We start from the raw sequence: 57,671 nt of genomic DNA, 5'->3' as shown, positions 1-57,671 counted from the left end.
GGATTGGTTCTACAGAAGAAGGGACATTCAGAAAATAGCCTGGATAGCGATTGGCAAGCCGACTGCTGAAGAGGTGATGAAAATTAAGCCCCCTTCTGAAAGGCTGGCATCCAATACACTTTTTCTCTCCTTTGATCTGCAGGGTTCTGAGTCTCCTTATACCATTTCCAAGTATTTGTTCCAGTTTTACAGGGAAAGCAAGAGCAAGGGGATCAGCCCGGTGCTCCCGGTGGTCAAAGTGAAAAACGGCCTCCTTGAAATCAACCAGGCTGATATATTTATGAATCATAAACGTGTACTAAGGCTTTCAAAGAACGAGACAAAAACTTTTAATGCCCTCAAGCACGAATTTGAAAAACAGCAGATTACTGTTAAAGAGAAGGATAAATTTTTCGTGGTTTCCATCGACAATTATAAATCTGATATAAAGATTGCTGAATCTGGAAATGAAGCTGCCGTGGAAGTAGGCATTTCAGTTAAAGGTACGATCGAAGAGTCAAGAAGCGATCTATCGGAGAAGGAGCTTGAGGTTTATAATCAGCTTCTTGAGAAGGAGATTGAACGGATAGTGAAAGACTTGCTGAAAAAGTTTCAGGAGAAGTCTCTAGATCCTATGGGGTTTGGGCTTGCTTACAGAGCCAGCCATGTTGAGAAGGATGAGTGGGAAAGATGGAATGAAATTTATCCTGATATCGACATTAAAGTAAAAGCAGATTCGAAAATCATGGGTACGGGGATCATTGAATAGTTTGGCATGTTCGGGCGCAAGTAAAGGGGCTATGGCAGGAGTCTTTTCTTAAAAATTTGGTAAATTTTATAAGGCGAGGATAAGAAATGGTTAAGAGAGGTAAAAAACCTGCAAATCCTATTTTCTTTCTTTTTTAATTTTGTAAGATAAGCTTGTAACCGGTTCATTAAAAAAGAGGAGGAATAAAAGATGAAAAAATGGTTTTTGATGCTGTTTGCTGCTCTAACACTATCAATGGCAGTTACAGGATGCAGCGGTACAGAAGATGAAGATACTGAAACAGACACAGAGCAGAATGAAGATGCAGATACAGAAACCGAAGAAGGCACTGAGGAAGAATCTGAATAAGGCAAACAGGCTGCCCCGCGGAGGCAGCTTTTATTTTTTGAAGGTGAATCCCATGAAAGACTTTTGGAGACGATATTCTATTATGCAGGCAATATAAAAGGAGTGGTCTCATGGGAAACAAGCCGGCAATCTCATCTTCTGAATTAGGTACTTTATGGATGACATATCAGCAAAAGTCAATGATAATTCATATGCTGCCGTATTTTATTAAAAATGCCGGGGATCCGGAAGGAAAGGAACTGCTGCAGTCTTTATTGGTTCAGGTAACCCCTTATAAAGAAAGGATTGAGCGTATTTTTGAAGAAGATGGTGCAGTCGTCCCTAAAGGTTTTACCTCTCAGGATGTCAATCCCGATGCCCCGGTTCTGTATCAGCCTTATTTTGATATTCATTTTTTGAGGCTGATGAAGGAAATCAGCATGGGGCTGCATACGCTCCATCTCAGCATGGCGTACAGAGAGGATATCATCACCTTATACAGAAATCTTTCACAGATTACACAGGAATTTTATCAGCACTTTACGCAGTTCCTGCTCAAGAAGGGTCTGCTGCCGCGTCCGCCTTCCGTTACTATGCCCAAGGATGTCGAAATGGCCGAGGGAACTGGGTATATGAAGGGAAACGACCTTTTTGGCAACAAAAGATCCCTGAACACAGTTGAAGTCGCGCATCTATATCATGCCATTGAGAGCAATGTGACAGGGATGCAAATGATCACTGGATTTGCACAGACTGCAAAGAAGCAGGAAGTGAGGGATTACTTCAATAAAGGAAAAGACCTCTCCCAGAAAATCATTGTTGAATTTGGGCAGAAGCTGACAGATAGCGATATACAGGTCCCATCCACTTCGGCAGGGTATCCGACCTCTTCGACTGAAGGCCCTTTCACTGATAAGCTCATGCTGTATTGCACCAGCCTTTTGTGCAGCTTTGGACTTGGAAGCAATGCGATAGGAACTGCCTTTAGTCTCCGAAATGACCTGCCTTTGAAAATGGCAGCCCTGGCCAAGGATATCTATACATATGGACATGATGGAGGAAGAATCATGGCCAAGAATGGATGGATGGAAGAGCCGCCGCAGATGGAAGACCGCAATACATTGATCTGAATGAAAATGGCCCCTGCAAAGGGCTGTTTTTTTATTTTGTAAAATTTTAATGGATGCGGTTTCATATAGGTTCGTACAGGGGTATAGAAGCTTGGGATTTAATGAAAAAACTGGAAGGGTGAGGTTCAGGCAGGGATCAAAGAAGGGTCTTAAAAATCATTATCACTTCAAAAACATGACGGGAAAAGGTGAAAGAATGCAGACTGGGGATTTATTGATCATTGGAGGCAACGAAGAGAAGTGCAATGAAGTTGAGATTCTGAAGAAATTTGTGGAGATTTCGGCTGCAAGGACAGGCCCGATCGGGGTCCTGCCTACTGCATCCCGGATCCCTGATGAAGTGAGCCGTGAATATATAGAGGTTCTGAACAGGCTTGGAGCGGGTGAAGTGATCTGCCTTGACATCTCTTCGCGGGCTGACGCGGAATCGGAGGAAATTGCCCGGAGGATAGAGAGCCTTGCAGCTGTTTTTATCACTGGCGGCGACCAGGGCAGGCTGGCAGAACTGATTCTTGGTTCAAAGGTATACGAAGCATTACATAACAGCTGGAAAAAGGGGATGCCCATCGCCGGGACGAGTGCAGGCGCCTCCATTATGGGGAAAGTTATGATCGTGTCGTCCCAGACAAAAGCGGCAGATGATGTCCTGCAGGTAGAATTGGGAGAAGGCTTCGGTTTTCTCCAAAACCTGGTCATCGATCAGCACTTCTCCCAAAGGGCCCGGTTTGGCAGGCTTTTGGGAGCCATTGCGGAAAACACAGATTTGATGGGGATAGGCATTGATGAAAATACGGCCATCCTCGTCAGAAATGGACAGTTTGAAGTCTTCGGCGAGCATCAGGTGTTCGTCTTTGATGGAAAGGAAGGGGAGTTCGTCAATTCCGCTGTTTCAAGCAACGGAAGCGAGGAACTGACGCTGTCTGATTTTAAGCTGCACACTTTGACCGGCGGATACAGATTTGATTTGGGCAATAGAAAATTACTTCTTAATGGGGAAGAGGGACAAAGATGAACGTAAAGCGCATACGATATTTGCAGGGTCCTAATTATTTCAGCTATAAACCGATGATGTGGGTGGAAATCGATCTCGAAGAGCTGGAGTTCCAGCCCACCAATAAGCTTCCCTTTTTCGCTGACATTCTGCTGGAGGCCATTCCGTCACTCGGGGAGCATACCTGCTCAAGGGGATACAAAGGCGCTTTTGCAGAGCGCCTCCGCGAGGGGACATGGATGGGCCATGTACTGGAGCATATAGCCCTTGAGCTTCAGTCCCTGGCAGGCATCGAAGTGAAGTATGGAAAAACAATCACAAGCGGGAAAAAGGGCATCTATTTTATTGCCTTTGAATACAAAGAGCCGGAATCAGGTTTGTACGCCTTTCAGTCAGCAAAAGAGATTGCTGAAAAAATCCTCAGGGGCGAGGAAGGCTTTTCGGTAAAACACTATGTTGAGAAGATCGCCGACTTATTTTACAAGAATAAGCTTGGCCCGAGCACAGAGTCGATTTATCTGGCCGCTGCAGCACGTAAAATTCCTGTTGAACGTGTGGGGAAAAACAGCTTCCTAAGGCTTGGGACAGGCTCTAAACAAAAATATGTACAGGCAACCATTACGAGCCAGACCTCTTATTTGGCTGTCGAGGCCTCCTGTGATAAGGAAATGACCAAGGAAATGCTTCGTGGAACCGGCATTCCTGTACCAGAAGGGGAAGTGGCCGAAACATTGGAAGGGATAACTGAAGCTGCAGTGAGGGTCGGCTTCCCGCTTGTAATCAAGCCCCTTCATGGAAGGCAGGGGCAGGGTGTGGCAACAGGCATCAGCAGCTGGGATGAGCTGAATGCTGTGCAGAAATGCCTCAATGAGGAAGACAAGCCGTATATTGTTGAAAGGCATTATGAAGGAAGCGACTACCGCCTCTTTGTAGTTGACAACCAATTGCGGGCTGCAAGTTTAAGAGTGCCTCCTTTTATCATCGGAAACGGCAAAGATACGATTCAGCAGCTGATCGATAAAGAGAATGAAAATCCGCTGAGAGGAAACGGCCATGAAAAGCCTATGACCAAAATTCCAATGGCTGAGGCGCTGGACTGCTTCCTTGAAAAAATGGATTTGAATAAGAGCTATGTACTTGAAAAAGGAAGGGTTCTGCCGGTAGCAGGAAATGCAAACCTTTCCACCGGAGGACAGGCGATCGATGTTACCGATGAAGTACATCCATCCGTCAGGAAAATGGCTGAAGCGGCTGCAGCTTCGATTGGCCTTGATGTCGCCGGAGTCGATATCATTTCACAGGATATCGCAAAGCCATTGGATCCGCGTGATACCTGTGTACTGGAGGTCAATGCTGCCCCTGGGATCCGGATGCATCTTTACCCTGGAAAAGGAAAGAGCAGAAACGCCGGTGCTGACATTGTTGACTATTTGTTTTCCAGCAGGGAAGAAGCAGCGATCCCGGTAATCGCTGTAACAGGAACGAACGGGAAAACCACAACCTCAAGGCTCGTCAAGCATTTCATCGAAAAGGAAGGTACGACTGTCGGCCTTACCAGCTCAGATGGCGTCTATGTCGGTGAACAGTGCATCGATACAGGGGACTGCTCAGGGCCGATTTCGGCAAGGAAGATATTAAGCCATCCTAAAGTCGATATAGCGGTGCTTGAGTCTGCCAGGGGAGGAATCCTTAGAGAAGGGCTTGCCTTCCGCCATTGTGATATAGGCATTGTCACCAATGTTTCTGAAGATCACCTCGGACTTGATGGGATTGAGGATTTCGCCCAGCTGGTAAAATTAAAGAGGCTTATACCGGAAGTAGTCATTGAAGGGGGCTATTGCATCTTGAATGCCGATGATCCGGAGACTTTAAAAATGGCGTCTTACACGAAAGGGAAAGTCATTTATACATCACTGAATGAAGAGAGCGAGGGTTCCCAAAGGGCTCTGGAGAAGGGCGAGCCTCTTTGGTATCTGGACAGCATGGGACAGATTGTATACGCGGAAGCAGGCATCAAAGCGGAATTCCTGCCTGCTGCTGATGTACCTGTTACAATCAATGGCAGGGCGAAGCACAATATAGCCAATCTGCTTCAGGCACTGGCTGCGGCGGCTGCGCAAGGAGTAAGTCTTGAAACACTCAAGGAAAAGGCTTTATCGTTTACACCTGACTCCAGGAATTCCCGTGGAAGGTTCAATGCTTTCCTTGTTCAAGGGCGGGAAATCATCATTGATTATGCCCATAATGCTGCAGGGCTGTCTGCTGTTTTTGGTACGGCCGCAGATACAAAAAACAAAAGGCTGATTACCATCCTTTCAGCCCCGGGAGACCGGTCGGATTCCGATATTGCCAGGATGGCAGAAATTTCAGCGGGATATTCAGATTTAATCATCATAAAGGAAGATAAAGACCTGAGAGGAAGACTGCCCCTTGAAACTGCCTCTCTTTTGAAAGCAGCTGCTTCCACGGTTATTGACAGCCAGTCAGTGTTCGTACACCCTGATGAACTGGAAGCTTACCAGAAAGCCTGGTCATTGTCCCAGGAGGGAGATACACTCCTGTTTTTATATGAAGACTTTGAGGTGGCGTCCTCTTTTATTGAAGATCTTAAGAAACATGAACAAGCCCTGCAGGGGGATTGACAGGACAGAGTGGCCTGCCATCTTAAAGATGGCAGGCTTTTCTGCGGAAAGAGGCCAAAACTCAGGGCATTTTAAAGAGCACTCTGCCATAAGGTATAGGGAAGCCGTACTTGGAAAGGAGTTTTCTATGATACAGCTGCCCGTATTTCCAGGCCTGTCCGCCGATATGCTGCCAGAAACCCAAAGGGCTATATGGCAAGCTTTAGATAGAAGCCCGGAGACATTTTATTATTCAAATGCCGGTGAGCTATTGTTTGAGCTGGAAACGAGGGAAAAGATCCTGTACTACTCGAGGAAGCTGAGTGAAAGCGGCGCTGTATTTGCCGCCTTTCAAGACTCATTCTTCAATCCGGCATATTGGATAAAAACAAGGGCGGGATATGCCTTAAGGCCGGACGTCCGCCCTTCTGAAGCGGTCAACGATGTTTTTTCCAATGGCAGCAAATATGCTTTTGAATGTTCAACGGCCATCGTGCTTATCTTATACAAGGCAGTGCTTGAGTCTATTTCTGTCCGCTACTTCAATCAGCTGTTCCAAAATCTGCTCGTATGGGATTGGAATTATGACAGAGATCTGGGCATTGTTACAAAAATAGGATCAAACTTTATTCCAGGCGACATTGTCTATTTTTATAATCCCGATTTCCGGCATCCGGTCTGGACGGGGGAGAATGCGGTCTATCTGGGCAATGATGCTTATTTTGGGCATGGAATTGGCATCAAGTCAGAGCAGGAAATGGTTGCTGCCCTCAATACACTCAGGAAACCAAATGCCACCAGATCAGCATTCCTTATCTCCCAGCATAGCAGGATCAATTTCCGTTATTTATTTCAATTTGCTAAAAGGATCCAGGGGTTTTAGGCAGGGAGTTTGCCTTAAAATCAGGCATCGAGTGCACTTCAGTCAATCAAGGAGCTCGATAAAATCTGTTACGATGCCGTCAGCAGGAAGCTTCAATGCTTTTCCTGCTTCTTTTTCTGTTCTGATGGTCCAGATAATGGCCTTCATCCCTTTTTGATGTATCCGGTCCAGAAGCTGTCTGCTTGCGATAGTATGCTTTGGATTTATATAGCAGGCATACTTTGCAATCTGTTCAAGCTCCCTTGCGGTCATCCTTTTCGTTTTGTAATTCAGGAGAATCCCGACCGGGATGGAAGGGAGCAGGCTACGAATCTTTTTCATTGAGCTCCTGTCAAAAGATTGGATGATAATGCGGGATCCAGGGCCCTTGTCCAGCTCCCGGCTCTTTAGCTCTTCTGCAATCTGTTCTTCTATACCCGGGTAAAGGGCCGGCTTCTTCAGTTCAATCAGGAGCCCGGCTTTACCGGCATATTTGTCCAGCATTTCAGTGAATGACGGGATGATTTCCCCCGCATATTCCGTTGAATGCCAGCTGCCCGCATCCAGGCTTCTCAGCTCTTTCCATGTCAGGGAAGAAACTTTTCCCTTGCCGTCTGTTGTCCGGTCGACAGTCGAATCATGAATAACCGCAAGTCTACCGTCCTTGGTCCGCTGGACATCAAATTCAAGAAAATCTGCTCCCATTTGAAGCGCATAGTCAAATGATGAGAAGGTATTTTCCGGCCTGGATCCTGCCGCTCCACGGTGTCCGATTTTGAGCTTTGCTGGCAGGCTGCCATGTGCCTCCTGTACTTTTCGATGGACTTTCAGCCTGGCTAAAAGCAGTGTTAATCCATTCCGGTAGCTGCCCAAGCTTTTCATCTCCTTTTACTGGGGAATTGTAACCTCCTGTTTTCTTTTACCCTGACAATCTATCATAATGAACTGCTCCTGTTTCGGCAAATGAAAACTTAATCCCAATCTTCATATATGATCCTGCCGCCAGTCAAATCTATTTCGTTTCGTTCACCTTTATAGTAAAGCTTTCCATTTTCTTTGATCAGCAGTTTTTCATAAGTGTAAATATTCTTGCCTGCAGGCAGTTCAATGACTACCTTTTGACCCAGATCTTTTTTCGGTGATTCTATCTTAATAAGACTGGTAGAATAGTAGAAAATCAGAAGAACTGCTGCAGCCGTCAACAGGATGAGGAAAGGAATCTTCCATCTGATTGTCCGCCTGCCGGTATATCGGTCTGATCTCATGGTATCTGCAACCTCCGCTAAAATATAATGCTTGCCAAGCGAGTAAATTGATTCTAAGTAAAGCCTTTACTAGCGTATGCAGCAGCGGCAGGGCCGATGACAAAAAAAGGCTGTCTGCCGGGCGGCCGCCTGATGTGGGATCTTAGGCCGGATTGACTACTCTGCCTCAGTTTGAACCAGGCACAGCTATAGGGAATGGAATCAATTTTGGTAGATTAGTCTATTTCTGTTTTAGCTGATAGTATGATATGGTAGGTACGGAGCAGGATTACATAATTTTTAAATGGATCCAATCAGATTAGCCGGAGGAAGAATTATGATTTGGGAAACCGTAGATGGAATTAATATATGGAAACTGAGCAGGTATTTCAAGAAGCTTTCTGCTTCTAAGCTGACGCTGGAAGAAAAAGTTCTGAATGATGTTCTGGTCGTTACACTGCCGCTGAAAAAATCAGATGAACCCACTGCCGCTGAAATCAGGAGACAGATTGAAGAGGCTGTCCTGCACTCAGATGGATTTGAAACATTGAAAGTGGCACTCCTGGAAAACTGCAGGCCATCATACAAAGAAATGATGACGAAATATGGGGTCAGAAGATGGCTGGAAATTCCTGTTGAAGAAAATGTTATATATCAATTTTCATTTGAAAATATAAAAGAAACCAGCCAGCATAGTCCTGCCAGCTAACTAAAGGCAACGGAGCTTATGAGCTTGCTGCATGATAGCATGGGAAACCATGCTTTTTTTTATGGGTAATTTTGAGAAAATTGAAACTTTTGCCATGCCCATTCGTAAATAATACAGAAGCTTCCAGTTGGATAGTCAGAGGGGGAGGAAAAGCAAATCATCTATAATTGTGCTAAGTTTTTAGGCCGTTGTATGTTGTGTGCGAGAAGCGGGAGGGAGGTTTGATATTGATATGGAGATCTTCGGGTTGCCGATCCAGACTCTATACTTGTACATTTTGTGTTTTTCAGGCGGAATAATAGTTTTATATATTTTGTTCGGAGATGTTTTGGAGGGAGCCGGTGATATCAGCCCTTTCCTGGACCCCATACTGATTTTTGCTTTTATGACGATTTTTTCGGCAGCCGGCTTCCTGATGGAATATACAACCGGGATGGACAGCATCTTCATCATAGCCATCTCGGCGGCAATCGCTTTCGTTTTGGATGCCGTTTTATATCTTTTTGTGCTGATCCCTTTATCCCAAGCGGAAGAATCACTTGTCTATACAGATGAATCCTTAAGAGGCAGGGTTGGGAAGGTCATTATCCCGATACCTGATGACGGTTTCGGTGAAGTGCTGATTGAAAGTGTCAGCGGGAGGATTGCCAAGTCAGCCCAGAGTTTTAAAGGAGGGCCGATTGAAGAAGGCCAGGAAGTACTCATTATAGAAGTTAATGAAAATGTCCTTCAGGTTGTCAGGCTTGAAGGATTATAAACAGGAGGGAACAGAATGGCAATGATTTGGGTGGTAGTTGGTGTTGCAGCTTTTCTTTTAATTGCTCTGCTCGGTGTATTTGTTACTAAGTATAAGACGGCAGGACCTGACGAGGCTCTGATCGTGACAGGCAGCTATCTTGGAAACAAGCGGGTCCACGTGGATGAGTCCGGCAATAAAATTAAGATCATCAGGGGAGGAGGGACCTTCGTCCTTCCGGTATTTCAGCAGGCAGAGCCATTGAGCCTGCTTTCAAGCAAGCTTGAGGTATCAACGCCAGAGGTATACACCGAACAAGGTGTTCCAGTGATGGCCGATGGCACTGCCATCATTAAAATAGGCGGCTCCATCAGCGAGATCGCCACTGCAGCAGAACAGTTCCTTGGAAAATCAAAGGAAGACAGGGAGAACGAGGCAAAGGAAGTGCTCGAAGGACACCTGCGTTCCATCCTTGGTTCAATGACTGTCGAAGAAATTTACAAAAACAGAGATAAATTCTCCCAGGAGGTCCAAAGAGTAGCCTCCCAGGATCTGGCTAAGATGGGCCTTGTGATCGTTTCGTTGACGATCAAAGATGTAAGGGACAAAAACGGCTATCTGGATTCTTTGGGCAAGCCAAGAATTGCTCAGGTCAAAAGGGATGCGGATATTGCAACAGCCGAAGCCGATAAAGAAACGAGGATCAAAAAGGCAGAAGCTGATAAAGACGCCAAAAAGGCAGAGCTGGAGAGGGCAACCGAGATAGCTGAGGCCGAAAAGGAAAATAAGATGAAAATGGCAGATTACCGCAGGGATCAGGATATCGCCAAGGCACGTGCCGACCAGGCTTATGATCTGGAAACAGCCAGGGCCAAACAGGAAGTTACTGAGCATGAAATGCAGATCAGGATCATTGAAAGGCAGAAACAGATCGAGCTGGAGGAAAAAGAAATCCTGAGGCGTGAAAAGCAATACGATTCCGAGGTTAAAAAGAAGGCAGATGCAGACCGTTATGCTGTGGAGCAGGCTGCAGAAGCAGAGAAGCGTAAACAGATTACAGCAGCTGATGCCAATCAGTACCGCATTGAATCGCAAGCAAAGGCAGAAGCCGAGCGGGTCAGGGTTGACGGCCTTGCCAAGGCGGATGCCTTAAGGGCCCAAGGGGAATCTGAAGCCGAAATTATCCGCCTGAAAGGACTTGCAGAAGGAGAGGCAAAGCGGAAAATTGCTGAGGCGTTTGAGCAATTCGGAGAGGCTGCAGTTCTCGATATGGTCCTCAAAATGCTTCCTGAATATGCCAAACAGGTTGCGAGCCCGTTATCCAATATTGATAAAATCACGGTCGTCGATACAGGCGGCGATGGCAAAAGCAGCGGGGCCAACAGGGTTGCTGGCTATGCAACAAATCTAATGAGCACCATGCAGGAAACGCTGAAAGCTTCTTCAGGCATCGATGTGAAAGAACTGCTCGAAAACCTCTCAGGCAAGCATAATGTACGCCAGAGCCTGGATGAACTCACATATGAGCTGAAGGAGGCGGCCCAGAAGAAAGAAGGGGAAAAAGGGACCATCAGCACACCATAAGGTTTCAGGCGCAGGAAGAGCGATTCCTGCGCCTTTCATTTTAATTTTTTTCAATTGCCGGCTTTGGTGACTAATGCCGCCAGTTTTTTTATTGGCTGTTTCTGCCTCCCTGTTTGTTTGCCTCTGAGGAAATGACCTAAAAATTGTGCGTTAGTCTATTCGCACAATAGCTCATTGCTGAATAGGATATATTGAATCAACTAAAGGAGGTTTTACAAATGTCAGACGGATGCGGATACGGCGGAGGTTTTGCCCTGCTGGTAGTATTGTTCATTTTATTGATTATCATCGGTGCTTCTTGGGGTTATGGCGGAGGCGGCTACGGCTACTAAACGGTACTGACAAAGAATAAAAGGAGGAGATCTTCCAATGGCATACGGATACGGATACGGCGGCTATGGCGGCTGCGGCTACGGAGGCGGCGGCTACGGCGGCGGGTTTGCGCTGATTGTTGTACTATTCATCCTTCTGATCATCGTTGGTGCAGCCTGCTTTAAATGGTAATAAAGTGAAAGGGGGGGACAGGGCATCCTGTCTCTCCTTTTGTATACCGGGTTCTGTACAAGTCCCCTCCACATACATTTAAGTGTTTTATCCCCCTGCCTAAAGGGAATGTAAACAAAAACAGTAAATGGAGGAGAGAATGATGGAGCATCAGACTGAGGACAGGGCATACACGCTCGATGAGATTCACGGCCTTCTGGAAAGCGGGCTTCAGCGGGAGCTTAACCCAAAGGAAAACGGCATTGTATCAAAGTGGATTGCTTCTTTTGATAAAGAGGATAGGATCGTTGTACTGAATATGTTCAAAGAGCTGCTGAATAAGCATAAACGGATAGATTGAGCGGGGAGCCTTCATTTGAGAAGGCTTTTTTCTATGTACAGAGAAGAAATCCTTCCGGGCCAGAAATGGAGGGAACTTGGCGGAAATGCCACATGCAAATGATTTAATGACAAATCTTGATTGGCTGTTAAAGAACCTCTATAATCGGAGTATAAACGAATTTCCTATAAGTGGAATCAATGCCCGTATTCCCCTATCTGTTTCAGAGGCTTTGACGGACTCTGCTATTATCAATTTTTTCCCTTGAAGTCCTGTCATCGTTATTGAATATCCAGCGTTCGGCCACAGTGGAGGCCGGCTCATTTCGGCATTAATCAGGAGGAATCAATAAAAATATATGTCTATGAAACAATCAATTAACACTGCCGGAAAAAAATCTTTGGGAAAAGAATTTTATATTGTAGGAATTGGCGCGTCTGCCGGGGGACTGGATGCCATTGAACAGTTCTTTTCGAAAGTACCTGCCGATTCCGGTATGGCGTATATAGTTGTTCAGCATTTATCCTCCAAATATAAAAGCTTTATGCCGGAACTTTTGGCAAAGAAGACCAAAATGAAAATATTGCGGATCAAGGAAGGGATGCAGATCCAGCCTGACACCATCTATCTGAATCCCCCGGATTCCTATACGTCCATTGAAGACGGTACATTCAAGGTGAGCGGATACGAAAAAGACAAACAGCTGCATTTTCCGATAGATGCCTTTCTGATATCCCTCGCTGCGAGCAAAAAGGACAAGGCGGTTTCCATAATCTTTTCAGGAAAAGGAAATGATGGAACGGCTGGAGTTAAAGCGATTAAAGATAATGGCGGAACGGTTATAGTCCAGGATGGACAGTCAGCTAAATTCAATGATATGCCGGAAAGTGCAATTCTTTCAGGCTATGCAGATTATATTGAGGCCCCTTCCAACATGCCCTCTATTCTTAGTTCCTTCAATGAAAGTGTCCTGCCCCGCTACAGCCAGGAAACCTTAGAAGAAATTTTTGGCCTGATAAAAAAGAAAACTGGATTGGACTTCGCATGCTATAAGAAAAACAGCATTATAAGAAGAATTGAACGGCGGATCCTGCAGCTTGAATCCAAGCATCAAAGCGTTGAACAATATCTGGATTATCTGCAGGCAAACAGCGGAGAGGTTGAACATCTTCAAAAAGACCTGCTGATCGGCGTTACCCACTTTTTCAGGGATGAGGAAGCTTTCAAGATCATTGAGGATGTGATCGTGCCGGAAGCCGTCCACCGGAAGGCGGCTGCAAAGGAAGAGCTCAGAATCTGGATTGCCGGCTGTTCCACAGGTCAGGAAGCATACTCCTACGCAATTTTGTTCGACCGCTATGTGCAGAGGATGGGCTTAGACCTTAACATTAGGGTCTTTGCAACAGATATAAATAAAGATGCAATAGAGTTTGCCAGACGGGGGATTTATCCCGGCCATCAGACAGAAGGCATACCAAAGGAACTGCTGAAGAATTATTTTGTGAAAAAAGGAGACAGCTGGGAAATCATCAAGCGCATCCGCAGCCATGTCGTCTTTGCTCCACATAATTTGATAAAAGACTCTCCTTTTGTCAACATGGATTTAATCAGCTGCAGGAACGTCATGATTTACTTTCAGCCGGACCTGCAGCGAAAACTGCTGTCGCTCTTTAATTTTGCTTTAACAGAAAAGGGCACACTCGTTCTCGGACACAGCGAAACAACCGGGAAAATGTCCCATTTCTTCCGTCCTGTCAACAGCAAATGGAATATCTATAAAAATGCGATTTCTGAGAACTGGGTGGTGCAGTCAGAAGGGAGAGTTTCAAAAATGCCGGTTTCGGCAGATCAAGCTGAAAATAGGAGCATTGCGGCAGATTCACTCTCTGCACGCAGGAGGGCGGCTATCCATCAAACCCTTATGGATAATTATGTGCTTCCGTGCATCGTCCTGAATGAAGTCAATGAGGTAATATTCACGTCCCGCCGGGCGAATAAGTATCTGAATTTCCTGAATGAATCCGCGAGCAAAAGCATTTACAAAATGGTCCCTGTCCACCTGTCTGTCATGATTGGGACTGCCCTGAAGAAGTTAGATGGTGAGCGGAGTGAGGTACGATATAAAAACGTCCATTTTGACGTAGATGGCGAGAACCGGTATTTTGATCTGATCGTAAAGAAATTTGCAGCCAACGAATCGCTGGTCATCATCCTTTTTGATGAAGACCAGAATACGAAGGAAAAGAAAACGATGCCACTTTACTTCGATCCGCACAGCACGGTGGCCGAGAGGATAGCAGACCTGGAGCAGGAGCTGTACTATACTCAGCAGACACTCCAGACAACCATTGAGGAGCTTGAGACATCCAATGAAGAACTACAGTCTGCAAATGAAGAGCTTATTGCAGCCAATGAAGAAATGCAGAGCGCCAATGAAGAGATGCATTCGATCAATGAAGAGCTTGTGAATGTAAACAATGAGTATGAACAAAAGATCAAAGAAGTGACCGCCCTTGCCGATGATATGGATAATCTGCTCATCAGCACAAATATAGCAGCGGTATTTCTGGATGCTGAACTGAATATCCGCCTTTTTACACCGGAAGCCAAAAAGGTCATCAATGTCATTGATATGGATGTCGGCAGGCCGTTTTTCCACATCTCGCATAATTTTGAACAGGCATCACTTGTGGAGGATGCTGAAAAAGTCGTCAAATCATTTAGTAAAATTGAGAAAGAGCTCATGTCCAAGGATCATAAATGGTATCTGATGCAGGCATTTCCGTATCGTACAAGTGAGAATGTGATGGACGGGGTTGTCTTTACCTTCAATGATATTACCGAAATAAAACGATTCAACCAGAAGCTCAAACTGACCTCCAATGCCCTTGATCAGAGTCCATCCAGGATCTTGATCATTGATAAATCTGGCAATATTGAATACCATAATAGAGAATTTGCCGAGCATGAGGGAAAGCCTGACAGCTTTGTGGGAAGGAATATTAAAGACCTTTACAGAGATCAAATGGATACAGCTGATTTTGAAGAAATTGAAAATGCCATCATTGCGAAGGAAGTGTGGAAAGGCAGCATGTCCTATCCGCTTGATGGCGGAATCGCCAGGTGGGAGAACGTCTGCTTTTTGCCAATCGAGGACCAGTCCGGAGATGTCAGCAGCTATCTTGGCATCATAGAAGATATTACAGTCCATAAGGCATCCGAGGCTATGCTGCAGAAATCAGAAATGCTGTCTGCAGTAGGGCAGCTTGCTGCAGGAATTGTCCATGAGATCCGCAATCCGCTGACTTCCCTGAAAGGATTTCTGCAGCTGATGATGCAGACTGGCAGCTATAACAAGGAATACACTGAAGTCATGATGTCTGAATTCGGCAGGCTGGAAGCCATCATTGACGAGTTCCTTGTCCTTGCAAAGCCTAAAGCAGCTGTTTATGACCTGGTCAATGTTTCCAAAGTCATCCAGGATGTTTGTGTCCTTCTTGATACACAGGCCATTATGCAGAATATAAGCATCACAGCAGTCCATCAGGATGCACTGCCAAAGATCAGGGGAAATGAAAAAGAGCTGAAGCAAGTTTTCATCAATATGGTGAAAAACGCGATTGAAGCAATGGAAAACGGAGGGACAATCCTGATTGAGACGGGGATGGAAGGAAAAAATCTGCTCGTCAAAATATCCGATCAGGGAAAAGGGATACCCGAGAAGCAGCTTAATAAAATGGGAGAGCCGTTTTACACTACAAAAGAAAAAGGGACAGGCCTGGGAGTCATGGTCAGCTTCAGGATCATTGAGAACCACAAAGGCACTCTCAATTATGCAAGTATTGAAGGGAAAGGGACGACAGCAGAAATCCGTATTCCCTGCATTCAATAAAGGCAGGCTCTCAGTCTATTAAAGAGTCTGCCGCTGACATCATATTCAATAGATTTTTCTGGATCCGCTCCAAATACTCCGCTTTTCCATGTTCGATGGCAAGGGGCTGAAGAATGTTTATCAGATCGATTGATTCAGAAGCTGAATGGCTTATGCTTTTCAGCTTCTTTTTATGTTCGATTGCCATTAGTTTTTCATGCGCATTGCTGCTTACTTCAAAAAGGAGGGGATTATGCAGGCCTCGCGGCTTCAATTCTGCCGGCTGCAGGGATGAAAGCCTGTTTCGGAGCATGGCCAGATGATGCTGAACCTCCAAAAGATTTGAAGAAATGGGGGCACAGCATACATAGATAAGCTTCTTTTCAGGGATGCGTGAATAATAGATATTAAAAAGTTCAACTGCATTTCCAGAGGTGCGCAGATTAATTTCAATCATTTCTCCGCTTTTTTTCTCAGGCATGATGAATACTTTTTCAAGGCTGTCCTGGTCAGCAAGCTGGATAAAGCTGATGCAATAGGGAAATCTGTCCTCGGCTGCTTCAGAAGCGAACACAATTTTCAAGTCAATATCCAATATGAAAAAAGGGATAGGCAGCAAGTTTAAATCCGTTTTCATGTATAATGCCTCCTTTTTGGTAAAATGACAGCCTGCAGGACCTGCAGGCTGATAACTGTATTATATAGCAATCTCTTTAGATTGGCTTAAAATCCAGGGCTCAAGATCTTCCAATTTCTTAATTAGAACGGTTTCTTTGCTGCAGAAGGGTGTAAAATCATAGCGGTTGATCAGTCTGCTGCCTACCAGAATCTTTGGACGGAACGACAGCTGTTCAAGCTCTTCTATATATTTCTTCAATAAAGGAAGATGGTGGGTCAGTGACAATGAGATGCCGATAACATCCGGCTTCCATTTTTCCGCACTGTTCAAGGCATATTCCAATGGCAGGCTGGCACCTAGATTTTTTACCTCCCAGCCATTTTCTTTGAATATGGAAGCTGTCATCTTTAGTCCGAGATAATGCTGTTCGCCCTCCGGACAAAAGAGGAGGGCTTTTCTTCCCTGTGCTGCTTTCTGGCCTTTTTCAAAAGAGTACTTGGTTAGAATGTAATCACATATTCCAGTCGCAAGATGTTCATCCGCCACAGTAATGAGGTCCTTTTGCCATAGCTCTCCAATATAATGCATACTCTCGCTCAGCAAACTTTCAAATATATAGCAGGATTGATAGTCTTTATAATCATATTCCTGGATAATGGCCCAGCTTCCGTAAATATCGCCTTTCAACAGGTAACTGGCAAGCTCCTTGGCTGCTGCTGAATACAATGATATCAACTCCTGATAAAATAATTGTGACCGATGTCCCAAAAACAATCTCTTATTAATAGTATACTATATATGAGAATAGAAATCGCGTTCATGGCAAAATTATAGAGGAGGGCCCAAGATGGAAAAACATGATAAAGATAGAATCGTCAAAAAGCTTTTTGAGCGCTTCTATGAAGAGTTTCCATCCCTTGAGAAGTTCGGGGAATCAGGAAAGAGGAGGACAGAAGAAGATATAAATTATCACTTTCAATATTTGGAAACTGCCTATAAGCTGGAAAGCATCCAAATTTTCACTGATTACAGCAAGTGGCTCCAGGATATACTCACTTCCAGGGGACTCGATTCTTTTTATCTGGTACTGAATTTTAAATGGCTGATTGAAGAGATGAATGAGACAGATGCTGAGGAAAAAAACTTTTACATTCAAGCTCTTGAAGAAGGCATAAAGGTCCTTGAAGCTTTGGAAGCAGGGGGAAGCCAGGCCTAGAGGCAAAATGAACAACAAGAAAGCCCGCCGGTTTCCCGGCGGGCTTCTTCTGTGCCTGATTATTTAGCGTTGATGTTCAGCTTGCCTCCAGCTGTCTCTCTTGTTTCATTTCCATAATCGTCCGTCACCTTGACTTCAATTTCTGCGCCAGGGGCTTTGACGTTCTTCGTTGCTGTATAGTAGCCCACATAATGGCCCTCCGACGTTTCCATCATCGGAAGCTCCAGAGCATTTGTCAGCTGTCCGCCGGTATTTGTCAGCGGCATTCTGATGGAGAATACAGCTTTCAGGCCTGGTTCACTGTCAAATTCAATCTTGACGCTTTCGCCGGATTTCAGATCTTTATTTTCTTCCGGCAGCAGGTTCTCAATGACAGGCGCGGTGTATTTAGCAAACACTGTCACTTTTTTGTTTAACTTGTTTTTTGCCTTGTCCTGAGCAGTGACAGTGATGATATTTTCACCTTCATTTAAAAGGATTCTTAATGAATAGGCTCCGTCCTGGACTGAAGCTTTTTTTCCATTGACTTTTACCCAATCAAGGTTCGCATCTGCAACAGTACCTTCGACAGTAACTGTTTCCTTATTTGTTTTTAAGCCGTCAGCAGGGGAGGTAATTGTCAGTTCCGGTTTTTCCGTATCCACAATGACTTTTACAGGGGCGGAAGAGTCAGTTGTCCCGCTGTCAGTGGCGGCTTTGGCAGTCAGGATATTTTCTCCCTCGTTCAATTCCGCTTCTACAGTAAATTTCCCGGAGTCGTCTGCTGTTGTTTCCGCAGCCTTTTCACCGTTAATGTACAGGTGGACCGCTGTGGATGGGGCAGAATTTCCTTCAATCACTGTCTGTTTTTGCTTTGTGATGGTCCCGTCGGCAGGCGATGTGATAACTGGTGCATTCACTTCGTAGTCCACTGCAGCCCGTATCATATAGTTGCCTTCTTCTGCCGGAACTGGTGACCAGGCACCGCCGACCAGCTGCCAGCTCCGCCCTGCATTTGGACCGTCTTCATCAGTAGCAAGGCCCGGGGTATTTGGATTTGGAGCTGATTGGATATAGACCATGTAAAAATCGCCATTGACCATGATGCCTTTGTCTCTTAAATCAACACGGGTCCATTCACCGTTTCTTAAAGCAGATGCTTCAAATGGCCCGGCAAGTTTTTTCCCCGGGGCACCGTCAGGACCGCTTGCGTCAAAGACTGCAACCTGGAATTCCGTTCCTCCTGGCACCGGCCATTCTGTGTCCCAGAAGCGGAATATACCGCCGGTGACCATTGCGCTGTTCTGGCCATTTTCAAGTGACATTTTCACAGCCCAGCCGTTACCGGCATCATAAAATGCTCTTGCATTTTCTGCTGATCCGTCGTCATAGCCGATCTCACCAGGATAGCCAATGAATGGCTTCAGCTGGATATTTTGTTCGGCACTTGAACTGCCTTCGATTGTTATTTCGGCTTCTTCGCTATAGTAGGATGGAGCAACAACCTTTAAGGTGTATGTCCCTTCATAGGCTGTTAGCGTATATTGTCCATTCTCATCCGCGTAGACTGGTTCAACAGCTGCATCTTCCATAAGCATAACCATGGCTCCCGGTACAGGCTCGCCGGTCAATTCGTTAGTAACCGAACCTGTAACAGTTCCTTCCGGAATTTCTTCCAGTACAAAGTTTGCTGATGCCTCTCCGTCTTCAGGGATATTGACGCTTTGTGATTCTGACCGGAACCCGTAAGCCTCTGCCTGCACCGTATAAGTGCCGGATGCGTGGGTCATTTCATAGGAGCCATCCTGCGGATCTGTAAAGACTGAACGCCCTGTCTCCAATACGGTGACTTCCGCATTTACAGGAAGTAATGCAGGGGAAGGGGCAGAACCATTTTCCTGCTCTTTTTTCCCTTGCTCTTTTTCAGGAACAATTTTGGCAGGGTCGATTTGCTTTTTAGCAGACACTGCCGGCCCGGATGGCCCGGCTGGACCGGTTTTTCCAAGCTGGGCTTTCTTGGATGGTGCGTTAGGTGTATCTGACAGGGACACATCGTCCAAATACCAGCCTTGTTTTTGGACTGAGCTGTCAGTTGTAACATTGAAGGCAATATAGATGCGCTGGCCGGCATATTCGCTCAGATCGACTTCGCCGTCAATCCATCCGGCTGTATTGCCGTTCACCCTCAGCTTTTGGGTCCAATTCTCCATATCTGTTGACACAAAAACATGGCCATAATCATAGCGGTTCTCCAGCTCGTGCCATTGTTTGAATTGCAGATAGGCATTGCCTTCGCCCAGGTCAACGGGCGGCATGAGAAGCGTCATATTAGCTGAGTTGGCATAATTTCCTCCAAGAGCGGTCGCATAGACTTTCTCACCTGATGCGGCATTTCCCGGGCCGGATGCCGGCGCTCCCCATTCCCAGCTGTCATTTGTTCCATATGAAGTCCAGCCTGCAGGCTGGGACTCAAAATCCTGGCTGTATCCCGTGCTGATCCCCGGGATGACATTAACTTCAAATGTAGCAGACTCGGCGCTGTTTCCGCCGAAGTCTACGGCTTTCCACTGATAGGAAAGAGAGGGTTCCTGGATATCCTCCCCAGGGATGACAGCCTCATAGGTTCCATCAGTATAGCTGCCGGATACTCTTTCGGCTCTAACTGCTGCCGTACTTCCGTCAGGCTTCACATATTCAAGCACGGCATTTGTAACACTGATATTATCTGAAACATCAGCCTGAACAGCAAGGTCCATACCGGCATATGTTTCAGTCTGTGCGTCATGTGAAATGGATGGCGCTTCTTCGTCATCTCCTTCTTTGGAAACCTGGCCCTTTAATTTGCCCAGGCCGGAAACGACGGAAGAGACGGCATCGAACACATTGACAAGTCCATGGCCATAGCCGTTATTCGGTACATTCGGGAATGTGGAGTCTGTAAGCGGTACAGCAGTTGCTGACAGGATTTCTTCAATTTCATCTACTGTCAGGCTTGAATCTGCCTGCCTCAGCAAAGCTGCAGCCGCAGCTACGTGAGGGCCAGCCATGGAAGTTCCGTTCCAGCCTCCTTCATAACCTGAACCCGGAACTGACGAACGGATATTTACCCCTGGTGCTGCAATGTCAGGCTTTATTTCTTCATATGGCGAAGGCCCTTGAAGAGAGAAAGAGCCCAGCCGGTTATTGATGTCTGTTGCCCCGGTAGTAAAAGACTCTGGATAATTGCCTGGAGAGGCGACTGAACCAGGTCCGCCTGGATTGGTCAGTGTTGTATTTCCTGCTGAAAATTCCGGGAAGATTTCGGCTGCGCGCCATGACTGGACCATCGGACGGTACCATTCATCAAGTCCGGGTCCGCCGCCCCAGCTGTTATTTACAACATCCGGAGCCTGTTCAGGGTGTGGAGTGCCATTGGCATCTTTAGGAGCAAGGATCCATTCCCCAGCCTCCAGAAGGTCGACATCTGAGCCCCCGCTTGGACTGAAAGCTTTTACAGAAATAAATTTGGCTCCTGGTGCAACTCCAATCTGGTTTGCACCGCCAGGATCGGAACCGACCATGGTGCCGGTAACGTGAGTGCCATGGCCATCGTCGTCATATGGGGAGGATTGTCCTCCTACTGCATCAAACCAGTTGTAAGTATGTGAAGGCTGATCAGGGTTTGAAGGATCATAGCCGCGGTATTTTTCCTTGAGCGCGGGATGGTTCCACTGGACGCCTGTATCAATTGAGGCGACAACAGTCCCGGACCCGTCTATGCCCATGTCCCAGGCGGCTGGGGCACCGACCCTGTCTATGTTCCATTCAATGGAGCTGGTTTTATTGTCTGCTGTTTGTTCCATCTGGATGGAAGGCTTAGAGGCTTCTTTTACAGGCTTATGAAGCTGTCTGGTCTCATTAGGAAGGATTTTGTCTACTTCTGGAAAGCTTGCGAGCTTTTCCATGACATCTTTAGTGGCTGTGACGGCAATGCTGTTCACAATATAGAAGGATTTGCTATCTTTCGCTTTGCCGGCTTTTTCCTGCTGCTCAATATATTTTAGTACTCCGGCCTGTGTTTCGGCTGCGACGGCTCTTAAAGAGGAAACTACTGCAGATCTTTTCATGAATTTTGCCTTGGAGGAAGTTGCTTTATCAGCTGAAGCTTTTTTAGCTGCTTCTTGAGCGGCTTTTTTTGTGTCCGCCTGCTCTTTCATTTTTATAAGGAAGGTGACCTTGTCTTTTCCATCAAATTGATCAAGGAGCCTGCCCGAGATTTTGTTTTTTGAAGACCCGGGGGAAGCTTTCTTCATCGAAACATGCGGAGACTTGCCGGCATCCGCCTGTGCTTGATAAGGACTAAGCAGCGGAATGATCAAAAGTGCCGTGAGCAAGAGATAAAGCCAGCGAAAATGCTTCTTGTTCTTCATGAACTATTCCTCCTCTTTTCTATTCATTTTTCATTACAGCAGCTTACAGCCCTCCTTTCTATAAATTTTCCAGTTATGGCATTTCCTGCTGTGACACTTACTGTATCGGAAATAAAAGAATCAAGTTGTCGAAATATGATGGAAAAAGTACTCTTCTCCATGAAATCATTCAATCATCCCAGCAGTTAAAACGCGCATGGACGATTCATAGGCCTTTTTCAATCCATTCTGCTGTACAAAAGCAGGGAATTATATCCATATGTTGCTAAAAAGAGAGGCTGATGCTGAAAAAATAAGAGAATAAGATTATATAAGTCAGGTTTGCCAAGAAAAATTGAAAGAAGCTCCAGCTAAATAGATCGCGGGATTTTAAAAGAGGAAGGGAGGAATATAGAAGAAATTGTAGAAAAAATAAGAAAAGCTGCCTGCAGCCTTGGAGACATTTTACGTAACCATACAGAATCTGAAAAAGTTGCAGACATATTGCATCATTTTATAAAAATGTTTGAAAATGATGCTTTGTCTCTACTTTTCCTGTCCAGGGCAGGAGGAAAGATGCAGGTACGGCCTGTCCTCCAATAAAAAATAAAAAATATGAATGGAAGCTGTTTCCTTTTCTGCTGTCAATCGTCTAACTATGTGCAAGAGGGGGCGCCTACAATGAATAAAGTTTCTGCAGAAACGTTTGAGAGCATCTATTACGAATACAGCGACAAAATCTACGGATATATCTTCATGTATGTAAACAATAAAGAAATAGCAGAAGATCTGACTCAGGATACGTTTATAAAAGCTTATAAGCATTTCCACCAATTCAATGGCGAATCCCATATCTTCACCTGGCTTGTGAGGATTTCAAGAAATGTAGCCATTGATTATATCCGGAAGAGGAACCGCTTCAAGTTCTTTTCCATTGAAAAATATCAATTTGATTCAGGTCATGACACACCAGTGGAAATTATGGTAAAAGGGGAAAAAACAGCCAGGCTCTATGCTGCCATCCATGCACTGAAGCTGAGCTACCAGGAAGTCCTTATCCTCCGGAAAATCAAGGAGTTTTCAATCAAGGAAACAGCACAGGTCCTGGGATGGAATGAGAACAAAGTGAAAATAACCACATCCAGGGCAATGGCTGCCCTGAAAAAAGAGATGGAAAAAAGGGGGGATACCCTTGAAGGAGTTATTTGAAGATACGATATCATTTGAAAAGCTTGATGATATTCCCCGTTCCAAAATGCAAAAGGACCGTTCCTTCAAAAAGATTATGGAAGCTGCAGAACCCGGGAGGCTTGGGAAAAAACAGGTCAGGCAGTTCCCTTGGGTGAAGGGACCTCTTTTGACTGCAGCAGCGTTTTTTGTTGCGGCTGTCTATTTTTACTCCCAATTCAGCATTCCGGATCAGGACAGCACTTTCGCTGAACTGAAGGAGCTGCCGATAGCGGATGTCATTACAGCAGAAACAGATTCAGAATACAGCTACATTACCAACGGCGTCAATATAGAGCTTAATGAATCCAGCTATGCCGAAAACCCTTTCATGAAAGCAATGATCAGGTCCATGCTGCATGAATCGGCCCCAACCAATTATACTCCGGCAGAAAAGCCTTCATATGACGCTCTTATAAGGTTTAAAGGAGGCGACACGCTTCAGCTGAAACTTTGGAATGTCAATGAGGTCATTTACTTCCGGGAGGAGAGCAGTAAAGAATTCTTTAAGGCGCCTGAAAAGTTATCCAGAAGCATTTTCAAAACCCTGAAAAAGGAAGGGTTCAGCTGGAAGAAAGCCGGATGATGAAAAAGCAGTATAGATGGGGAATTGAAGAGGCCGGCAGAAAGAGGCTTTAAATAACAATAGGAAAAGGCACATGGGATGGAAATGCCCATGCGCCTTTTTTGTTTGTGCATGCAGAATATTCATACTGCAAAATAGCAGGACTGGTACGTGAATCCAAATTTAGAAAAAAATATTTAGACAATTTTCGATATTTTTTTGACAAGCAGGTTTAGAAGCAGAAGAAGCGGGTAGTTTTACAGTAAATTCCTTCTCGGAGTTCAGCACCGTTATGGATCCTTTGCGCAAAGGCAGCTGGGTGTTATTTAGGGAGAAAAAAATTAGACGAATATTAGGGGGATACATATGAAAAAGGGGATAGCCTTATTAATTTCTGTCTTTCTGCTTCTTGGCGTTCTGGCCGGATGCTCAGGCGGAGAGTCTGCCCAGGCGGAAAAAACGAAGGATGGAAAAGTAGTCATTGATTTCTGGACATTCTGGGGATCAGAAACAAGAAGGCCAATCATTGAAAAAATCATAGACGATTACAATGGGTCACAGGATAAGGTTTTTGTTAAGCATACATATTTGCCTTGGGGAGATATTTGGACAAAGAACCTTGCTTCAGTAGCTGCCGGGAACCCGGCAGATGTCATCATCAATGATATCAATACAGTCGGGCAGCGGGCGGAAGCCAAACAGGTTGAAGATTTAAGCAAATATATGGATGAAGGCTTCAAGGATCAGTTTTATCCTCATCTTTGGGACACAGTCCTTTATGAAGACAAGCCTTATGCAGTTCCATTCAATACTGATACCAGACTTCTATTCTATAACAAAACAGCGTTCAAAGAAGCCGGCCTTGATCCAAATAAGCCGCCTTCTACATGGGCAGAGCTTGAAGAATATGCCGAAAAGCTTGATGTGAAAAACGGCAAAACCTATGACAGGGTCGGATTCTATCCGCTTTGGGGAAGCATTGGGGCAGGCAGCTGGATGATCAGTGCTGATGGAGGAAAGAACTTCATCGACAATGGTGAGCTGAAAATCAATACGCCTAAGAAAGTAGAAGCACTGGAATGGGTTCTCAAATGGCAGGACCGCCTTGGCGAGTCAAATGTTCAGGCGCTGAAGGCCGAATTTGGAAGTGAACAGTCCAATCCTTTCATTGCCGGAAAAGTGGCCATGTGGGTGGATGTAGGAACTTTTTATACTCAGATCAGGGACTATGGGCAGGATATGGATTTTGGAGTAGCTCCAATCCCGGCTTATGAAGAAGGAGCTGAAAACTGGAGTGATGGAGGCGGTTTTGTTGCCGAGGTGCCAAAAGGCTCCAGCAATCCGGAAGAAGCAATGGACTTCATTAAGTATCTGACCGGACCTGAAGCTCAGAAATACTGGGCTATGGAGAACTTTGACAATGTTGCCAGCATTGAAGGTGCAGACGCTGCAGCAGAAGAGCTTGAAGGAAAAGATAAAGAGGTCTATGAAGCGACCATAAAAAATCTTGAAGATACTCAGCTTTTCCCAATCCCGGTTGAATATCCTGATTATTTGAGCAGGGTAAATCCACAGATCGACAATGCCCTGCTTGGGAAGCAGTCGCCTGAAGAGGCACTGGAGAAAGCGGAAAAAGACGTTGAAAAACTAAAAAGATAATACATTCTGGAAGAAGAGAAGGGATCTCCTTCTCTTCTTCGAATGCAATCATTTCTGGGAAAGGGTGAAGGGGTATGAAATCGTATGACTCTACAATTGCTCAAAACGAAGCGAACAGCATGGGCAAAGAGAAGGCTAAGTCTGAGCCGAAGCGGCTTTCGCGAAAAGCGAAAGATAATTTATTTGGCTATTTATTCATTAGTCCCTGGATCATCGGCTTTCTGGGACTGACTCTCGGACCGCTCTTATTTTCATTATTTGCAAGTTTTACAGATTATAATATAACGTCAAGAATGAACTTCATCGGGCTGGATAATTTTAAAAGGATGTTTACGATTGATGATCTTTTCAAAACATCGCTCTGGAATACAATCTATTATGTATTATTTTCCGTACCATTGACCACGGCTGGCGCTATCCTTCTGGCTGTGCTGCTGAATCAGAGAGTAAAAGGGATGAAATTTTTCAGGACAGTCTATTATCTGCCTGCCATTCTTTCTGGTGTCGCTGTCTATTTTTTATGGATGCAGCTATTAAGTCCTTCGACAGGCCTTGTCAACACTTTCCTTGCCTGGTTTGACATAGAAGGCCCGGCATGGCTGTTTGATCCTGAATGGACAAAGCCTGCCCTGCTGCTAATGAAGATGTGGAGCGTCGGCGGAGGCATGCTCCTGTATCTTGCCAGCCTGCAGGGAGTTTCGGCCCAGATGTATGAAGCAGCAGACCTGGATGGGGCAAGTTCATTCCAGAAATTTTTCCATATCACTCTGCCGATGATTTCACCGATCATCTTCTTTGATGTCATTACAAGCACTATTGGATCTTTTCAAATTTTCCAGGAAGCGTATGTGATGACCGAGAACGGAGACGGAGGTCCGGGGAATTCCCTGCTGTTCTACAACCTTCATATGTGGAACAATGCGTTTGAAATTTTTGATATGGGCTACGCCTCAGCGATGGCTTGGCTGCTGTTCCTGATTGTCATGGTACTGACAGTCATCAATCTGACACTCGGAAAAAAATGGGTTCACTATGAAGGAGGAGACAACAAATGAAGCAGGCAGCTGCTGAAGCACCGAGGTTCTATGAGACAAAAAAATTCAGGCAGCGGACAAAGCATCTCTTTGTTGCTTTCCTGCTTCTGGCTGGAAGCATACTGATACTATCGCCGCTGTGGTGGATGATTTCAACTTCCCTGAAATCACCGCAGGAAATCGCCCAATACCCGCCAACCTTCATTCCGACCGAATTCCATTTCTCGAATTATCTGGAGGCATGGCAGACAGCGCCATTTACAAGATGGGCGTTTAACACCTTATTTATTGCCCTTGCCGGCATGATTGGGAGCGTGCTTGTTAATTCTCTCGTTGCCTATGCATTCGCAAAAATTCGTTTCAAAGGCAGAAATGCTCTTTTCGTCATCGTATTATCTACCATGCTGATACCGGGTTTTGTCACTATGGTTCCGCAATACATCCTGTTTTCTAAGCTGGGATGGATCAACACTTATCTTCCCTTGATCGTTCCTGCCTTCCTGGGAAGTGCATTTTTCATCTTCCTGTTAAGGCAGTTCATGATGGGCATCCCGAATGAATTGATTGAAGCGGCGGTTCTTGACGGTGCGAGCCATCTGCAGATCTGGTGGAATATCATGCTCCCGCTTACCAAACCCGCACTTATTACAGTCGCGCTGTTCTCCTTTAATGGAGCATGGAATGACCTGCTGGGCCCGCTGCTGTATATAAATGATGAAAGCCTGTATACTCTGCAGATTGGACTGCAGACATTCAAAGGAACAGTATCCACCCAGTGGCACTACCTGATGGCCATGTCAGTAACCGTTCTTCTGCCGGTCGTCCTGCTGTTCTTTTTCTTCCAAAAACACTTCATCGAAGGCTCAAATATAGCATCGGGGAGTAAGGGGTAAGAAAAGCAGAGGCTCTATAGCTGGATGAGCTCTACAAATAGAAAAGCAGAAACGGTTTGCCCCCAAAAGGTCCTCAGACTAATAACGCCACGTTCGGTGGAAAGGTCTGGATGACCAGCATCCTATGTCTCAGGCTGTAAAATAGCCGAATAGATGCTCAAAAAGAAAGAAGCCATGCCGTGGATATTAGCAGTTCAGATAATGTGGAACAAATCTTAAATCACAGGCCTAATAAGATACGTTTTCGTAACGTAAATAACAGGGGAATTAACAAACCGAAAAAGCTTGGGATATCCCAAGCTTTTTCTATTTAATATGTTATTCTAATTTAATTTATGCACCAAACGCTGAATAGTAGAAAAACCGAGGATTTCCCGTTATACTTTTGCATGCTTAAACAGTGAAACTAGGTTCCATGCTATTTGAAAATTATAGAGGGACAAATTCCCCTTATTTTGCATATAGTACTAAAAATAGCTTTAATAGAGGGATAAATTCCTCTTATTTGACTTGAAGGACGTGAAAACAGGTAGTTTTACTTTGCATAGAGGGAGAAACTTCCCTTATTTTCTCCAAAAACACTATTAATCTGAATTTAACAGTAAATACTCCCCTTATATTTCTGTCACCGGTTACTGACTCTTCATCTTCCCAACTTTCTTATCTGCTGGCATATATAGCCACTGCTACTTAACGCGGATGGCAAGCCTTCTTTCTTTATAATCAATTAAGCCGGTGCCGGACAGGTGGTTTTCCAGACGCCTTTTACACAAACCTTATCCTTGGGCACATAGCAATCAATGATTGTTTTGCCGGCGCACAGCAGCCTGCCGACTGAATATTGTGAGCCAGATGAACAGTAGCTGCCGACCAAATTGGCACATGGAAGAGAAACGCTCCCATTGGTATAGCTTGTACATTGCCAGCAAAGATAGTTGCTTCCGTTCACACCTTCTTCACCTGCAGGATTCCCGCTTTGCAGCCCCGCTGAACTGACCATGCTTTCTGCTTTTTCCTCCGTCTGCACGGCAAGTTCTGCGTATAAATCTGTCTCAGACACATTAATTGCAGTGGTGGTGCCGGTGGAGAGTTCTTCAAGATAGATAGCTTGATCTTTGAGAATGCTGCTATAGTCGATAATATAAGCCTGCATATCATCATTGATGCTGTCATAAGCAAACGTAAGGATGGAGGAGAAACTGACAGTGGCTGCACCGCCTGCGGCAAGTGAAGCTTCTTCCTTATATTTAATCTCATACTGGACAATCCAGCCATACTGCTGGTCTTTTTCGTCTTTAAGCGGATTCAGGATATAAGGATCGTTTGAGAGAAAGTCATCTTTAAAGTCCTTATACTCTTCTGTCTTCTTTACGAGCTTAAGAAATTGTTCTTCAGAGGGAATCAGGCTGGCAGTTTCCGGCTGGGCAAAAGCAGAGGTGGAAAAAGAAAACAGGATGATAAGCAGAATCAGACCATATTTTTTCATTCAGCAGTCCTCCAATAAGTTTTTCTTTTACTGTACCTTATATTTCCATTTGGAGATATGGGGAAAATTTATTAAAGGAAAAATGGTTCTATACTACTAAAGAGATCAGATGTGTCTTTTAATATCCCATTCCTGTTTTACCAACAAAAAGCACCCTGCTTAAACAGAGTGCTTCTCATATTCTATAAAAATCCCTGGTATTAGTCAGCAGGAGCGTATATACCTCCGGCAATGCCATTTTTTTGATTTCAGCGATTTTAGCTGCTGAACGATGGATCATGAGTGGTGAAGTCATTTGTTTATTGAAAGGCCCTTCGAATGGCCAGGGACCGTCTGTTTCTGCCATCACCTGCCTGATTGGATAGTCTTTTACCAGAGATTGAATTTCCCCTTCGTACAATACATCAGGAGTCACTGAGATGAAATAGCCATTGGCGGCCATTCGTTCAGCCGTAAGAGCTGAGCCTTTGAACCAATGAAAATGGGCTTTTTCAATAGAATACTTTTCAAGCAGGCTGCATACTATCTCTGCATCTTCATAGATGCTATGGAGGATGACGGGGAGCTGCCACTCCTTTGCTTTCTGGACAAACAGCTCCAGTATTTCAAGATAAGGTTCCAGGCCCATAAAGGAAGCACCCTGTTCTTGTCTTAAATAGTATGGAAGGCCGACCTCTCCGATGGCTATCATATTTTCTTTATGATCCCCCATCCAGCCTATCAGATCAGCAAGTTCTGCTTCAGGAGGGAGGACCTGTTCCGGATGGTACCCAAAAGCCGGCTTTACCTTTGAAAACCTCTCTGCAAGGAGCAGGTTCTTTTTGCAGGAGCTGAGATCCCACGAGACAGTTACGAGTGATTCGAGCTCCGGTATGCTGCAAATATTAGCAATATCCTGATCAGCATAGCGGTCCAGGTGGATATGGCTGTCAATAATCTTGTTCATCCTTTTTCCCTCTTTGGCCGCAGCGAATGATGGACTTTTCTTTTCCATTCCAGAAATTCCTCTTCCAGGAACAGTTCTTCTCTTCTTGGCCGGGAAAAAGGCACCGTAAATTCCGCTGCTGTATGGGCCGGCTTTTCTGATAAGACGATGATGCGATCTGACAGAAAAAGAGCTTCTTCTATATTATGAGTGATAAAGATGATGGCCGGCCGCTGCTCTTCCCAAATGGTCAGGAGCCACTTCTGCATATCAAGCCGCGTCAGTTCATCCAGCGCTGAAAAGGGCTCATCCAGGCAAAGAAGCTCCTGCGGGCTGAGCAGCGCCCTGATGAAGGAAGCGCGCTGCTTCATTCCGCCGGATAATTCATGCGGATAGGCATGCGCATACTGCCCGAGCCCTGCTTTATGTATCATTTCCATGGCTTTTTCCTTATCTGTTCTGCCTGTCAGTTCCTGTCCCAGAAGGACATTTTGCAAAACTGTCCTCCACGGAAGAAGGGAAGGGGTCTGCGGCATATAACTCATGAATCCTTTTTGGCCATTGATCGATTGGCCGTTCATCTGGATGCTTCCTTCATCGGGTAGAAGCAGTCCCCCAATCAGATTGAAAATGGTGCTTTTTCCGCTTCCCGAAGGCCCGAGAAGGGAGACGAATTCACCTTCATTAACTTCAAGGCTTAAGTTATTAAGGACCATCTGTTCCCCAAAAGATTTTGATATATTATCCAGGTGCAGGAGATTCATTTTATCTGCTCCTTTTTATTCCATTTTAAAAGCAGGCTCTCTGCCAAAAGGATTGCTCCGAAGAAAATCAGGCTTAGTATCATAATGGAAAATATGGCTACAAAAACACGGTCTGTCCGGAAGGAGGAGGAGGCGAGAGTCATAAAAACGCCTATCCCTTTTTCCGAACCTAGCCATTCTGAGATGACAGCGCCCATAACACTGTAGGTGGCCGAGATTTTCAGCCCTGAAAATAGCGAGGGCAGGGAGCCGGGCCATTCCAGCTTCCAGAACAGCTGCCTTTTGGTGGCTCCTGACATGGCCATATAATGCTTAAGCTCGGCTGGAACCTGCCTGAAACCGTCCAAAGCTGCCACAGTGATTGGAAAAAAACAGACAAGATTAATGACAATAAATTTCGGCAGCAGCCCAAACCCGAACCAGATGACAAGGAGAGGGGCAAGGACGATGACAGGGACATTCTGGGATAGTATCAGCAGCGGGTAAACAGATTCCCTTACAGCCGGCAGACGGTGAAGGATGATGGCCGCGGTGAGCCCGAAAACAGTCCCCAGTGCAAAGCCGGCCAGTGATAATAGCACCGTTGACGCCAGGTGGCCGGAAAAACGGGCCCAGCTTTCCACAGATTCAGCCATGATGTCAGAGGGCGGCGGCAGGAGCCAGGCAGGGACTTCTGCCAGCCTTACTGCTGCTTCCCAGAGAATGAACAAAAGGAGGAGAACCGCTGCCGGCTTCCATCCTTTTACAGCCACTTTCTTCATTTGTATTTATCCGTCAGGTCATCCATCGTGATCCCATCAGGCTGAAACAGAATTTTGACTTGAGAAATCACATTTTTGCTTCCCATTGCAATCATTCTTTCATTCATTCTTGCGATGATCCGGAATAGCTCTTCAAGCTCGCCTTCCATCGTTGTCTCCAGCGGATGGACCTCGTATTTCACTCCGGATTCTGCAATGATTTTAATCGCTTCATCTACATATGGAATAACATCTTCCCCGTTTTTTGTTTTAGGTATAATCTGAATGCTGATCAGTGTACTGGCCATTATGGTTCCTCCTATTCTGGCAAAAATTCATTGGTAAAAGCTTTTTCAGCGTCCAGCTCGCTGTCCAGCAGTTTATTTTCATACATCCATTGGGCATAGTTTTCCCAAACCTCTATACTCTGTTCTCCCCATTGTTCTGCATCATCCTGATATTTTGGAGACAGCCATTCCTGGCTTTTCTTGACCAGCTCGGCGTCTAAATCAGGTGCAGCCTCAAGCAGGATATCAGCAGCTTCTTCCGGATTCTTGATTGCAAACTGATAGCCCTGTGATGCTGCTTTTACAAAGGCTCTGACAGTATCAGGACTATTTTTGATCATTTTCTCATTTGTAGCCAGAACAGGTGTATAATAATCGAGTTTATCGGAATAGTCGGTAAGGTAGACCATATTCAGATCTTCTCCGCGAAGCTCCGCCTCGACGCCAGTCCACCCATAATAAATCCAGGCAAAATCGATATCCCTTTTAACAGCTGTAAAGAAATCGGCATCCCCCATGTTAACAAAGGAAACATCAGAGACATCTGCATTTTCCTGCTTCATTAATGAGGCGATAACAGATTCCTCAACAGGCGATCCCCAGCCTCCATATTTTTTCCCGGCAAAATCCTTTGGCGAGTCGATATTTTTTGCTGCAGGAGAAGCAAAGCCTGACGTATTATGCTGTATGACGGCGGCTACCGACACAAGCGGGACACCCTGAACCCGTGCCTGTGTAATACTTTCCTGATAGCTGACGCCAAAGTCGGCCTTACCGGAAGCAACCAGCTGGTCTGCTCCAGCGTCACCAGGCATGATGATTTCTGCATCAAGACCATTTTCTTTAAAAAAATTCTTTGCTTTGGCAGCGTAAAGTCCAGTGTGATTAGTATTTGGTGTCCAGTCAAGGACAACCGTTATCTTTTCCAGGTCCTGCCCTTTATCAGCTTGTCTTTCTTCCTGACCAGTCTGTCCTCCGGTGCAGCCGGCAAGCAGCCAGACAGTGCACAATGCGCTGAGCCATTTCTTCATGATCAATCCTCCATGCTGTTTCTGATATTATTCCAAAAAGACCGCCGGTTAATGGCATAAACTAATTCTGGACAACCGCGGGCGGAGGTGCTGTTCCTTTATATCCCGATGCAAACAAAAAAGCGCCCGGATTTCAGAACCCGTGCGCAATAAAAAACATTCATCAATTAAGAATATGTTTCCTACGCTGGCATCTCTCCAGATCAGGTTCAAAGGGTCCTTTATTGTAAAAATAAAGTCTCAACCGTGCCCGGTTCCCCCACAATTCTCTCCTATTTACAGCCGCATAAAGCAGCCGGTCCGTTCAGAGCTCCCGCATTCATCCGGGAATCATGGTCTATTATAACAGATATTCTCTGCAATGGCATTGAAACAGCTTTCTTCCGGAAAATTCGGAGTTATCCCTATATATCCCTGTGCTGCCATGGAAAGAATTAAGTTTGGAACTGAATCTTTATCTGTGATAGGGTAAGGAATGTTGAAAAAAGATTGAATGGAGGAGAAGACATGAAATATCTTGCCTTAATGATTGCTGCATTCATGCTGATCTCATTCCAGATTGTCCAAAATCCCGGAAAACAAGCATTTGCCAAGACGATTGATAATGTCGATATATATACTGTAAAAGAAGAGGATAGCCTTTCGAAGCTCAGCAGGCAATTTGGTGTGGCTGCAGAGGATATACAGAAGGCTAATTATAAAAAGGATGAAAAGATATTTGCCGGAGATAAGCTCATCATTCCGTCTGCTCCAAAGAAAAAGAAGCGGATAACAGAACAAAAGGTCAGCTTATCTAAAGGAGAAAAAGATCTTTTGGCAAGGCTTGTGCATGCGGAGGCAAAAGGTGAGCCGCATGCCGGAAAAGTCGCTGTGGCTGAAGTGGTCCTCAATAGAATGAAGGACGAAAAATTTCCGGACACAGTCAAAGAAGTTATTTACGAAGACAGGCAATTTGAGCCTGTGGACAATGGGATGATCAATAAACCGGCAGGGAAGGATTCACAGAAAGCAGTCCAGGAGGCACTGACTGAAGAAAGAAAAGACGGTGAGTCCCTGTTTTTCTTTAATCCTGACCAGACTAACAGCAAATGGCTCCGCACAAGGGCCGTTACAAAAGAAATCGGCAACCACCGGTTTGCGAAATAGAATAAAGAAAAAACTCTTGTTGCTATACAAGAGTTTTTTTGCTGTCTTCTTCCATATCTATAATATTGTCTGGCTGTGTTTCTCTCCATAGCTTAAATCTTTCAAGCTCATTGGCGATTTGCTTGATGATAAAGCCGATGATTGCGGCATCATCCAATATGCCGATTCCGGCAAGAAAGTCGGGGACAAGATCCAGGGGAGACACAAAATAGAGAATGCCAGCAATGACCGTAACAGCTGTTTTTGCAGAAATGTCCCTATACTGTCCCTTTGAGTAGGCTTTAATGAGTTCAAACAGGAGCTGAAGCTTGTCCCATACTTCAGATAGGGAATTTTTCCTGGAATCGGCTTTTTTGCTTGCTTTGGAAAGAAGCCCGCTTGTTTTGCCCGGATCATTTAAGTATTTTGCAGCGCGGCTCTCATATTTTTTATACTCCTTTTCGTAACCTTCCTTTTTGAAAGTCTTCATATATAACATCCTTCCGGTTAAAAGATTCTTTTTTATACTTTTATCCCATTTTCGGATGGTTGAACCCCGGAAAAGTTTATAATAGAGAAAAAAGCGAGGTGTCCTTATGCTTTTAGAGTGGCTGAAAGAGTCAAGCTATACGGTTATATTGACTGGTGCAGGCATGTCAACAGAAAGCGGGCTGCCTGATTTCCGGTCTGCAGGAAGCGGGTTAACGAATACAGTGGATTATGGGAAAATTGCCAGTACAGAAGCTCTCAACCATCATGTCAGCGAATTCATTGAATTTTATCGCCGCAGAGTTATGGGGCTGAAGGAATGCAGTCCCCATGCAGGGCATTATATATTGGCAGACTGGGAAAGGAGGGGAATTGTCCAAAGCATCATTACACAGAATGTAGACGGTTTTCATCAGGCGGCAGGAAGCAGAAATGTGGCTGAACTGCATGGTACACTGCAGCAGGTCCATTGCCAGACATGCGGGAAAATATTTCCGAATGATGAATACATAGATGAGCATTTCCGGTGCAGTGATTGCGGGGGGATTTTGCGGCCGTCCATCGTCCTTTTTGGGGAGATGCTCCCCGAGGAAGCTATTGATTTTGCTGCTGCAGAGTCAGAGAAAGCTGATCTTTTCATTGTCCTTGGCTCATCCCTCTCTGTCACTCCTGCCAATCAGTTTCCGCTCATTGCCAAGCAGTGTGGTGCAAAACTGGTTATAATTAATATGGATCCTACTGATTTGGACCTTTACGCGGACGAAGTCATTAACGGAGAAAAAGCTGGAGAATTGCTGAAAGAGCTTGATGCAGAAATAGGAAAAATGTGAAGCCTTCCATTACATTGGAGGCTTTTTTTATTTTAAAATTTTTCTAGTATAATAAATGATTGACTGTCATGTATATACAAGATATAATGAAAACGTAAACACCATGTATATACAAGTTTTCTTTGGAGTGAATACTTAATGAGCTGACTTTGCAGCAAAGGATAAATTTGCAAGAAGGGCAGATAATATGAAGTATATGAGCTCCCGGTCGCATTTTTTTTTGCTTGCTGTTGAAAACGGTAACAGGAGGAGAAAAGCATGAGCAATTACAGAGAATCTGCCGAGCGTATTGTAGAAGCAGTTGGCGGAAAAGAAAATATTGCAGCAGCTACGCACTGCGTAACCCGTCTGCGGTTTGCTTTGAAGGATGAAAGCAAAGTTGATAAAGAAGCATTGGAAAATATAGATAGTGTTAAAGGATCATTTTCTACAAACGGCCAATTCCAGGTGGTCATCGGCCAAGGCCTTGTTGATAAGGTATACAAGGAAATGGCAGCGGCTACAGGAATCGGTGAAGTGTCAAAAGAAGAAGTGAAAGCAGCTGCTTCTGAAAAAATGAATCCGCTTCAAAGAGCAATCAAAACGCTGGCCGACATTTTCATTCCTATTCTTCCGGCTATTGTTACAGCCGGCCTGCTGATGGGAATCAACAATATCATGACAGCGCCTGATATCTTTTATACAGGCAAATCATTCATAGACGTTCATCCAGGATGGGCTGATCTCGCTAATATCATCAATATGATAGCCAATACCGCGTTTGTATTCCTGCCGGGGCTGATTGGATGGAGTGCGGTCAATCGTTTCGGCGGAAGTCCGCTTCTTGGCATGGTGCTCGGCCTGATGCTTGTCCACCCCGACTTGCTTAATGCTTGGGGTTATGGTTCTACTGATAAGGTTCCTGTATGGAATCTGTTTGGACTGGAGATAGAGAAAGTCGGCTATCAGGGTCAGGTGCTGCCTGTACTGGCTGCGTCCTATGTTTTGGCAAGGATTGAGATATTTTTAAGAAAGAGGATTCCGGATTCAATCCAGCTGCTGACAGTCGCGCCGATTGCGCTGCTGATCACAGGCTTTCTGTCTTTCATTGCGATCGGGCCTGTTACGTTTACGATTGGAGGCTGGATCACTGACGGTGTTGTATCCATTTTTGATGCGGTTCCTGCTCTTGGAGGATTGATTTACGGCGGCCTTTATGCACCGCTCGTTATTACAGGGATGCACCATACATTCCTGGCTGTCGATCTGCAGCTGATCGGATCAATCGGCGGAACATTCCTCTGGCCGATGGTGGCATTATCAAATATTGCTCAAGGTTCAGCATCGCTTGCGATGTTCTTCTTAAATAAAAATGAAAAAGTAAAGGGACTTGCTGCAACTTCTTCACTTTCAGCTTTCCTCGGAGTTACAGAGCCAGCCATGTTCGGTGTGAACCTGCGCTTCAAATATCCGTTCATCGCAGCGGTCATCGGCTCTGCCCTGGGCGGCATGTTCATTACCATTAAAGGGGTCATTGCTCCATCGATCGGAGTCGGCGGACTGCCTGCCTTCTTCTCAATCTTATCCGAAAACTGGGGGTCCTTCTTTATCGGGATGGCGATCGTGCTGGTTGTGCCGTTTGTGCTGACATTCCTGTTCGGCAAATTCAGAAAAGCTGAATGATTATTCTGGTACCATGGATAAAAGCCTATCCATGGTATCGCTATTTACATAACGTACTGAGAAATAATGGGAGGTTTTAAAATGAAAGGGCAATGGTGGAAAGAAAGCACTGTTTACCAGATATATCCGAGGAGCTTCATGGACAGCAATGGTGATGGCATAGGCGATCTGCAGGGCATCATTTCCAAGCTGGACTATCTTAAAAAACTGGGAATAGATGTCATCTGGCTGTCGCCTGTTTATCAATCACCCAATGATGATAATGGCTATGATATTAGTGATTATAAAAATATCATGGACGAGTTCGGGACCATGGATGATTGGGAAGAGCTGCTCAGTGAGTTGCACCTCCGCGATATGAAGCTGATCATGGACCTTGTCGTCAACCACAGCTCTGATGAGCATGCCTGGTTCATAGAAGCGAAGAAATCCAAAGAAACTCCTTACAGGGATTATTATATTTGGCGCAAAGGGGAAAACGGCAGGGAGCCGAACAATTGGGGTTCCAATTTCGGCGGATCTGCATGGGAATATGACGAAAACTCCGGAGAATACTTCCTCCATTTGTTCTCAAAGAAGCAGCCTGATTTGAACTGGGAGAATCCGGCTCTGAGGCAGGAAGTATATGATATGATGCAGTGGTGGCTCGATAAAGGGATTGATGGCTTCAGGATGGATGTGATCAATTTCATCTCAAAGGAGGATGGCCTCCCGGATGATGAAGTGAAACCCGGCAAGAAATATGCATCAGGAAGCAAATATTATAGAAATGGGCCAAGAATCCATGAGTATCTTCAGGAAATGAACGAAAAAGTCCTTTCGCATTATGATGTTATGACTGTCGGAGAGATGCCTGGGGTCAAGCCCGAAATGGCCCGTGATTATACAGGGGAAGACAGGAATGAACTGAATATGGTATTCCAATTTGAGCATGTAAGCCTCGACAATGGTCCGGGCGGAAAGTGGGATCTTAAACCGCTAGACCTTTCAGACCTGAAGAAAAGCCTGACAAAATGGCAGACCGAGCTTGAAGAAACGGGCTGGAATTCTTTATATTTCAATAACCATGACCAGCCGAGATCTGTTTCAAGATTCGGCAATGATGGGGAATACCGCAAAGAATCGGCGAAGATGCTGGCTACCCTGCTCCATATGATGAAGGGCACCCCGTATGTGTATCAGGGCGAAGAAATCGGGATGACAAATGTTGAATTTCCGGGTATAGGAGATTACCGGGACATTGAAACCCTTAATTATTTCCGTGAATCGACAGAAGCGGGAGTGCCGGCAGGGAAAGCGATGGAAAGCATATACGCAAAAGGAAGGGACAACGCCAGAACCCCTATGCAATGGAATTCTTCGGAAAATGCCGGTTTTACAACCGGTACTCCATGGATTGGCATTAACCCGAACTTCAGTGATATAAATGCGGCGGAAGCCCTGGAAGATAAGAATTCCATCTTTTATTATTATCAGGACCTGATCAGGCTCAGAAAAGAGCATGACATTATAGTCTACGGAAAATATGAACTGATATTGGAAGAAGATCCGGCGATTTTTGCATACACACGTACCCTGGGCAGTCAGGTGCTTGTAGTGCTGTGTAATTTTTATGGAAATACACGGAAACTGGCATTGCCTGAAGAGCTTAAAGAGATCAAATATTCCTGGCTGACAGGTAACTATGGCAGTGAAGGCAGGGAAGACATAGTGCCTCAGCAGCTTAAGCCTTATGAGGCGATTGTCTTGATTGGCGAAAAATAAGCAGACTAAACGAAAAATAAAATGGCAGGTGGCGAAGATGAAACAACCTTGGTGGAAGAAAGCGACAGTATATCAAATTTATCCGAAAAGCTTCAATGATACAACCGGCAGCGGCGTGGGTGACCTGCAGGGCATTATTGAAAAGCTGGATTACTTAAAAGAGCTTGGCATTGATGTTATCTGGCTTACGCCGATCTACCGGTCTCCACAGCGGGATAACGGCTATGATATCAGTGATTATTTCAGCATCCACGAGGAATACGGGACTATGGAGGAGTTTGATTCACTGCTAAACGAAGCGCACAGCAGAGGTATCAAAGTCATCATGGATATCGTTGTAAACCATACCTCAACAGATCATCACTGGTTCAAGGAAGCAAAGAAATCAAGAGATAATCCTTACAGGGATTTTTATATCTGGAAGGAGCCTAAAGAGGATGGAAGCGCCCCGACGAACTGGGAATCCAAGTTTGGCGGCAATGCGTGGGAGTTCGATGAGGAGACAGGGCAGTACTATCTCCATCTGTTCGATGTAACCCAGGCAGATCTGAATTGGGAAAATGAAAAGCTCCGCCAGGAAGTGTACGATATGATGGACTTCTGGTTTGACAAAGGAGTGGACGGCTTCCGCCTTGATGTCATCAACTTGATATCCAAAGATCAGCGGTTCCCGGATGACGACGGATCGCTCCCGCCCGGGGACGGCAGGAAGTTCTATACAGATGGGCCGCGAGTCCATGAATACATGCATGAAATGAACCGCGAGGTGTTTTCAAAGCATGACAGCATGACTGTAGGGGAAATGTCTTCTACGAGCATCGATCATTGCGTGAAATATTCGAATCCGGAACGGGAAGAGCTCAGCATGACCTTCAATTTTCATCACTTGAAGGTAGATTATCCCGGCGGAGAGAAGTGGGCGCTTGCAGACTTCGATTTTTCTGCTCTGAAGAATATCCTCTCCAAATGGCAGGTGGAGATGAACAAAGGCGGCGGCTGGAATGCCCTGTTCTGGTGCAACCATGATCAGCCCCGTGTTGTATCAAGGTACGGAGATGATGGGGAATATCACAATAAATCAGCCAAGATGCTTGCATCTGTCATTCATATGATGCAAGGAACCCCTTATATCTATCAGGGCGAAGAGTTTGGGATGACCAATCCTTATTTTGAAAATATCAGCCAATACCGGGATGTAGAATCCTTGAATATCTTTGAAATTAAAAGAAAAGAAGGAGTGCCTGAGGAAGAAATCCTTAAAATACTCCAAAGTAAATCGAGGGATAACTCAAGGACGCCTGTCCAATGGAATGACAGCAGAAATGCAGGCTTTACGGATGGAACTCCATGGATCGGCATTGCCGGCAATTACCAGGAGATCAACGCCGAAAAAGCGGTAAAAGATCCTGATTCCATTTTCCATCATTATAAAAAGCTGATCGGCCTCCGCAAAGAATATGATATTATCACTTACGGGAATTATGAGCTGCTGCTGGAGGACCATCCTGAAATTTTTGCGTACCTCCGGAATGGCAGGGACGAAAAACTCCTTGTACTTAACAATTTCTATGGAAGTGAGACAGCCTTTACACTTCCTGACAGGAAAATAGCTGATGAATATACAGCAGAGCTGCTGCTTTCAAATTATGGTGATGGACCCTCCGACATCAGGGAAATCACATTAAGGCCATATGAATCGATCATTTTCCATTTGACTAAATAAGAAAAAGACAGGCTGCCGGCCTGTCTTTTTCCTTATAGGATTAAAAGAGCATCCCTGCAATAGCAGCGCTGAGGAGCGATGCAAGCGCTCCTGCGATGACGGATCTTATCCCAAGCCGGGCGATATCGGCCCTCCGGTTTGGGGCAAGATTGCCCAGGCCGCCAAGAAGGATGGCAAGGGATGAGATATTGGCAAAACCGCAGAGAGCAAAGCTGATGATGGCAACGGTCTTGTCCGTAAGCTCCGGAATTTCCGGAGCGAAGGAGGAATAAGCAACAAATTCATTCAGGATCAGCTTTTGACCGATAAAGTTTCCTGCCTCCACAGCCTCAGCCCATGGAACTCCTATGGCAAAAGCAAGAGGGGAGAAGATATAGCCGAGAATGAGCTGAAGCGTCAGTTCCCCAAATCCGAACCAGCTGCCGATCCAGCCAAGCAAACCATTCAGCAGTGCAACGAGTGCGATGAACGCAAGAAGCATGGCACCGATATTGAGAGCCAGCTGCAGGCCGACACTGGCACCTTTTGCGGCTGCATCAATAACATTCGTCGAATCGCTGTCATTTTCCATTTCCAATTCTTTTGGCTCCTCCTTCTTCTCTGTTTCTGGAAAAATGATCTTAGCCATGATCAGCCCTGCCGGAGCAGCCATAAAGCTCGCTGCGAGAAGGTATTCAAGCGGTACGCCCAAAAGTGAATAGCCGACAAGAACTGAGCCTGCTACAGAAGCGAGCCCTCCTGTCATGACGGCAAACAGCTCAGAGTTTGTCATTTGGCCAATATAGGGGCGGATAACGAGAGGCGCCTCTGTCTGGCCTACAAAAATATTTGCCGCTGCTGACATGGATTCTGCCTTTCGGGTGCCGAGAAGCCAGGATAATCCCCCGCCAAGGATTTTAATGATGAACTGCATGATCTTCAAGTAATACAGGACCGATATAAGGGCGGAGAAAAAAATAACAATCGGCAATACTTGAAAAGCGAAAACATATGTAACGCCTGATCCTTCTGCAAAGAGGCCGCCAAATAGAAAGTTAATGCCTTCATTGGCATAATTGATGATGCTGTTGACTCCCATAGTCAGCCAGTTAAGTGCCTTGCGTCCGGCTTCCCATTTGAGGACCGCAAATGCAAACAGGATCTGAATGGCAAGGCCTCCCAGGATTGTACGCGGATTGATTGCCCGCCTGTTGTTGGAAAGCAGCAAAGCGATGACCAGTACGGTCAGTATTCCGGCAATTCCCCAGATGAAATTCATAATAGCACTCCATTCTATGTTAATAGACGAATCCAATTAGTGCTATTTTGCCCGACATTAAAAAAAGTATGGGCTCTATTTTCTCTGCCCATACTTTTTCGTTGTTAACGAAATTATAAATGGTAAGTCTTGTGGATAACTATCAATTCTTGATCAACGTCCAGCAGCTGCGCCGAGGTCACAAGCCAAACCTCCCAAAAAGGCAAAGAACGCCTTTCCGGGAGGTTCGTCTTGAGGCCCCCAGGAAGCTGGTCATGCAGATGTTGCAACAGGACGCGGCGTTCTTAGTCTTCGTTCCTTAAAGTGATCAAGGCGCTTGCGCTTTTGTTCTTTATTGCCCTGCTTCTTTTTTTATCGCTTCGAATAAGAAGGATTGGCCATTGATGTAGAATCGGGGATCGTAAAGCCCCAGCTGTTCGTCATCATCTACTATCACAACAAATGGAGACCATTCGTAAAGAGTCTTTGCTTTCGGGTTTTCTTGGAAAAGCCTGTCCATATCTGCATCCTCTGCAGACACAAGGCTATAAGTCTTTTCCCTGCTGGTAAATAATCCATCTTTATAAAGAGAGACTTCCGTGCCATTTTTGGTGATAACGGTAAACTGCCATGGCACAAAATCGGCTGAAAGTGCAACCTCGCTGTCCTGGCTGCTGTATTCCTCATAAAGTATATATCCCTGAATGCTTTGGCTGGCCAGATGAAGGAGCATCAGCACCCATGCCGCCCTGAAATAAATATGCTTCCTCCATTTTTTTCTTTTCCGGACAGAGAGGAGAAAAGCCGTAAGGATGATTGCCCAGAAGACAAGATCGACAATCGGGATGGTTCCGAACGTGATCCTTCTGTCAGAAAACGGCTCAAGATAACCGGTTCCCCATGCATTGAACAGGTCACTCGTATCATGTATAAAGACGGCTATCCAGCTCAGGAAAAAGAGTTTGGGATCTTTTACCTTGAAAATCCAGCGGCATGCCATGTAAATCAGCAGTGCCCAAAGCGGCGTAAGGAAAACAGAATGAGTGATGCCCCTGTGCCACATCTGATAAAGTCCCTGTGTATCCCATAGCTGTGAAATCACATCGATATCAGGTATTTGGCTCGCCGCAACAGCAGCTGTCAAATAGGCGGCCTTTTCTTTTTTCTCAAGCCTGCTTTTATCAACTGAAGCATAAAGGGCAAGCCCGAATAATGTATGTGTAATGGTATCCATTTTTCCCCCGTTTCTGTCCCGGCTGTCTGCAGTCCAGCCTGGCAGCTTGTGCTTTTCAATAAATCGTAGCAAAATTTGTTCAGAAGAGCCATTCTGAATGCTGGAAGTTGATTTCCCAGATTGCAAACTTTCCTGCAGGAAGATAAGATAGATGTTATGATAATAAACGAAGTTAATTAAGAGAGGAATACAACATGTCTAACAATTTTTCAGATGAAGTTCTTTCACGGCGCACGTTTGCGATCATTTCCCACCCGGATGCCGGAAAGACTACGTTAACAGAAAAACTGCTCCTGTTTGGCGGAGCGATACGCGATGCCGGTACCGTTAAAGGAAAGAAAACCGGCAAATTTGCCACAAGCGACTGGATGGAAATCGAAAAGCAGCGCGGCATCTCCGTTACATCAAGTGTGATGCAATTTGACTATAAAGATGCCCGGGTAAATATCCTGGACACTCCTGGGCACCAGGATTTCAGTGAAGACACATACCGCACCTTAACGGCTGTGGACAGCGCCGTCATGATCATTGATTCGGCCAAAGGTATAGAAGCCCAGACATTGAAACTATTCAAAGTCTGCCGGATGAGGGGCATACCAATCTTTACATTCATGAACAAGCTTGACCGCCAGGGGAAAAGTCCTTTGGAGCTTCTTGCAGAGCTGGAAGAAGTAATGGAAATCGAATCATATCCGATGAATTGGCCGATCGGGATGGGCAAGGAATTCCTCGGTATCTACGACCGCCATCATAACCGGATCGAACAGTTCCGTGTAGATGAGTCTGAGCGTTTCCTTGACCTGAATGCAGATGGTGAAATTGATGGGGACCACCCAATGAAGCAGTCTTCCCTTTACGACCAGACGCTTGAGGAAATCATGCTCCTGAATGAAGCAGGAAATGAATTTTCACGTGAGAAGGTGGCAAATGGAACGCTGACGCCTGTATTCTTCGGCAGCGCCCTGGCCAATTTCGGTGTACAGACCTTCCTTGAATCTTATCTGGACTTTGCGCCGTCTCCGCAGGCCCGCAACTCCACTGAAGGTAAGATTGATCCGCTATCAGAGGATTTCTCAGGCTTTATCTTCAAGATCCAGGCAAACATGAATCCTGCCCACCGTGACCGGATAGCATTCCTCAGGATCTGCTCCGGCAAATTCGAGCGCGGGATGACCATCAATATCCCTCGTACAGGCAAGCAGCTGAAGCTGAGCCAGTCGACACAATTTATGGCAGATGACCGCAGTACGGTCGATGAGGCAGTGAGCGGGGATATAATCGGATTGTATGATCCGGGCCTGTACCAAATAGGCGATACCTTGACAGTGGGAAAAAACAAGTTTCAATATGAAAAGCTGCCTCAGTTCACACCTGAGCTGTTTGTAAGAGTCACTGCAAAGAATGTGATGAAGCAGAAGCACTTCCACAAAGGGATCCAGCAGCTCGTCCAGGAGGGTGCCATTCAGCTGTACAAGACAGTTAAAACAGATGAATACCTTCTTGGTGCAGTCGGCCAGCTCCAATTCGAGGTCTTTGAGCACCGCATGAAAAATGAGTACAATGCGGAAGTCAGGATGGAAGGGCAGGGAAGCAAGATTGCCCGATGGATTGAGGGAGATGTGGACGAGAGTCTTTCCAGTTCACGGAGCCTTCTGGTTACAGACCGATATGACAAAAAAGTGTTCTTATTTGAAAATGACTTTGCCCTGAGATGGTTCCAGGACAAAAACCCGGATGTAAAACTTTACAATCCGATGGATATGGAGCAATAATGTAAAAAAAACGATTCCTGTGCTGGAATCGTTTTTTTACATTATTACTGGGTATAAGAGACTAGCGTATTATATGACGAAACTGTAATAGTTTGCTAAAATAGGTAAAAAGACGAGGAAGAAGGGATCTGTTATTCGACACCTATGCGCACAGTGCGGCCTGCCTTTCCAGCTGGCAGAAGAGGGCTTCCTCTTTCACCAGAATGTTAATGGCGTGCAAAAACAGGAGAGCTGGATCAAAGCTCCTTATCAAAGCCTTGATGAACTTGAAACGAAGCTTGAAGCCATATGCAGGCAACTGGGGGATAGCGCCAAAAAATTAAAAGCGGGCATTTCACAATATGGCACTAAGCCTGCCCAGCTCCTGAATGCATCTGAACTATTCTCCAGGGTCAGCCATCGGGAAATGGTCCATACCATCCAGCATGGTGAGTTTCACAGCTATCAGCAGCCGATTATAAACCTGAAAGAGGGAGACAGGATTTATGGCTATGAATCCTTGCTGAGAACGGCAGGGAGCAAGCAAATACCGCCTGGCATCCTTTTCAAGACAGCCGAGGAAACTGGCCTGATGTCCATGCTTGACCAAAAGGCGAGGGAAGCCGCAATCAAAGCAAGAAAAAATATCATCCCGCCGGGAATCAAGAGCTTTATCAATTTCCTTCCTTCTACAATTTACAATCCGGATTTCTGTCTTCAGCACACATTCCAGATTGTCGAGAAATATGAAATCAATCCGGCAGATCTTGTTTTTGAAGTAGTGGAGACTGAGAAAATCAGTGATATTGACCATTTAAAAAAGGTGTTGAATACATACAAAAAAAGAGGCATGAAAGTGGCGCTCGATGATGTCGGGGCCGGATTTTCAACCCTCGAAATGCTTGAAGCACTCCAGCCCGACTATTTGAAAATAGACAGAAGCTTCATCGACCGCTGCGACCAAAGGCCTGAAAGCCAGCAATTTCTGTCCAAGGTCATGAATATTGCAGACGGTCTTGGTATCATTGTCCTTGCAGAAGGAATCGAGAGGAAAGAAGAGCTGGAGTTCTGCAGATCGATTGGCGCCGATCTTGGACAGGGCTATTATATTGGGCGCCCTGCAAAGGAAATAGAGTCCGCATTGCAGGTGAATTCATAATGAGGATCATCCCCGCAGATCAGCTTGATAAAGAAAAGGCAGCAGCCTTTTTCCAGGAAAATTGGGGAAGTCCTCAGATGGTTATTTCCACTGGCATCTATCATTGTGATGAGCTCCCCGGGTTCGCAGCCATAGACAGTGCTTATAATATCATTGGCCTTATTACTTTTGCAGACAGTGCGGAGGGTAGGGAAATCATCTCCCTGGATGCCGGCATGGAAGGACAGGGGATCGGATCAGGACTTCTGAAAGCTGCTGAAGCTGACGCAAAACAAAAAGGCATCAGCAAAATGGTGCTGATAACAACCAACGATAATTTGAATGCTTTGAGATTTTATCAGAAAAGGGGATATCAGTTAATGAAGGTGCTTCGGAACGCCGTGGAAGAAGCCCGAAAAATTAAACCGGAGATTCCTGTGTTTGGTATTGACGGGATTCCGCTCAGGGATGAACTGATTCTGGAAAAAGAAATTTGATTTGCGGCAGGTCCTGGGGATTCAGGGCCTTTTTTTTATGGTAACGATCATGTCTGCTGCTGATCCGGATTATTTGGGAGGTTTGTGCTCATACTGACGGAATTTGTTGAAGAAGGGGGCTGCTTTGGCGGGCTGTGACAGCATGAATTTTCGGTTGTTAGCAACTTTTCCGGGATATTAGCAACTTTTTCCTTTTATTAGCAAGTTTTCAATTATACTAGCAACTTTCTGGATATATTAGCAACTCCCAAATTATATTAGCAACTTCTTCCCCCGCCTCATGCTTCTAAAAGAAAATTTGACAAAATTTCTGATTGAGATTATAGTAGTATTACAAATAGACGCTTTAACGCTAAAAAGCGTTTAAGTATAATAGTTTTGCCGGATAGACAATAGTAGAATCGCCGAATGCAGCAAATAGAGACTGGGCGGCTGGTGAAAGCCCGGGCGGCGCCGATTTGAAGTACAGCTATCGATTCAAAGGCATTATGTGTGAAGAGAGGGAAGGCCGATGTGCCTTTCAATTAGGGTGGTACCGCGGAGCTCCTCCGTCCCTAGCCGGCGAGAGGGCTTTTTGTGCTGTCTTCAGCGCAATAATGAATTTCTGCCGACCGGAGCCAGTCATACAACAGGAGGAAGTACCATGCATCAGGATCAAGCGGTTATCAAAATCAGTACAGCGGAGGCTGTGGTAATATCCCTGCTTTTGCTCGGAGTAATCAGTTTCTCAATTATAGGCGCAGGGGCGGTTCCCCATGTGCCGATTATAGGGGCAATCATTGCCCTGCTCATATACGGACTTTTAAAAAAGGTTCGGATGAAAGATTTGGAGGAAGGTATGGCTGAGGGTGCAAGGTCAGGATTGGGCGCTGTGTTTATCTTCTTTTTTATCGGAATGCTTATCAGCAGCTGGATGGCCAGCGGTACGATTCCGACTTTTATCCATTTGGCGCTATCGGCAGTAAGCGGGAAGTATTTTTTTGCCATTGCCTTTGCGGTGACAGCAGTCATCGGAATCAGCATCGGCAGCTCGCTGACGACAGCGGCAACGCTTGGAGCGGCCTTTGTCAGCGCGGCTGCTGCACTCGACCTTAGCACAGCAGCTGCTGCAGGCGCCGTTATATCAGGGGCGTTCTTCGGAGACAAAATGTCACCTTTATCAGATACAACCAATCTCGCTTCTATGACAGTAAAAGTAGATCTGTTTGACCATATTAAAAATATGGCATGGACGACCATCCCGGCATTTGTCATATCCATTATTCTCTTTGCTATCATTTCGCCGGCAGCAGCAGAGACCGATTTCCGAAAAATCGCTGCAATCAAGAATAGCCTTGAGGAGCTTAATCTCGTCAGCTGGCAGTCTATAATCCCTTTTGCAGTGCTCGCTGTCCTGGCTGTGAGTAAGGTTCCAGCTATTCTCACCCTGTCTGCCAGTACATTGTCCGCCTTGATCCTGGCTCCATTTATTCAGGGAAGCTTCAGTTTCAGTGACATGGTGAATATACTGTACTCCGGCTACAAGTCGAATACCGGGATGGAGGAGCTCGACTCGCTGCTGACTAGGGGCGGAATTGAAAGCATGCTGTTTTCGGTATCACTGGTCCTCCTTGCCCTCTCAATGGGCGGACTGCTATTCAAGCTCGGCATATTGCCGGCACTTCTTGAAGGCATCAAAGGACTGATTGTAAAGGCACCTGCGCTTATAAGTGCCACAGCTGCATCAGCCATCGGAATCAACTTCCTCCTTGGCGAACAGTATCTGTCCATCCTGCTCACCGGAAATGCATTCACAGAGTCTTATAAAAAGGCCGGGCTGCATCTGAAGAATCTTTCCAGAGTCCTTGAGGATGCAGGGACAGTCATCAATCCCCTTGTTCCCTGGAGTGTTTGCGGGGTATTCCTGACAGGGGTGCTGAATGTGCCGACTGCCGAATATATGCCCTTCGCCTTTTTCTGTCTGCTATCGCCAATCATCACTTTGCTGTTTGGATGGACAGGGTTAACTATCACGAAAGCTTCAGGCAAATGATTTAAAACAAGAGGAGCGGCAATCGCCGCTCCTCTTACTTTTTCCCTTTTCATTCTTCCAGCAAATGGTGCAGCATCCTCTCCCGGTTTTCAAAAAACTGCTTCATAAATTGAAAGTGGCCGGTATCCTCAAGCCGGACCTCCTGGACCCCTTCTTCTGTCAGCTCAATAATTTTGGCAGAAGGATACGACATGATGATGGGGGAGTGGGTTGCGATGATGAATTGAGAACGGTCTTTGGCCAGTTCGTGGATGCGCGAAACCATCGAAAGCTGCCTGAGCGGAGACAGGGCTGCTTCAGGCTCGTCAAGAATATAAATCCCTTTTCCGCGGAAGCGATTCAGAAAGGTGGCAAAAAAGGCCTCGCCGTGCGACTGTTCATGAAGGGAAGTCCCTCCGAAAGATTCGATCAAAGGAATACCGGGAGATTCCTTATCAAGATCATCAATATAAGAAGCCACATTGTAAAAGCTCTCGGCTCTTAGAAAAAAACCATCCTCAGGACGCTCCGATCCCCTTGAAAGCCTGATGTACTGCTCGAGCTCCGAATGGGAGTTATGTGTAGAAAAACTGAAATTAAGCGACCCTCCTTCCGGATTAAAGCCTGCTGCGATTGCAATAGCTTCCAGGAGAGTGGACTTTCCCATCCCATTCTCGCCGACTATAAAGGTTACATCAGGATGAAGGGGCAGGTTGTCAAGGTTTTTCACGGCAGGAAGGCTAAAGGGATATCTGGAATATGAAGGAATATCATTTCTTCTGAGTATAATGCTTTTAAAATAATGGCCATTATCAAATTCCATCATCTAAGCCTCCAATCCATTCTCTTTTTTTTATCATAACATTTTTGGGAGAACCAACATACATCCCCGATGTCGTTAGCTGAACCCTGGTACAGGGTTCGACTTTGAAAAAGGTAAAGATGTATCCTAAAGGGTTTCTCGGTTACAAAACACGGCTGAGAAAAGAAGAAGTCATGTATCCCGCCGGGCATCCGGGATACATAACCAGGCTGAGAAAAGAGAAGTCATGTATCCCAACAAGCATCCGGGATACATAACTCGGCTGAGAAAAGAGAAGTCATGTATCCCACCGGGCATCCGGGATACATAGCCAGGCGGAAAAAAGTAAAGTCATGTATCCCACCAAGCATCTCGGATACATAACACAGCTGAGAAAAGAGAAGGCATGTATCCCGACAGGCATCCGGGATACATAACACGGCTGAGAAAAGAGAATTCATGTATCCCACCGGGCATCCGGGATACATAACACGGCTGAGAAAAGAGAATTCATGTATCCCGCCGGGCATCCGGGATACATAACACGGCTGAGAAAAGAAGAAGTCATGTATCCCGCCGGGCATCCGGGATACATAACACGGCTGAGAAAAGAAGAAGACATGTATCCCGCCGGGCATCTGGATACATAACCAGGCGTGAAAAATGGCAGTCACACAGCCTATGTGGAGGCAACATATTCACAGGCTCCTCCATACTTGCATCCCGTTTTTCCCTCTTATATAGTTAAACTATTGCACAATATTGAATGCCGGCCCGTGTCCGGCTCTGCAGACGAAAGGAGCAGCATAAGTGAAGATAAGCAATTTTTCGATCCGAAGGCCGATTTTTACACTTGTTACGATGGCTCTGGTTCTCGTTTTAGGGGTGGTGTCCCTTTTGAACATTCCTTTGAAACTGATACCGGACATAAATCCGCCTGTCGGTGTTGTAGTGACCAATTATCAGGGAGCAAGCCCGGAAGAGGTATCTGAAAAGGTGACAAAACCTTTGGAGCAGAGTCTTGCTACACTTCCTGGTTTAAAAACAATGACCGCAACGTCACAGGAAAGCGCCAATCTTGTACTCCTGGAATTTTCCTGGACGACTGATATTGACGAAGTGCAGTCGGAAATCATCCAGCGGCTGGATCAGACTCCGCTGCCGGACGATGTAGATAAACCGCGCTTCCTGAAATTTGATCCTTCCCAGTTTCCGATCATCCAGCTTTCTTTGAGCTCTGACAGCGATGAGGAATCATTAAGGAGCATTGCCGAACAGCTGGAGCTGGAGCTCACAAAGGTAGACGGTGTGGCCAGCGTCAACCTTTCCGGCACCAGTATTAAGGAAGTAAGGGTTGAACTGGACCAGGACAAGCTGAGGGAATACCGGCTCAGCCAGTCTGATATCGTAGATACCATTCAGGCAAACGATATTTCCCTTCCGGGGGATACGATTTTAACAGGCGGCAAGGAGCTGACTACCAGGGTAATCAGCAGCATTGATTCAGTTGATATCTTAAAAAAACTTGTGGTAGCCGCAAATCCGTCCAATGGAAATGAAGTTCTCCTTCAGGATGTGGCCAGTGTCCAGCTTGTCAACCAGGACGACCGTACGATAACAAGGACGAATCAGGAGCCTTCCGTCCTCTTAAGCGTCCTGCAGCAGTCTGATTCAAACACTGCAGAGGTGTCGAAGGAGTTCATCAGCCAGCTCGACGAACTGCTTGAAAAAGATCAATATGAGGGGATTGAGTCTGATATTCTGTTTGATCAGGGAGATTATATCCAGCAGGCGATCGGTAATATCTCAACTTCCCTTCTCTTAGGCGGCCTGTTCGCGATGCTTGTTCTGTTTTTCTTTTTGAAAAATGTCAAAAGCCCGCTGATCATCGGGATTGCCATCCCGTATTCTGTTATCTTCACATTCGTGCTGATGTACTTTTCAAATTTCACCCTAAATATCATGACCCTTGGCGGATTGGCGCTGGGGATCGGAATGCTCGTTGATAACTCAATCGTTGTGATTGAGAATATCTACAGGCATCTATCGATGGGGAAAGATCCAAAAGAAGCGGCAAGAGACGGTGCAGGAGAAGTAGGTGCTGCAATTACAGCCTCCACCCTCACCACTGTGGCAGTGTTCCTGCCTGTCGTTTTTATTACAGGAATCATCGGCCAGCTTTTCACTGAATTTGCTTTGACCATTTCATTCAGTCTTTTTGCTTCGCTTGTCGTTGCTTTGACTGTTGTGCCGATGCTTGCCAGCAGGCTGCTGAAGGCGCCGAAAACCAATCTGGAAGAAAAGCGCCAGGAGTCGGCCATTATGAAGGGGCTTGAGCGTTCTGTCAAATGGGCTCTGCGCAACAGGCTTGCTGTCCTGATTATCATGCTGGTCCTGCTCGCCGGAGGCGGATATGGGATCACGACGGTCGGCACACAGTTCCTTCCTAATTCGGACGAAGGTTTCTTCAGCGTCAGGGTCAATCTTGAAAATGGCTCAGCTCTTACAGAAACAGAAAAGGTCATGGCTGCACTTGAGGAGCAGCTGAAGGAAGAAGACGATGTTGAGACATATGTCAGCCTGATCGGTACAACCCAGGAATCTTCTTTCAGAGGCTCCGGCAATCCGAATGTGGCTGAGCTTTATGTAAAAATGAAGGATCTGGAGGAGAGGGACCGCTCTACATTTGAATTTGTCGACGATGTGAAGAGGGACTTGGAGAGAGCGGCAGAGAAGGCCAACAGCACGGCAGAGGTCTCATTCAATCTGCAGTCTTCCGCAGGATCCGCGCCGAATACTCTCTCGTTCAGCGTTCGTGATACAAACGAAAAGCGGCTGAATGAATCGGTAGACAAAATTTACAATTCACTCAAAGACCTTGATGACGTGAACGAACTTTCCACAGACCTGATGGATACGGTAGAAGAAATCCAAATCACGGTCGACCGGGAAAAGGCAAGGGCAGCAGGGCTGGCGCCTGCCCAGGTTGCCATGATTGTCAATGATGTGACACGAGGAAACCAGGCAACCCAGATCATTGATGAGAGCTCCAATATTTATGGCGTTTTCGTAGAATATGATCCTGAAGTTACCCAAAATCTTGATAATTTAAAAAAACTCCTGCTGCGTAAGCCTGATGGAAGCTATACAACCCTGGACCAGGTAGCGGCTATTGAAAGAGGCGAAGGGCCGGTCAATATACAGCGGATCAACCAGCAGGACGCTGTCCAGTTTACCCTGAAATATAAGACCTCAACAAACCTCGGGGCTATTTCTAATCTGGTTGATGATGAGATTGCTGATCTGGATTTGCCGGAAGAAACAGAAATTGTCTTCGGCGGTGACCGGGAGCTCCTGGAATCTTCCATTGATGATATGCTCCTGGCATTCATCCTGGCGGTTGTCTTTATCTATCTGGTGATGGCGGCCCAATTCGAATCACTGAAATATCCGTTCGTCATTATGTTCACAGTTCCGCTGATGGTCATTGGCGTAGCGATTGCATTGACCGCGACACGCACTCCTGTCAGCCTGACTGCCATCATCGGCATCATAGTCCTTGCCGGCATAGTGGTCAATAATGCCATAGTCATTGTTGACTATATCAATCAGAAAAAGGCAAGCGGCATGAAAACCTATGACAGCATTGTCGTTTCTGTAAAAGACAGGGCAAGACCTATCCTCATGACAGCACTTACGACGATCCTCGGACTGATCCCGCTTGCGCTGGGGATTGGCGAGGGGGCTGAGATTAACCAGCCGATGGGCATCACGGTAATCGGCGGCCTGATCAGCAGCACCTTCCTGACGCTGTTCGTCATCCCTGTCGTCTACAGCTTCTTTGATAAAGATACAAGGAAGCTCAACAAGATGTATGCCACACCTGACGGCCACTTGATTCCTGCCTATCTCCTTGAAGAAAGGTACGAAGATCCAAAAGGGCAAAGTGACGTTCCGAAGGTTCCAGCAGAAAGCAATAAAAATTACAGCCGCGAAGATATGGCTGCCATGCTTGAGGATTTGCTGAGGGCAGTAAAAGATGACGAAAGAAAACAGCAGGACCAGGATCAAAAGGACAAATAATTTTTAAAAACTCCATAACGCTGAAAAGCCTTTCTCTTTGGAGAGAGGCTTTTTTGCGGGGTTAGATATTTGAATTATCAGAAATATATTGTTTGAAGCTGGTATGACCGGTTACAATTTGAGTAAATCTATGATAGAAAGAGGCGGTCCAATGAAGGAGAGGCATTATTTTTTCACGGGGTTTCCTGGTTTTATATGCTCCCGGCTAGTCAGGGAGGTACTTATTAAAGAGCAAGGGAATGTACATATCAGCGTTTTAAGCCTGTGGGAAATGGAAGCGGCCGCAAAGGATGAAATCAGGAAGATCTGCGGCGAGACCGGTGCAGGGCGCGAGTGCTTTTCAATCATTACTGGAGATATTACCAGGGCTGGGCTTGGTATCGGCCAGCAGGACTTAGCATTCCTCAGGGAAAGCATCACCCATCTTTTTCATCTGGCCGCCATTTATGATTTGGCGGTGCCTGAGGATATTGCTTATAAGGTAAATGTTGAAGGGACGAGGCATGTAACAGAATTTGCAGGAACGTTGGAGATGCTTGAAAGATACGTCTATTTCAGTACTGCCTATGTGGCTGGAAAAAGGGATGGGCTGCTGATGGAGGATGAGCTGACAGAGCCGCCCGGGTTCAAAAACCATTATGAAGAAACAAAATATCTTGCCGAAGTCATTGTTGAAAACGCTAAAGGTGAAATACCGATTACCATCTTAAGGCCCGGGATTGTAAAGGGGCATTCTGTAACAGGGGAAACCATCAAGTTCGACGGGCCGTATTTTATTCTGAATTTTATGGACCGCCTGAGCAGGCTGCCATTCCTGCCCATGCTCGGGAAAGGGGAAGCTTTTATCAATCTGGTGCCGGTGGATTATATCATTAAAGCAGCCGTATTCCTTGGGACATCAGCTGTTGGGAGGGATAAGACCTACCACCTTACAGATCCGAATCCATATCAAGTTTCCGATCTGTACGAAATGCTGATGGTGGAGCTTTGCGGGAAAAGACCGGCTGGCAGCTTCCCTCTGAGTGCTGCCAGAGGGGCGCTGCGCATCAAAAAGCTGAGGAATTACCTTGGTGTGGAGCAGGAAGCGCTTGACTACTTTACCTGGCAGGGACGCTTTGATTGTTCAATAGCACAGACCGATCTGGAGGGATCAGGAATTCGCTGCCCTGATCTGAAGGAAGGCATCCCGTCGATGGTTTCTTTTTACAGGCTGCATAAATCTGATCCGCGTTTCCAGGTGCATAAGCTGTACTCCTAGCAGGCATTTTGAAGCAAGTTCAGGTATTTGTGATAAAAGAGAGATCTTTGGTGCATGATACCACTATAGAAATATAGCTGGTGATAATGAATGAAAAAAGTCGGAAAACTAGAAGCCATTTTTTGGAGCATTGCTTTGCCCGGTTTCAGCCAGCTGCTGACGGGTCACTATGTAAAAGGTGTTCTCTTTGTGGCACTTGAAGTTCTCATCAACGTTTTCAGCAACTTTAATCTGGCTATCATGCACAGTTTCCTGTGGGAAATTGATAAGGCGGCTGCAGTCCTTGATTATCAGTGGCTGATGTTTTACCCTTGTCTGTATATGTTTGCCATGTGGGATGCTTATAAAGAAGCTATGCCTGCACAGGAAGAATTGTCTTTTCTCCCCTTTGTCTTCGGAGCCTATTTTGTAACTGTCGGTCTTATGTATTCGGTGAGGCTCAAGCTTTTTGGCATCTTGTTTGGCCCGGTCTTTTTGCCGATGATTTTCCTTATTCCCGGGCTTGTGGCGGGCTTTGCGCTAAGGGCCCTGCTATTGTTCCTGCGAAGAAAAGCAGCGTGAAATGCATACAGGGGGGCCAATAAAAAACCTTTGCTGAATCAGCAAAGGTTTTCGCCGTTCATGAGCAATCACCAAACCACCCCCAAAAGCTCCTCTTTCCGGGCGAAGCTTTATGTTAGCAGTGAAAATATTCCTTATTTCTCTCTTCAATCCTTCCCCTTGCTGGCTGTTATTTGGCATATGATATAATGTGCTGGTGGAGAGGTGAGGATATGCTCGGTTATTTATTCATCACTAAGAAAAAACAGACACTAGAAAAAACCGTAATAAAAATCCAGCAGGGCGACAGCCGGCTGCTTAATGAACTGATAGAGTCATACAAACCTTTTATTGCAAAAACCGTATCCTCCGTCTGCAGACGCTATATCCATGAGTCTGATGATGAGTACAGCATCGGGCTGATTGCCTTTGATGAAGCGGTCCGTAAATACAGTCCCGAGAAGGGCAGTTCCCTCCTGGGATTTGCCGAAATCATAATCAAGCGAAGGGTCATTGATTATATCAGGCAGCAGGCAAGGCATATGAATGTCAGCTTTGAAGGCAGCAGTGGAAGTGCTGATGAACAAGCTTCAGCCAGTCTTGTGGAAGACAGGCTGTCGATTGAAGAGTTCGTGAAAAAAACAGAGCAAGAGCTTAGACGGGATGAAATCATTCACTTTACAGCTCTTCTCAAAGAATATGGATTAACTTTTGCTGAAATTGCAGATCAGTCCCCAAAACATGCAGATGCGCGGAAAAATGCGATGGAAATAGCATCGGCACTTGTCAGGGACAAAGAGCTGGCTTCCTATTTGCAGGAAAAAAAGCGCCTTCCCATCAAGCAGCTGGAAGGCACTGCAGCAGTGAGCAGAAAAACGATTGAAAGGAACAGGAAGTATATCATTGCTGTTTCCCTTATTTTAATGGGAGATTATGTGTATTTACAGGAGTATATAAAAGGGGTGCTGAAAACGTGAAAAAAGGGGTCATCCTTGAAATTGAGGGACGTTTTATGACGATGCTTACTCCCGAAGGCGAATTTCTTCGTGCCCTTAATACAGAAGGACATCATCAGATAGGGGAAGAAATCTACTTCTACCCTGTTGAAAATGCAGAAAAAGACGGGAAAGGACTCTTTTCACGCCTGGCGGCAAGAAAGAAACTGATTGCCGCTGCCGCCATGGCCTGCCTTCTTGTTCTATCTCTTGTCATTCCTTTTAATAACAACAGCGAAGTATACGCCTATATGACAATTGATGTAAACCCGAGCATCGAGTTGGGTGTCGACAAGGAACTGTCTGTAGTGGAGCTTCAATCTTATAATCAGGAGGGCAGGAAATTGCTCAGTCTCTTGGAGGATTGGAAGGGAAAAAGTGCCGGCTATGTAACACGGAAGATCCTTAGTCTGGCCCAGCAGCAGGGATATCTGAGAGAGCACGAAGAAATGATTATCGCTTCTGTACTGAAGAAAGAAGTCAGCAAGGATTCCACTGAAAGCAAGAAGCTGAACAGTCAGGTTGAAAGCATCAAAGAAACTGCAGAAGCAGAAAATCTTGAAGTCAAAGTGGTCGAAGCAACTGAAGGTGAACGGGAGAAGGCCAAAGAAAAAGGGCTGACTGCCGGTAAATTTATAGAAGAGGAAATAGAAAGGAAGCAGCAGCTGGAGGAAAGGGAACGGGAAAAAGAAGAAGCTGCAAGGGAGAAAGCTGAAAGTATTAAAAGGAAACAAGAGCAGCAGAATAGCGGGAGCGCCGATAAGGCGAAAGATAAGAAGGGGGCAGGCGATATAAAGCCTTCGTCTCACGTTCCAAAACGTCCTGTTTCCAAGCCGGAAGGAAAGAATAAGGGAGCAGACAGGAAAGATGATGCCCGCAAAGCAAAGCCTGAAAAAAGGCAGGACGAAAACAAGGAGCGGGACAAACAAAAAAAGGAAGAACAAAGAAAACAGGAACATGACAAGCATGAAAAGCACGAAAAGCCGGAGAATAGTGGCAATAAAAAAGGTTCCCCTCCGCCCGACAAAGATGGACATGGGAATGGCAATAACGGACATGATAAGGGGCAAAAAGGGAGTAATGGAAAATCCGGCTGAAGGCAGCCGGATTTTTTGCCATTTATATTTTATTATTATTGTTCGTTCCGTCCAGCAAGCTGGGATTGGGCTTGTTGTACAAGGCGCTTTGTAATCTCTCCGCCAACAGAACCGTTTGAGCGGGAAACTGTATCTGAACCCAGATTAACGCCAAATTCCTGAGCAATTTCGTATTTGACTTGATCAAGATACTGCTCAATGCCGGGAACGAGCAGTTTATTGCTGCTTCTTGCCATATTGAGTTTCAGCTCCTTCCATATTGATGCAGAGCTTAAGGCCCTGTATCAGTAGTATGGAGCTGTGGAGTTTTTTCATGTTTGGTAATGTTATCTTGCTGTCTGTGCCCCGGCTGCGGCATATTCTGCTGCTTCTAAAAGCAGGTCTGCAATATGGACTGCCTTGACATGGCCTGCCGCCCCTTCACGCTCAATCCCAAGCTTCATCTGAAGAAGGCAGCCAGGATTTGAAGTGACAATGACTGCCGCTTCTGTTGTTCTGGCCTGGTTCATTTTGTAATCAAGAATCTGCATGGACATTTCCGATTCAACAATATTATAAATTCCCGCTGAGCCGCAGCACCTGTCCGCATCTTTCATTTCCCGGTACTCTGCCCCGGTGATAGAGCCCAGGAGCATGCGCGGTGCAGCCGCCGTTTTCATCACATTGCGGAGGTGGCAGGAATCCTGGTACGTAAGAATCTGATGGGGAAGGGTCAACTTATGGTTTTTATGGAAATCCAATTCAAATAGGATCTGGGAAATGTCCTTGATCTTATTTGTAAAGCTCTCAGCGCGGATTTTCCATTCCGGTTCATCTTTCAGGAGATGATCGTAATCTACAAGGAAAGCTCCGCAGCCGCCTGCATTGGTTATGATATAATCTGCTCCCGTCTCCTCAAAGGCAGCGATGTTCCGTTTTGCCAGCTCCCTGGCTTTTTCTTTTTCCCCGCTGTGTCCATGAAGGGCCCCGCAGCAGG

Annotated in this window: 50 protein-coding genes and 1 riboswitch (2 of these 51 running past the window's edge); of the genes, 33 read left to right on the top strand and 17 right to left on the bottom strand. The window is 45.8% G+C overall.

Going from position 1 to position 57,671, the window contains the following annotated elements:
* From RBB45_RS18145 to RBB45_RS18120, 6 genes are all read left to right on the top strand, one after another.
* On the top strand, positions 1-748 hold the 3' portion of the coding sequence (locus RBB45_RS18145) for a Ger(x)C family spore germination protein (RefSeq protein WP_009794185.1). Its footprint begins 338 nt before the window's first position; the window shows 748 of its 1,086 coding nt (coding positions 339-1,086); its start codon lies beyond the left edge, outside the window; its stop codon occupies positions 746-748.
* A gap of 189 nt (positions 749-937) precedes the next feature.
* Positions 938-1,096 carry a hypothetical protein gene (locus RBB45_RS18140; protein ID WP_165352508.1) on the top strand — a complete coding sequence of 53 codons (159 nt, stop codon included), beginning with the start codon at positions 938-940 and terminating at the stop codon, positions 1,094-1,096.
* A 110-nt stretch (positions 1,097-1,206) separates the two neighbouring features.
* Complete coding sequence (locus tag RBB45_RS18135; protein WP_306010060.1) at positions 1,207-2,205, top strand: DUF3231 family protein; 999 nt, start codon at positions 1,207-1,209, stop codon at positions 2,203-2,205.
* A 91-nt stretch (positions 2,206-2,296) separates the two neighbouring features.
* Complete coding sequence (locus RBB45_RS18130; RefSeq protein WP_306010059.1) at positions 2,297-3,217, top strand: cyanophycinase; 921 nt, start codon at positions 2,297-2,299, stop codon at positions 3,215-3,217.
* Positions 3,214-5,838, top strand: a complete 2,625-nt coding sequence (gene cphA / locus RBB45_RS18125; RefSeq protein WP_094768196.1) for a cyanophycin synthetase — start codon at positions 3,214-3,216, stop codon at positions 5,836-5,838. The genes RBB45_RS18130 and cphA overlap by 4 nt, the downstream gene beginning before the upstream one ends.
* A gap of 127 nt (positions 5,839-5,965) precedes the next feature.
* The gene (locus tag RBB45_RS18120) at positions 5,966-6,700 is read left to right on the top strand and encodes a protein-glutamine gamma-glutamyltransferase (RefSeq protein ID WP_094768303.1); all 735 of its coding nucleotides are present in this window, start codon (positions 5,966-5,968) and stop codon (positions 6,698-6,700) included.
* A gap of 42 nt (positions 6,701-6,742) precedes the next feature.
* On the opposite strand, the gene RBB45_RS18115 is transcribed toward RBB45_RS18120, so the two are convergent.
* Both RBB45_RS18115 and RBB45_RS18110 read right to left on the bottom strand, forming a co-directional pair.
* Positions 6,743-7,561, bottom strand: coding sequence for a glycerophosphodiester phosphodiesterase (locus RBB45_RS18115; RefSeq protein WP_009794192.1), 819 nt, complete (start codon positions 7,559-7,561; stop codon positions 6,743-6,745).
* Between the two features lie 89 nt (positions 7,562-7,650).
* Positions 7,651-7,944 (bottom strand): hypothetical protein, encoded by a 294-nt coding sequence (locus RBB45_RS18110; RefSeq protein ID WP_009794193.1) that lies wholly within the window; start codon positions 7,942-7,944, stop codon positions 7,651-7,653.
* Positions 7,945-8,260: 316 nt separating this feature from the next.
* On the opposite strand from RBB45_RS18110, the gene RBB45_RS18105 reads away from it, so the two are divergent.
* The 7 genes from RBB45_RS18105 to RBB45_RS18075 all read left to right on the top strand — a co-directional run bounded on the left by RBB45_RS18105 (position 8,261) and on the right by RBB45_RS18075 (position 15,667).
* A complete protein-coding gene (locus tag RBB45_RS18105) occupies positions 8,261-8,632 on the top strand; it encodes a hypothetical protein (protein ID WP_022543629.1) in 372 nt (123 codons plus the stop codon).
* A 232-nt stretch (positions 8,633-8,864) separates the two neighbouring features.
* A complete protein-coding gene (locus tag RBB45_RS18100) occupies positions 8,865-9,389 on the top strand; it encodes an NfeD family membrane protein (RefSeq protein WP_009794196.1) in 525 nt (174 codons plus the stop codon).
* A 15-nt stretch (positions 9,390-9,404) separates the two neighbouring features.
* Entirely contained in the window at positions 9,405-10,952 is a 1,548-nt protein-coding gene (locus tag RBB45_RS18095) for a flotillin lipid rafts scaffold protein FloT (protein WP_009794197.1), read from the top strand.
* A gap of 218 nt (positions 10,953-11,170) precedes the next feature.
* Positions 11,171-11,284 carry a YjcZ family sporulation protein gene (locus tag RBB45_RS18090; protein WP_009794198.1) on the top strand — a complete coding sequence of 38 codons (114 nt, stop codon included), beginning with the start codon at positions 11,171-11,173 and terminating at the stop codon, positions 11,282-11,284.
* Between the two features lie 37 nt (positions 11,285-11,321).
* Positions 11,322-11,456 carry a YjcZ family sporulation protein gene (locus RBB45_RS18085; protein ID WP_009794199.1) on the top strand — a complete coding sequence of 45 codons (135 nt, stop codon included), beginning with the start codon at positions 11,322-11,324 and terminating at the stop codon, positions 11,454-11,456.
* A 139-nt stretch (positions 11,457-11,595) separates the two neighbouring features.
* The gene (locus RBB45_RS18080; protein ID WP_035402699.1) at positions 11,596-11,796 is read left to right on the top strand and encodes a hypothetical protein; all 201 of its coding nucleotides are present in this window, start codon (positions 11,596-11,598) and stop codon (positions 11,794-11,796) included.
* A gap of 379 nt (positions 11,797-12,175) precedes the next feature.
* On the top strand, positions 12,176-15,667 hold the full coding sequence (locus RBB45_RS18075; RefSeq protein WP_232217711.1) for a CheR family methyltransferase: 3,492 nt from the start codon (positions 12,176-12,178) through the stop codon (positions 15,665-15,667).
* 10 nt (positions 15,668-15,677) lie between these two features.
* On the opposite strand, the gene RBB45_RS18070 is transcribed toward RBB45_RS18075, so the two are convergent.
* A complete protein-coding gene (locus RBB45_RS18070) occupies positions 15,678-16,283 on the bottom strand; it encodes a hypothetical protein (protein ID WP_129611864.1) in 606 nt (201 codons plus the stop codon).
* 60 nt (positions 16,284-16,343) lie between these two features.
* Positions 16,344-16,991 (bottom strand): cobalamin B12-binding domain-containing protein, encoded by a 648-nt coding sequence (locus tag RBB45_RS18065; RefSeq protein WP_009794204.1) that lies wholly within the window; start codon positions 16,989-16,991, stop codon positions 16,344-16,346.
* Between the two features lie 121 nt (positions 16,992-17,112).
* Between RBB45_RS18065 and RBB45_RS18060 the strand changes: the two genes are divergently transcribed.
* A complete protein-coding gene (locus RBB45_RS18060) occupies positions 17,113-17,481 on the top strand; it encodes a hypothetical protein (protein WP_101550808.1) in 369 nt (122 codons plus the stop codon).
* A gap of 59 nt (positions 17,482-17,540) precedes the next feature.
* On the opposite strand, the gene RBB45_RS18055 is transcribed toward RBB45_RS18060, so the two are convergent.
* Positions 17,541-21,869 (bottom strand): S8 family peptidase, encoded by a 4,329-nt coding sequence (locus RBB45_RS18055; protein ID WP_101550806.1) that lies wholly within the window; start codon positions 21,867-21,869, stop codon positions 17,541-17,543.
* A gap of 660 nt (positions 21,870-22,529) precedes the next feature.
* Here RBB45_RS18055 and RBB45_RS18050 point away from each other — a divergent pair.
* The 5 genes from RBB45_RS18050 (at position 22,530) to RBB45_RS18030 (ending at position 27,226) form a co-directional block, all read left to right on the top strand.
* Positions 22,530-23,057 (top strand): RNA polymerase sigma factor, encoded by a 528-nt coding sequence (locus tag RBB45_RS18050; RefSeq protein ID WP_306010058.1) that lies wholly within the window; start codon positions 22,530-22,532, stop codon positions 23,055-23,057.
* The gene (locus RBB45_RS18045; RefSeq protein ID WP_009794209.1) at positions 23,041-23,661 is read left to right on the top strand and encodes a hypothetical protein; all 621 of its coding nucleotides are present in this window, start codon (positions 23,041-23,043) and stop codon (positions 23,659-23,661) included. Before RBB45_RS18050 ends, RBB45_RS18045 begins: the two co-directional genes overlap by 17 nt.
* Positions 23,662-24,006: 345 nt before the next feature.
* Positions 24,007-25,299: an ABC transporter substrate-binding protein gene (locus tag RBB45_RS18040; protein ID WP_009794210.1), complete on the top strand. Its 1,293-nt coding sequence runs from the start codon at positions 24,007-24,009 to the stop codon at positions 25,297-25,299.
* Positions 25,300-25,373: 74 nt separating this feature from the next.
* The gene (locus tag RBB45_RS18035) at positions 25,374-26,354 is read left to right on the top strand and encodes a carbohydrate ABC transporter permease (protein ID WP_022543631.1); all 981 of its coding nucleotides are present in this window, start codon (positions 25,374-25,376) and stop codon (positions 26,352-26,354) included.
* Positions 26,351-27,226, top strand: coding sequence for a carbohydrate ABC transporter permease (locus tag RBB45_RS18030; RefSeq protein ID WP_009794212.1), 876 nt, complete (start codon positions 26,351-26,353; stop codon positions 27,224-27,226). Before RBB45_RS18035 ends, RBB45_RS18030 begins: the two co-directional genes overlap by 4 nt.
* 727 nt (positions 27,227-27,953) lie before the next feature.
* Here the strand turns inward: RBB45_RS18030 and RBB45_RS18025 are convergent.
* The 6 genes from RBB45_RS18025 to RBB45_RS18000 all read right to left on the bottom strand — a co-directional run bounded on the left by RBB45_RS18025 (position 27,954) and on the right by RBB45_RS18000 (position 32,459).
* Entirely contained in the window at positions 27,954-28,712 is a 759-nt protein-coding gene (locus tag RBB45_RS18025; RefSeq protein ID WP_306010057.1) for a hypothetical protein, read from the bottom strand.
* Between the two features lie 175 nt (positions 28,713-28,887).
* Positions 28,888-29,658: a TatD family hydrolase gene (locus RBB45_RS18020; protein ID WP_306010056.1), complete on the bottom strand. Its 771-nt coding sequence runs from the start codon at positions 29,656-29,658 to the stop codon at positions 28,888-28,890.
* Complete coding sequence (locus RBB45_RS18015; RefSeq protein WP_009794215.1) at positions 29,655-30,401, bottom strand: ABC transporter ATP-binding protein; 747 nt, start codon at positions 30,399-30,401, stop codon at positions 29,655-29,657. Before RBB45_RS18015 ends, RBB45_RS18020 begins: the two co-directional genes overlap by 4 nt.
* Entirely contained in the window at positions 30,398-31,162 is a 765-nt protein-coding gene (locus RBB45_RS18010) for an ABC transporter permease (RefSeq protein ID WP_306010055.1), read from the bottom strand. The genes RBB45_RS18015 and RBB45_RS18010 overlap by 4 nt, the downstream gene beginning before the upstream one ends.
* Positions 31,159-31,449 carry a thiamine-binding protein gene (locus RBB45_RS18005; protein WP_009794217.1) on the bottom strand — a complete coding sequence of 97 codons (291 nt, stop codon included), beginning with the start codon at positions 31,447-31,449 and terminating at the stop codon, positions 31,159-31,161. The genes RBB45_RS18010 and RBB45_RS18005 overlap by 4 nt, the downstream gene beginning before the upstream one ends.
* An 11-nt stretch (positions 31,450-31,460) precedes the next feature.
* Positions 31,461-32,459: an ABC transporter substrate-binding protein gene (locus RBB45_RS18000; RefSeq protein WP_101550796.1), complete on the bottom strand. Its 999-nt coding sequence runs from the start codon at positions 32,457-32,459 to the stop codon at positions 31,461-31,463.
* Between the two features lie 162 nt (positions 32,460-32,621).
* Positions 32,622-32,730, bottom strand: a riboswitch (TPP riboswitch).
* A 236-nt stretch (positions 32,731-32,966) separates the two neighbouring features.
* On the opposite strand from RBB45_RS18000, the gene RBB45_RS17995 reads away from it, so the two are divergent.
* Entirely contained in the window at positions 32,967-33,605 is a 639-nt protein-coding gene (locus RBB45_RS17995) for a cell wall hydrolase (RefSeq protein WP_022543633.1), read from the top strand.
* 22 nt (positions 33,606-33,627) lie between these two features.
* Here RBB45_RS17995 and RBB45_RS17990 read toward each other — a convergent pair whose 3' ends face one another.
* Entirely contained in the window at positions 33,628-34,074 is a 447-nt protein-coding gene (locus RBB45_RS17990; RefSeq protein WP_306010054.1) for a YkvA family protein, read from the bottom strand.
* 106 nt (positions 34,075-34,180) lie between these two features.
* On the opposite strand from RBB45_RS17990, the gene RBB45_RS17985 reads away from it, so the two are divergent.
* The 4 genes from RBB45_RS17985 (at position 34,181) to treC (ending at position 40,052) form a co-directional block, all read left to right on the top strand.
* On the top strand, positions 34,181-34,903 hold the full coding sequence (locus RBB45_RS17985; RefSeq protein ID WP_129611860.1) for an NAD-dependent deacylase: 723 nt from the start codon (positions 34,181-34,183) through the stop codon (positions 34,901-34,903).
* 258 nt (positions 34,904-35,161) lie between these two features.
* Positions 35,162-36,565, top strand: a complete 1,404-nt coding sequence (gene treP / locus RBB45_RS17980; RefSeq protein WP_101550791.1) for a PTS system trehalose-specific EIIBC component — start codon at positions 35,162-35,164, stop codon at positions 36,563-36,565.
* A gap of 81 nt (positions 36,566-36,646) precedes the next feature.
* Positions 36,647-38,329 carry a glycoside hydrolase family 13 protein gene (locus RBB45_RS17975; RefSeq protein WP_253616584.1) on the top strand — a complete coding sequence of 561 codons (1,683 nt, stop codon included), beginning with the start codon at positions 36,647-36,649 and terminating at the stop codon, positions 38,327-38,329.
* 37 nt (positions 38,330-38,366) lie between these two features.
* A complete protein-coding gene (gene treC, locus RBB45_RS17970) occupies positions 38,367-40,052 on the top strand; it encodes an alpha,alpha-phosphotrehalase (RefSeq protein ID WP_306010053.1) in 1,686 nt (561 codons plus the stop codon).
* A gap of 40 nt (positions 40,053-40,092) precedes the next feature.
* On the opposite strand, the gene RBB45_RS17965 is transcribed toward treC, so the two are convergent.
* Positions 40,093-41,310: a NupC/NupG family nucleoside CNT transporter gene (locus tag RBB45_RS17965; protein WP_009794227.1), complete on the bottom strand. Its 1,218-nt coding sequence runs from the start codon at positions 41,308-41,310 to the stop codon at positions 40,093-40,095.
* 331 nt (positions 41,311-41,641) lie between these two features.
* The gene (locus tag RBB45_RS17960) at positions 41,642-42,523 is read right to left on the bottom strand and encodes a metal-dependent hydrolase (protein WP_306010052.1); all 882 of its coding nucleotides are present in this window, start codon (positions 42,521-42,523) and stop codon (positions 41,642-41,644) included.
* Between the two features lie 194 nt (positions 42,524-42,717).
* Here RBB45_RS17960 and RBB45_RS17955 point away from each other — a divergent pair, with 194 nt between their 5' ends.
* The 4 genes from RBB45_RS17955 to nhaC all read left to right on the top strand — a co-directional run bounded on the left by RBB45_RS17955 (position 42,718) and on the right by nhaC (position 47,941).
* Positions 42,718-44,295 (top strand): peptide chain release factor 3, encoded by a 1,578-nt coding sequence (locus tag RBB45_RS17955; protein ID WP_009794230.1) that lies wholly within the window; start codon positions 42,718-42,720, stop codon positions 44,293-44,295.
* Positions 44,296-44,509: 214 nt separating this feature from the next.
* Positions 44,510-45,433 (top strand): EAL domain-containing protein, encoded by a 924-nt coding sequence (locus RBB45_RS17950; protein ID WP_306010051.1) that lies wholly within the window; start codon positions 44,510-44,512, stop codon positions 45,431-45,433.
* On the top strand, positions 45,433-45,909 hold the full coding sequence (locus tag RBB45_RS17945) for a GNAT family N-acetyltransferase (protein ID WP_306010050.1): 477 nt from the start codon (positions 45,433-45,435) through the stop codon (positions 45,907-45,909). Before RBB45_RS17950 ends, RBB45_RS17945 begins: the two co-directional genes overlap by 1 nt.
* Before the next feature lie 643 nt (positions 45,910-46,552).
* Positions 46,553-47,941: a Na+/H+ antiporter NhaC gene (nhaC, locus tag RBB45_RS17940; RefSeq protein WP_022543637.1), complete on the top strand. Its 1,389-nt coding sequence runs from the start codon at positions 46,553-46,555 to the stop codon at positions 47,939-47,941.
* Between the two features lie 49 nt (positions 47,942-47,990).
* On the opposite strand, the gene RBB45_RS17935 is transcribed toward nhaC, so the two are convergent.
* Positions 47,991-48,746 (bottom strand): AAA family ATPase, encoded by a 756-nt coding sequence (locus RBB45_RS17935; RefSeq protein ID WP_306010049.1) that lies wholly within the window; start codon positions 48,744-48,746, stop codon positions 47,991-47,993.
* A gap of 786 nt (positions 48,747-49,532) precedes the next feature.
* Here RBB45_RS17935 and RBB45_RS17930 point away from each other — a divergent pair.
* The 5 genes from RBB45_RS17930 (at position 49,533) to RBB45_RS17910 (ending at position 56,695) form a co-directional block, all read left to right on the top strand.
* The gene (locus RBB45_RS17930; RefSeq protein ID WP_306010048.1) at positions 49,533-52,805 is read left to right on the top strand and encodes an efflux RND transporter permease subunit; all 3,273 of its coding nucleotides are present in this window, start codon (positions 49,533-49,535) and stop codon (positions 52,803-52,805) included.
* A gap of 151 nt (positions 52,806-52,956) precedes the next feature.
* A complete protein-coding gene (locus tag RBB45_RS17925) occupies positions 52,957-54,063 on the top strand; it encodes an SDR family oxidoreductase (RefSeq protein ID WP_240683956.1) in 1,107 nt (368 codons plus the stop codon).
* Between the two features lie 90 nt (positions 54,064-54,153).
* On the top strand, positions 54,154-54,624 hold the full coding sequence (locus RBB45_RS17920) for a hypothetical protein (protein ID WP_009794238.1): 471 nt from the start codon (positions 54,154-54,156) through the stop codon (positions 54,622-54,624).
* Between the two features lie 212 nt (positions 54,625-54,836).
* Positions 54,837-55,580: an RNA polymerase sigma factor SigI gene (sigI, locus tag RBB45_RS17915; RefSeq protein ID WP_009794239.1), complete on the top strand. Its 744-nt coding sequence runs from the start codon at positions 54,837-54,839 to the stop codon at positions 55,578-55,580.
* The gene (locus RBB45_RS17910; protein ID WP_306010047.1) at positions 55,577-56,695 is read left to right on the top strand and encodes an anti-sigma factor domain-containing protein; all 1,119 of its coding nucleotides are present in this window, start codon (positions 55,577-55,579) and stop codon (positions 56,693-56,695) included. Before sigI ends, RBB45_RS17910 begins: the two co-directional genes overlap by 4 nt.
* A gap of 35 nt (positions 56,696-56,730) precedes the next feature.
* On the opposite strand, the gene RBB45_RS17905 is transcribed toward RBB45_RS17910, so the two are convergent.
* Positions 56,731-56,931 (bottom strand): alpha/beta-type small acid-soluble spore protein, encoded by a 201-nt coding sequence (locus RBB45_RS17905; RefSeq protein WP_009794241.1) that lies wholly within the window; start codon positions 56,929-56,931, stop codon positions 56,731-56,733.
* A 90-nt stretch (positions 56,932-57,021) separates the two neighbouring features.
* Positions 57,022-57,671 carry the final stretch of a (Fe-S)-binding protein gene (locus RBB45_RS17900; RefSeq protein ID WP_009794242.1) on the bottom strand. 703 nt of this gene lie beyond the right edge of the window, so the window shows 650 of its 1,353 coding nt (coding positions 704-1,353); its start codon lies off the right edge, out of view — the gene reads right to left on this strand; the stop codon is at positions 57,022-57,024.

The sequence above is a fragment of the Bacillus sp. MMSF_3328 genome, from assembly GCF_030733525.1.
Taxonomy (GTDB): domain Bacteria; phylum Bacillota; class Bacilli; order Bacillales; family Cytobacillaceae; genus Bacillus_AB; species Bacillus_AB infantis.
Note: the sequence above shows the minus strand (reverse complement) of the source record. Positions and strands in the feature narration are given on the sequence as shown.

Bases quoted from the DNA above. Each gene is read 5' to 3' on its own strand.
- RBB45_RS18030 (WP_009794212.1), top strand. From the start codon at position 26,351: ATGAAGCAGGCAGCTGCTGAAGCACCGAGGTTCTATGAGACAAAAAAA.
- RBB45_RS18135 (WP_306010060.1), top strand. From the start codon at position 1,207: ATGGGAAACAAGCCGGCAATCTCATCTTCTGAATTAGGTACTTTATGG.
- RBB45_RS18005 (WP_009794217.1), bottom strand. From the start codon at position 31,449: ATGGCCAGTACACTGATCAGCATTCAGATTATACCTAAAACAAAAAAC.
- RBB45_RS18040 (WP_009794210.1), top strand. From the start codon at position 24,007: ATGAAAAAGGGGATAGCCTTATTAATTTCTGTCTTTCTGCTTCTTGGC.
- RBB45_RS18100 (WP_009794196.1), top strand. From the start codon at position 8,865: ATGGAGATCTTCGGGTTGCCGATCCAGACTCTATACTTGTACATTTTG.
- RBB45_RS17985 (WP_129611860.1), top strand. From the start codon at position 34,181: ATGCTTTTAGAGTGGCTGAAAGAGTCAAGCTATACGGTTATATTGACT.
- RBB45_RS17990 (WP_306010054.1), bottom strand. From the start codon at position 34,074: ATGAAGACTTTCAAAAAGGAAGGTTACGAAAAGGAGTATAAAAAATAT.
- RBB45_RS17975 (WP_253616584.1), top strand. From the start codon at position 36,647: ATGAAAGGGCAATGGTGGAAAGAAAGCACTGTTTACCAGATATATCCG.
- sigI (WP_009794239.1), top strand. From the start codon at position 54,837: ATGCTCGGTTATTTATTCATCACTAAGAAAAAACAGACACTAGAAAAA.
- RBB45_RS18110 (WP_009794193.1), bottom strand. From the start codon at position 7,944: ATGAGATCAGACCGATATACCGGCAGGCGGACAATCAGATGGAAGATT.
- RBB45_RS18095 (WP_009794197.1), top strand. From the start codon at position 9,405: ATGGCAATGATTTGGGTGGTAGTTGGTGTTGCAGCTTTTCTTTTAATT.
- RBB45_RS18010 (WP_306010055.1), bottom strand. From the start codon at position 31,162: ATGAAGAAAGTGGCTGTAAAAGGATGGAAGCCGGCAGCGGTTCTCCTC.
- treC (WP_306010053.1), top strand. From the start codon at position 38,367: ATGAAACAACCTTGGTGGAAGAAAGCGACAGTATATCAAATTTATCCG.
- RBB45_RS18060 (WP_101550808.1), top strand. From the start codon at position 17,113: ATGGAAAAACATGATAAAGATAGAATCGTCAAAAAGCTTTTTGAGCGC.
- RBB45_RS18025 (WP_306010057.1), bottom strand. From the start codon at position 28,712: ATGAAAAAATATGGTCTGATTCTGCTTATCATCCTGTTTTCTTTTTCC.
- RBB45_RS17945 (WP_306010050.1), top strand. From the start codon at position 45,433: ATGAGGATCATCCCCGCAGATCAGCTTGATAAAGAAAAGGCAGCAGCC.
- RBB45_RS17905 (WP_009794241.1), bottom strand. From the start codon at position 56,931: ATGGCAAGAAGCAGCAATAAACTGCTCGTTCCCGGCATTGAGCAGTAT.
- cphA (WP_094768196.1), top strand. From the start codon at position 3,214: ATGAACGTAAAGCGCATACGATATTTGCAGGGTCCTAATTATTTCAGC.
- RBB45_RS17925 (WP_240683956.1), top strand. From the start codon at position 52,957: ATGAAGGAGAGGCATTATTTTTTCACGGGGTTTCCTGGTTTTATATGC.
- RBB45_RS18000 (WP_101550796.1), bottom strand. From the start codon at position 32,459: ATGAAGAAATGGCTCAGCGCATTGTGCACTGTCTGGCTGCTTGCCGGC.
- RBB45_RS17955 (WP_009794230.1), top strand. From the start codon at position 42,718: ATGTCTAACAATTTTTCAGATGAAGTTCTTTCACGGCGCACGTTTGCG.
- RBB45_RS18020 (WP_306010056.1), bottom strand. From the start codon at position 29,658: ATGAACAAGATTATTGACAGCCATATCCACCTGGACCGCTATGCTGAT.
- RBB45_RS18120 (WP_094768303.1), top strand. From the start codon at position 5,966: ATGATACAGCTGCCCGTATTTCCAGGCCTGTCCGCCGATATGCTGCCA.
- RBB45_RS18015 (WP_009794215.1), bottom strand. From the start codon at position 30,401: ATGAATCTCCTGCACCTGGATAATATATCAAAATCTTTTGGGGAACAG.
- RBB45_RS17965 (WP_009794227.1), bottom strand. From the start codon at position 41,310: ATGAATTTCATCTGGGGAATTGCCGGAATACTGACCGTACTGGTCATC.
- RBB45_RS18035 (WP_022543631.1), top strand. From the start codon at position 25,374: ATGAAATCGTATGACTCTACAATTGCTCAAAACGAAGCGAACAGCATG.
- RBB45_RS18070 (WP_129611864.1), bottom strand. From the start codon at position 16,283: ATGAAAACGGATTTAAACTTGCTGCCTATCCCTTTTTTCATATTGGAT.
- RBB45_RS18055 (WP_101550806.1), bottom strand. From the start codon at position 21,869: ATGAAGAACAAGAAGCATTTTCGCTGGCTTTATCTCTTGCTCACGGCA.
- RBB45_RS18140 (WP_165352508.1), top strand. From the start codon at position 938: ATGAAAAAATGGTTTTTGATGCTGTTTGCTGCTCTAACACTATCAATG.
- treP (WP_101550791.1), top strand. From the start codon at position 35,162: ATGAGCAATTACAGAGAATCTGCCGAGCGTATTGTAGAAGCAGTTGGC.
- RBB45_RS18115 (WP_009794192.1), bottom strand. From the start codon at position 7,561: ATGAAAAGCTTGGGCAGCTACCGGAATGGATTAACACTGCTTTTAGCC.
- RBB45_RS17920 (WP_009794238.1), top strand. From the start codon at position 54,154: ATGAAAAAAGTCGGAAAACTAGAAGCCATTTTTTGGAGCATTGCTTTG.
- RBB45_RS17995 (WP_022543633.1), top strand. From the start codon at position 32,967: ATGAAATATCTTGCCTTAATGATTGCTGCATTCATGCTGATCTCATTC.
- RBB45_RS18050 (WP_306010058.1), top strand. From the start codon at position 22,530: ATGAATAAAGTTTCTGCAGAAACGTTTGAGAGCATCTATTACGAATAC.
- RBB45_RS18090 (WP_009794198.1), top strand. From the start codon at position 11,171: ATGTCAGACGGATGCGGATACGGCGGAGGTTTTGCCCTGCTGGTAGTA.
- RBB45_RS18080 (WP_035402699.1), top strand. From the start codon at position 11,596: ATGATGGAGCATCAGACTGAGGACAGGGCATACACGCTCGATGAGATT.
- RBB45_RS17935 (WP_306010049.1), bottom strand. From the start codon at position 48,746: ATGATGGAATTTGATAATGGCCATTATTTTAAAAGCATTATACTCAGA.
- RBB45_RS17960 (WP_306010052.1), bottom strand. From the start codon at position 42,523: ATGGATACCATTACACATACATTATTCGGGCTTGCCCTTTATGCTTCA.
- nhaC (WP_022543637.1), top strand. From the start codon at position 46,553: ATGCATCAGGATCAAGCGGTTATCAAAATCAGTACAGCGGAGGCTGTG.
- RBB45_RS18105 (WP_022543629.1), top strand. From the start codon at position 8,261: ATGATTTGGGAAACCGTAGATGGAATTAATATATGGAAACTGAGCAGG.
- RBB45_RS18085 (WP_009794199.1), top strand. From the start codon at position 11,322: ATGGCATACGGATACGGATACGGCGGCTATGGCGGCTGCGGCTACGGA.